General features: G+C 58.8%; 56 protein-coding genes, 2 pseudogenes and 1 riboswitch (2 of these 59 running past the window's edge). Of the genes and pseudogenes, 26 read left to right on the forward strand and 32 right to left on the reverse strand.

The annotated features are described in order from the left end of the window. Both N8A98_RS02170 and N8A98_RS02175 read right to left on the reverse strand, forming a co-directional pair. Positions 1 to 255 carry the start of a LacI family DNA-binding transcriptional regulator gene (locus N8A98_RS02170; RefSeq protein WP_262165412.1) on the reverse strand. 774 nt of this gene lie to the left of the window's left edge, so the window shows 255 of its 1029 coding nt (coding positions 1-255); the start codon lies at positions 253 to 255; the stop codon falls past the left edge of the window. Positions 256 to 543: 288 nt separating this feature from the next. Continuing rightward, a pseudogene (locus tag N8A98_RS02175) lies at positions 544 to 795 on the reverse strand (FitA-like ribbon-helix-helix domain-containing protein); the annotation flags it as partial. Between the two features lie 512 nt (positions 796 to 1307). Between N8A98_RS02175 and N8A98_RS02180 the strand changes: the two are divergent. After that, entirely contained in the window at positions 1308 to 1619 is a 312-nt protein-coding gene (locus N8A98_RS02180; protein WP_262165413.1) for a DUF736 domain-containing protein, read from the forward strand. Between the two features lie 107 nt (positions 1620 to 1726). On the opposite strand, the gene N8A98_RS02185 is transcribed toward N8A98_RS02180, so the two are convergent. Then, the gene (locus tag N8A98_RS02185; RefSeq protein ID WP_262165415.1) at positions 1727 to 1972 is read right to left on the reverse strand and encodes a hypothetical protein; all 246 of its coding nucleotides are present in this window, start codon (positions 1970 to 1972) and stop codon (positions 1727 to 1729) included. Between the two features lie 83 nt (positions 1973 to 2055). Here N8A98_RS02185 and N8A98_RS02190 point away from each other — a divergent pair, with 83 nt between their 5' ends. After that, positions 2056 to 2337, forward strand: coding sequence for a hypothetical protein (locus N8A98_RS02190; protein ID WP_262165416.1), 282 nt, complete (start codon positions 2056 to 2058; stop codon positions 2335 to 2337). A gap of 92 nt (positions 2338 to 2429) precedes the next feature. On the opposite strand, the gene N8A98_RS02195 is transcribed toward N8A98_RS02190, so the two are convergent. From N8A98_RS02195 to N8A98_RS02210, 4 genes are all read right to left on the reverse strand, one after another. Further along, entirely contained in the window at positions 2430 to 2675 is a 246-nt protein-coding gene (locus N8A98_RS02195) for a WGR domain-containing protein (protein ID WP_262165417.1), read from the reverse strand. Between the two features lie 228 nt (positions 2676 to 2903). Continuing rightward, positions 2904 to 4820 carry a Ti-type conjugative transfer system protein TraG gene (gene traG / locus N8A98_RS02200; RefSeq protein WP_262165419.1) on the reverse strand — a complete coding sequence of 639 codons (1917 nt, stop codon included), beginning with the start codon at positions 4818 to 4820 and terminating at the stop codon, positions 2904 to 2906. After that, positions 4807 to 5022: a conjugal transfer protein TraD gene (gene traD / locus N8A98_RS02205; protein WP_262165420.1), complete on the reverse strand. Its 216-nt coding sequence runs from the start codon at positions 5020 to 5022 to the stop codon at positions 4807 to 4809. Before traD ends, traG begins: the two co-directional genes overlap by 14 nt. Positions 5023 to 5026: 4 nt before the next feature. Continuing rightward, positions 5027 to 5278 (reverse strand): TraC family protein, encoded by a 252-nt coding sequence (locus N8A98_RS02210; protein WP_262165422.1) that lies wholly within the window; start codon positions 5276 to 5278, stop codon positions 5027 to 5029. A 240-nt stretch (positions 5279 to 5518) separates the two neighbouring features. Here N8A98_RS02210 and traA point away from each other — a divergent pair, with 240 nt between their 5' ends. From traA to N8A98_RS02225, 3 genes are read left to right on the forward strand one after another with little or no spacing between them, the layout of a single operon-like run. Further along, positions 5519 to 8827 (forward strand): Ti-type conjugative transfer relaxase TraA, encoded by a 3309-nt coding sequence (gene traA, locus N8A98_RS02215; protein WP_262165423.1) that lies wholly within the window; start codon positions 5519 to 5521, stop codon positions 8825 to 8827. Between the two features lie 53 nt (positions 8828 to 8880). Then, the gene (traF, locus tag N8A98_RS02220) at positions 8881 to 9357 is read left to right on the forward strand and encodes a conjugative transfer signal peptidase TraF (protein ID WP_262165424.1); all 477 of its coding nucleotides are present in this window, start codon (positions 8881 to 8883) and stop codon (positions 9355 to 9357) included. Continuing rightward, positions 9347 to 10513 carry a conjugal transfer protein TraB gene (locus N8A98_RS02225; RefSeq protein WP_262165426.1) on the forward strand — a complete coding sequence of 389 codons (1167 nt, stop codon included), beginning with the start codon at positions 9347 to 9349 and terminating at the stop codon, positions 10511 to 10513. The genes traF and N8A98_RS02225 overlap by 11 nt, the downstream gene beginning before the upstream one ends. Positions 10514 to 10617: 104 nt before the next feature. On the opposite strand, the gene N8A98_RS02230 is transcribed toward N8A98_RS02225, so the two are convergent. The 4 genes from N8A98_RS02230 to N8A98_RS02245 all read right to left on the reverse strand — a co-directional run bounded on the left by N8A98_RS02230 (position 10618) and on the right by N8A98_RS02245 (position 13598). After that, on the reverse strand, positions 10618 to 10929 hold the full coding sequence (locus N8A98_RS02230) for a HigA family addiction module antitoxin (RefSeq protein WP_262165428.1): 312 nt from the start codon (positions 10927 to 10929) through the stop codon (positions 10618 to 10620). A 39-nt stretch (positions 10930 to 10968) separates the two neighbouring features. Continuing rightward, positions 10969 to 11250 (reverse strand): type II toxin-antitoxin system RelE/ParE family toxin, encoded by a 282-nt coding sequence (locus tag N8A98_RS02235; RefSeq protein ID WP_262165429.1) that lies wholly within the window; start codon positions 11248 to 11250, stop codon positions 10969 to 10971. Between the two features lie 378 nt (positions 11251 to 11628). Beyond that, the gene (locus tag N8A98_RS02240) at positions 11629 to 12507 is read right to left on the reverse strand and encodes a LysR family transcriptional regulator (protein ID WP_262165431.1); all 879 of its coding nucleotides are present in this window, start codon (positions 12505 to 12507) and stop codon (positions 11629 to 11631) included. A gap of 335 nt (positions 12508 to 12842) precedes the next feature. After that, the gene (locus N8A98_RS02245) at positions 12843 to 13598 is read right to left on the reverse strand and encodes an SDR family NAD(P)-dependent oxidoreductase (RefSeq protein WP_262165432.1); all 756 of its coding nucleotides are present in this window, start codon (positions 13596 to 13598) and stop codon (positions 12843 to 12845) included. Between the two features lie 140 nt (positions 13599 to 13738). Here N8A98_RS02245 and N8A98_RS02250 point away from each other — a divergent pair, with 140 nt between their 5' ends. Further along, a complete protein-coding gene (locus N8A98_RS02250) occupies positions 13739 to 14632 on the forward strand; it encodes an AraC family transcriptional regulator (RefSeq protein WP_262165434.1) in 894 nt (297 codons plus the stop codon). 120 nt (positions 14633 to 14752) lie between these two features. Here the strand turns inward: N8A98_RS02250 and N8A98_RS02255 are convergent, their stop codons facing one another. Genes N8A98_RS02255 through N8A98_RS02265 form a run of 3 tightly spaced genes read right to left on the reverse strand, consistent with a single transcriptional unit; the run spans position 14753 to position 17645 of the window. After that, the gene (locus N8A98_RS02255; protein WP_262165435.1) at positions 14753 to 15814 is read right to left on the reverse strand and encodes a FecCD family ABC transporter permease; all 1062 of its coding nucleotides are present in this window, start codon (positions 15812 to 15814) and stop codon (positions 14753 to 14755) included. Positions 15815 to 15853: 39 nt separating this feature from the next. After that, entirely contained in the window at positions 15854 to 16777 is a 924-nt protein-coding gene (locus tag N8A98_RS02260) for an ABC transporter substrate-binding protein (RefSeq protein ID WP_262165931.1), read from the reverse strand. A gap of 34 nt (positions 16778 to 16811) precedes the next feature. Then, entirely contained in the window at positions 16812 to 17645 is an 834-nt protein-coding gene (locus N8A98_RS02265) for an ABC transporter ATP-binding protein (protein WP_262165437.1), read from the reverse strand. 106 nt (positions 17646 to 17751) lie between these two features. Continuing rightward, positions 17752 to 17965, reverse strand: a riboswitch (cobalamin riboswitch). A gap of 728 nt (positions 17966 to 18693) precedes the next feature. Here N8A98_RS02265 and N8A98_RS02270 point away from each other — a divergent pair. From N8A98_RS02270 to N8A98_RS02315, 10 genes are all read left to right on the forward strand, one after another. Continuing rightward, entirely contained in the window at positions 18694 to 19734 is a 1041-nt protein-coding gene (locus N8A98_RS02270; RefSeq protein WP_262165438.1) for an ABC transporter substrate-binding protein, read from the forward strand. Between the two features lie 5 nt (positions 19735 to 19739). Further along, positions 19740 to 20621 (forward strand): ABC transporter permease, encoded by an 882-nt coding sequence (locus N8A98_RS02275; RefSeq protein WP_262165440.1) that lies wholly within the window; start codon positions 19740 to 19742, stop codon positions 20619 to 20621. Between the two features lie 16 nt (positions 20622 to 20637). Continuing rightward, on the forward strand, positions 20638 to 21441 hold the full coding sequence (locus tag N8A98_RS02280; RefSeq protein WP_262165886.1) for an ABC transporter permease: 804 nt from the start codon (positions 20638 to 20640) through the stop codon (positions 21439 to 21441). After that, positions 21438 to 22523, forward strand: a complete 1086-nt coding sequence (locus tag N8A98_RS02285) for an ABC transporter ATP-binding protein (protein WP_262165442.1) — start codon at positions 21438 to 21440, stop codon at positions 22521 to 22523. Before N8A98_RS02280 ends, N8A98_RS02285 begins: the two co-directional genes overlap by 4 nt. Positions 22524 to 22632: 109 nt before the next feature. Beyond that, positions 22633 to 23499 (forward strand): TauD/TfdA dioxygenase family protein, encoded by an 867-nt coding sequence (locus N8A98_RS02290; RefSeq protein WP_262165444.1) that lies wholly within the window; start codon positions 22633 to 22635, stop codon positions 23497 to 23499. A 26-nt stretch (positions 23500 to 23525) separates the two neighbouring features. Beyond that, positions 23526 to 24179 carry an RraA family protein gene (locus N8A98_RS02295; protein ID WP_262165445.1) on the forward strand — a complete coding sequence of 218 codons (654 nt, stop codon included), beginning with the start codon at positions 23526 to 23528 and terminating at the stop codon, positions 24177 to 24179. Continuing rightward, positions 24176 to 25048: a carbon-nitrogen hydrolase family protein gene (locus N8A98_RS02300; RefSeq protein ID WP_262165447.1), complete on the forward strand. Its 873-nt coding sequence runs from the start codon at positions 24176 to 24178 to the stop codon at positions 25046 to 25048. Before N8A98_RS02295 ends, N8A98_RS02300 begins: the two co-directional genes overlap by 4 nt. 236 nt (positions 25049 to 25284) lie before the next feature. Further along, complete coding sequence (locus tag N8A98_RS02305) at positions 25285 to 26388, forward strand: ornithine cyclodeaminase (protein WP_262165449.1); 1104 nt, start codon at positions 25285 to 25287, stop codon at positions 26386 to 26388. Continuing rightward, a complete protein-coding gene (locus N8A98_RS02310) occupies positions 26381 to 27730 on the forward strand; it encodes an MmgE/PrpD family protein (protein WP_262165450.1) in 1350 nt (449 codons plus the stop codon). Before N8A98_RS02305 ends, N8A98_RS02310 begins: the two co-directional genes overlap by 8 nt. Positions 27731 to 28104: 374 nt before the next feature. Next, positions 28105 to 28365 (forward strand): DUF1266 domain-containing protein, encoded by a 261-nt coding sequence (locus N8A98_RS02315; RefSeq protein ID WP_262165887.1) that lies wholly within the window; start codon positions 28105 to 28107, stop codon positions 28363 to 28365. A gap of 120 nt (positions 28366 to 28485) precedes the next feature. On the opposite strand, the gene N8A98_RS02320 is transcribed toward N8A98_RS02315, so the two are convergent. From N8A98_RS02320 to trbB, 15 genes are all read right to left on the reverse strand, one after another. Next, the gene (locus N8A98_RS02320; RefSeq protein WP_315974434.1) at positions 28486 to 29853 is read right to left on the reverse strand and encodes an amidohydrolase family protein; all 1368 of its coding nucleotides are present in this window, start codon (positions 29851 to 29853) and stop codon (positions 28486 to 28488) included. 22 nt (positions 29854 to 29875) lie between these two features. Further along, on the reverse strand, positions 29876 to 30586 hold the full coding sequence (locus N8A98_RS02325) for a winged helix-turn-helix transcriptional regulator (protein WP_262165452.1): 711 nt from the start codon (positions 30584 to 30586) through the stop codon (positions 29876 to 29878). Between the two features lie 18 nt (positions 30587 to 30604). After that, positions 30605 to 31264 (reverse strand): acyl-homoserine-lactone synthase, encoded by a 660-nt coding sequence (locus tag N8A98_RS02330; RefSeq protein WP_262165454.1) that lies wholly within the window; start codon positions 31262 to 31264, stop codon positions 30605 to 30607. Positions 31265 to 31348: 84 nt separating this feature from the next. Continuing rightward, positions 31349 to 32083: a helix-turn-helix transcriptional regulator gene (locus N8A98_RS02335; RefSeq protein WP_390888759.1), complete on the reverse strand. Its 735-nt coding sequence runs from the start codon at positions 32081 to 32083 to the stop codon at positions 31349 to 31351. A gap of 170 nt (positions 32084 to 32253) precedes the next feature. Beyond that, a complete protein-coding gene (locus tag N8A98_RS02340; RefSeq protein ID WP_262165456.1) occupies positions 32254 to 32961 on the reverse strand; it encodes an autoinducer binding domain-containing protein in 708 nt (235 codons plus the stop codon). 170 nt (positions 32962 to 33131) lie between these two features. Then, positions 33132 to 34394, reverse strand: coding sequence for an IncP-type conjugal transfer protein TrbI (gene trbI / locus N8A98_RS02345; RefSeq protein WP_262165458.1), 1263 nt, complete (start codon positions 34392 to 34394; stop codon positions 33132 to 33134). 13 nt (positions 34395 to 34407) lie between these two features. Beyond that, positions 34408 to 34866 (reverse strand): conjugal transfer lipoprotein TrbH, encoded by a 459-nt coding sequence (locus N8A98_RS02350; RefSeq protein ID WP_262165460.1) that lies wholly within the window; start codon positions 34864 to 34866, stop codon positions 34408 to 34410. 2 nt (positions 34867 to 34868) lie between these two features. Beyond that, positions 34869 to 35702 carry a P-type conjugative transfer protein TrbG gene (gene trbG / locus N8A98_RS02355; RefSeq protein WP_262165462.1) on the reverse strand — a complete coding sequence of 278 codons (834 nt, stop codon included), beginning with the start codon at positions 35700 to 35702 and terminating at the stop codon, positions 34869 to 34871. A 14-nt stretch (positions 35703 to 35716) separates the two neighbouring features. Then, positions 35717 to 36385: a conjugal transfer protein TrbF gene (gene trbF, locus N8A98_RS02360; RefSeq protein WP_262165892.1), complete on the reverse strand. Its 669-nt coding sequence runs from the start codon at positions 36383 to 36385 to the stop codon at positions 35717 to 35719. 5 nt (positions 36386 to 36390) lie between these two features. Continuing rightward, positions 36391 to 37593: a P-type conjugative transfer protein TrbL gene (gene trbL / locus N8A98_RS02365; protein WP_262165464.1), complete on the reverse strand. Its 1203-nt coding sequence runs from the start codon at positions 37591 to 37593 to the stop codon at positions 36391 to 36393. 169 nt (positions 37594 to 37762) lie between these two features. Continuing rightward, positions 37763 to 38548, reverse strand: a complete 786-nt coding sequence (gene trbJ, locus N8A98_RS02370; RefSeq protein WP_262165465.1) for a P-type conjugative transfer protein TrbJ — start codon at positions 38546 to 38548, stop codon at positions 37763 to 37765. After that, complete coding sequence (locus N8A98_RS02375; RefSeq protein ID WP_262165467.1) at positions 38526 to 40961, reverse strand: conjugal transfer protein TrbE; 2436 nt, start codon at positions 40959 to 40961, stop codon at positions 38526 to 38528. Before N8A98_RS02375 ends, trbJ begins: the two co-directional genes overlap by 23 nt. A 12-nt stretch (positions 40962 to 40973) precedes the next feature. After that, positions 40974 to 41273, reverse strand: coding sequence for a conjugal transfer protein TrbD (locus N8A98_RS02380; protein WP_262165469.1), 300 nt, complete (start codon positions 41271 to 41273; stop codon positions 40974 to 40976). Next, entirely contained in the window at positions 41266 to 41592 is a 327-nt protein-coding gene (locus tag N8A98_RS02385; protein ID WP_262165894.1) for a TrbC/VirB2 family protein, read from the reverse strand. Before N8A98_RS02385 ends, N8A98_RS02380 begins: the two co-directional genes overlap by 8 nt. Positions 41593 to 41620: 28 nt before the next feature. Then, complete coding sequence (trbB, locus tag N8A98_RS02390; RefSeq protein ID WP_262165471.1) at positions 41621 to 42598, reverse strand: P-type conjugative transfer ATPase TrbB; 978 nt, start codon at positions 42596 to 42598, stop codon at positions 41621 to 41623. A 612-nt stretch (positions 42599 to 43210) separates the two neighbouring features. Between trbB and repA the strand changes: the two genes are divergently transcribed. From repA to N8A98_RS02420, 6 genes and pseudogenes are all read left to right on the forward strand, one after another. Beyond that, positions 43211 to 44395 carry a plasmid partitioning protein RepA gene (gene repA / locus N8A98_RS02395; protein ID WP_262165472.1) on the forward strand — a complete coding sequence of 395 codons (1185 nt, stop codon included), beginning with the start codon at positions 43211 to 43213 and terminating at the stop codon, positions 44393 to 44395. Between the two features lie 71 nt (positions 44396 to 44466). Continuing rightward, positions 44467 to 45474 (forward strand): plasmid partitioning protein RepB, encoded by a 1008-nt coding sequence (gene repB / locus N8A98_RS02400; protein WP_262165474.1) that lies wholly within the window; start codon positions 44467 to 44469, stop codon positions 45472 to 45474. Positions 45475 to 45633: 159 nt separating this feature from the next. Beyond that, complete coding sequence (gene repC / locus N8A98_RS02405) at positions 45634 to 46977, forward strand: plasmid replication protein RepC (protein WP_262165475.1); 1344 nt, start codon at positions 45634 to 45636, stop codon at positions 46975 to 46977. Between the two features lie 82 nt (positions 46978 to 47059). Continuing rightward, positions 47060 to 47449, forward strand: a complete 390-nt coding sequence (locus tag N8A98_RS02410; RefSeq protein ID WP_262165477.1) for an antitoxin Xre/MbcA/ParS toxin-binding domain-containing protein — start codon at positions 47060 to 47062, stop codon at positions 47447 to 47449. Further along, the gene (locus N8A98_RS02415) at positions 47446 to 47964 is read left to right on the forward strand and encodes an RES family NAD+ phosphorylase (RefSeq protein ID WP_262165479.1); all 519 of its coding nucleotides are present in this window, start codon (positions 47446 to 47448) and stop codon (positions 47962 to 47964) included. The genes N8A98_RS02410 and N8A98_RS02415 overlap by 4 nt, the downstream gene beginning before the upstream one ends. A 168-nt stretch (positions 47965 to 48132) precedes the next feature. After that, a pseudogene (locus N8A98_RS02420) lies at positions 48133 to 48288 on the forward strand (type II toxin-antitoxin system VapC family toxin); the annotation flags it as partial. Between the two features lie 11 nt (positions 48289 to 48299). On the opposite strand, the gene N8A98_RS02425 reads toward N8A98_RS02420, so the two are convergent. The 3 genes from N8A98_RS02425 to N8A98_RS02435 are packed head-to-tail and all read right to left on the reverse strand — an operon-like array spanning position 48300 to position 50023. Continuing rightward, complete coding sequence (locus N8A98_RS02425; protein ID WP_262165480.1) at positions 48300 to 49358, reverse strand: tyrosine-type recombinase/integrase; 1059 nt, start codon at positions 49356 to 49358, stop codon at positions 48300 to 48302. Between the two features lie 6 nt (positions 49359 to 49364). Then, positions 49365 to 49769, reverse strand: coding sequence for a type II toxin-antitoxin system VapC family toxin (locus N8A98_RS02430; protein ID WP_262165482.1), 405 nt, complete (start codon positions 49767 to 49769; stop codon positions 49365 to 49367). Further along, positions 49769 to 50023, reverse strand: coding sequence for a type II toxin-antitoxin system Phd/YefM family antitoxin (locus tag N8A98_RS02435; protein ID WP_262165484.1), 255 nt, complete (start codon positions 50021 to 50023; stop codon positions 49769 to 49771). The genes N8A98_RS02430 and N8A98_RS02435 overlap by 1 nt, the downstream gene beginning before the upstream one ends. A 269-nt stretch (positions 50024 to 50292) precedes the next feature. Here N8A98_RS02435 and N8A98_RS02440 point away from each other — a divergent pair, with 269 nt between their 5' ends. The 4 genes from N8A98_RS02440 to N8A98_RS02455 all read left to right on the forward strand — a co-directional run. Beyond that, entirely contained in the window at positions 50293 to 51249 is a 957-nt protein-coding gene (locus N8A98_RS02440; RefSeq protein ID WP_262165486.1) for a DUF1403 family protein, read from the forward strand. Between the two features lie 8 nt (positions 51250 to 51257). Continuing rightward, on the forward strand, positions 51258 to 51920 hold the full coding sequence (gene scpB, locus N8A98_RS02445; protein ID WP_262165487.1) for an SMC-Scp complex subunit ScpB: 663 nt from the start codon (positions 51258 to 51260) through the stop codon (positions 51918 to 51920). A gap of 818 nt (positions 51921 to 52738) precedes the next feature. Then, positions 52739 to 55099 (forward strand): sensor histidine kinase, encoded by a 2361-nt coding sequence (locus tag N8A98_RS02450; RefSeq protein WP_262165489.1) that lies wholly within the window; start codon positions 52739 to 52741, stop codon positions 55097 to 55099. 234 nt (positions 55100 to 55333) lie between these two features. Continuing rightward, positions 55334 to 57141 carry the 5' portion of a hypothetical protein gene (locus N8A98_RS02455; protein WP_262165491.1) on the forward strand. The gene runs 100 nt beyond the window's last position, so 1808 of the gene's 1908 nt are visible here — the first part of the coding sequence; its start codon is at positions 55334 to 55336; its stop codon lies off the right edge, out of view.

Consider the following 57141-nt stretch of genomic DNA (forward strand, 5'->3'; position numbering starts at 1 on the left):
GCGCGCCTGGTAGGGCGTGGGGATATCGGAAACGACAATACCCACGATATTGCTGCGCTCATGGGAGAGGCCGCGGGCCAGGTGATTGACGTGGTAACCGAGCATATCGGCCGCATGCAGCACCTTCTTTCGGGTCGCGTCAGAGACGCTGGCCCCTTCCGTAAAGGTACGCGACACGGCCGAGCGCGAGACGCCCGCCAGCCGCGCGACCTCTTCGGCGCTCACAAAGCTGCGGTCTCTGGTATCCGTGCTCAATCAAACAACCTCATGCTGCACGCCCGTGCATGGTCAACTTACTAACGTGCCGAACGCTCCTTGTCCAACGGCCACCGGATTGTATTTCAAACGTGTCGCAAGTTGGATGTTGACGCGTGATCGAAAGGACGTATCTCGTTTGCAATCGCGTGCAAGCAATCTGGATTTCTAACAGGTTTCAATGTCGTCAACAATTCATCTGATCGATCTGCTCGGAGCCAGCGCCCTGCGGATCTGGGGCTGCGCCTGATCAAGACCGGCATCACGAATGCCTTTGGCGGCTCGTTGCGCCAGTGGATCGGCAAAAGGTGTCTTGTCGCGAAGCTGGGCGAACTGGTCCACTTCCGTCTCAGTCAGGCCACCAGCCTCGCGGCCGATCGAGGCGAGGAGCGAGCCGAGCTTCACGCGAGTGATTGGGCGCACAGCGGCTTCGAGGATTTCGCGCATCTCGGCTTCTGTGCTGCGTCCATGGTGGGCGGCACGCACCTTTAAGGCCCGGTGTGTCTCAGCGGACAGATTACGAATTGTGACTGCAGCCATAGTGATGGCCTCCTCGACCATTTGATGACAATGATAGCAATAGATATTTGCGATCACTTTCAACCGTAACCGGCCTATGCCCCCAACCCCATAACGCCATATCGGCAATCGTGTAGTGGGGCGCCTGCCAGGTACCAAGCGTGCGCCAGCCGTTCGTCGAGCACCGCGGAGTGCCGCGCAACCTTGCAGTGCGCCGTAGCCTTACAAGCACCGACACTAGCCATGACATCTCCGGGGCGGGTCTTCACGCCCAGATCACGTCCTCAATTTGGCATGTCTGACCGGAGGACGACGTCGCCAAACGGCGCCCCCTCGCTCTTGTCCCCGCAACGGACGTCCGCAACTTTTTTTCCCCTGAGCGCCGCGCGCTCATTCCTCGCGCGGCAAGAAAGCCGCCTCCGTCCGCCCTCCACTTTGTTTCGGCCTCTTCGCGGTGCGGGTCGATCGCCCCCGGTCTGCCGACAGCCATCGAGGTCGCGATGGGCGTGACCGACAAACTTAGGAGACGACAAATGGCTAACATCGGTACCTTCACCCCCAATGCCAGCGGTTTTACCGGCACGATTAAGACTCTCAACCTCAACGTCAAGGCTCGCATCGAGCGGGTCCAGAACCCCTCCGACAAAGGCCCGCATTTCCGCATCTTCTGGGGCGCAGTCGAACTGGGCGCCGCCTGGCAGAAGACGGCCAAGGAAACCGAGCGCGACTACCTCTCGGTGAAGTTGGACGATCCGAGCTTCCCAAGCCCGATCTACGCCACCCTGATCGAGGTCGAAGGTCAGGAAGGTCTGCAGCTCATCTGGTCTCGGCCCCACGGCGACTGACCATAAACGGGGTCCCGTCCACCAGCGGGACCTCGATCCTCTCTGCTTATCGTGGGAGAGATCGGCATGCCTCTCGACGAGATCGAAGAACTGCGGGCCGAACTTCGTCACGACATTGCGGACCATAAACGGCGAATATGAAAATGTACATTTGAGCCAAGCCACACCGCGTCCTCACTTGGCGGCACCAGCAGCGCAAGTCCGTGCAGGCTAAGAGATATGGCAATCGCTACCGCCACCGATGGAAGAATGGCTGTCGCCGCTGCCATCGGACCGATGGCCCCCACCACGAGGATGGAAAGCGCCACCCCATTCAAAAATTGTGCGACTGTACGTCTCACTTCGCGGCTCATGGCGTGTCCTCTTACTGTCCAATAAGAATAACCTGATTGGCTGTACGGGGGATTTCGGGGATAAATCCGCCTGCGGGGGAACTATGAAAGCCACGGTTGATCGCCTAAGTGCCGAATTGACGAGCCGCTACGTCCTTTATCTCGAGACGTTTCTCGTCGATCTCTGGAGTGACGCAGGTCAGATCGAGTTCCGATGTGGCTTCACCTTACGCTCCGACCACCAACTCCGCCAATTTACGCTCAAGGTACCGGCCCTTGCCGGTGATACCGACGGCGAGCGGGACTTGATCATCGTGATTATCTTTGAGCAGATCGAGGACATGATTGATCAAGCCATTGCCGAACGGCGCGCGGCTACAAACTAGTCATCGGTGATACGTGGTGCTGGGTCAGAGGCGCCACGGGTCAATTCACGTCACAGCTGCCCCACGGCAAGTTCGAGTGTCCAAGCCCGAGTTCAGCATGCCGTCTGGTATCCTCGTCGCCGTTTGCTGCGTTCGAGGCGGGCCTTGGCCCGCTGCGCCGTTTCAACATCTTCGTACAGAACAATCTTATGCTGACCGCGCGTGCCAATGCGGCCCCATTCCCGAATGAGTGAGCTGCCGCCGAATAAATTTGGCTGAATGTACAAGGTATAGAACCGCGCCATGTTCTGGCTTGGGTCGATACGGTTTAGATAAGTCTCAGCGGGCTCGTGGCTCATGCCTCGAGTCTCTTTGAACGGAAGAATCCTGTCCAATCAGAGTTTTGAATCGCGGATGGGTCATCGATTCATTTAGGTGATGATCAGGGTCTTGCCCATTTCCAGCCAGCAGGGGTCGTAGCGCTTCCTCGGAGGCGCGGAGCATAGCGTAGGCCAGAACGCGCTCCCATACAGCGCGAAGAGACGGCCGAAGTCTTGTGGGAGACGGTAGCTAGGTACTGGCAAAACCTACCCGTTAGATTCGTAACTGTTTCGTCCCACGCTCTTCCTCATGTCGGCGCGGCGAAACCAAATGGCGCGTCCGCACCGCAGTGGAGGGTTGCCCGCGGTAAACACGATCTGTTCATCCGCGCGCATATGCAGCACCTCATGAGGCAGGATCAAAGGACGGCGAGTTAATTGCTTGGATCGAGTCCGCGATGAGCCGGACATTTGCGCACTCCGGCTCAACTGCTCGACCTCCACCGTGGAGTCACCACAGCGCCTCGAAATGTAATCAGCTGTTTCGGGATCGTTGATTGCGGCGAAGGAAATCCATGACGCGCTTTCGAACCACTTGCTGGTCGCGTCCCGGCCACCATAGGTCTCACGCATCTGTCCGATCGACTGGAACAGCAACAGGAGCGTGATGCCATATTTGCGACCGGTATCGCGCGCGGTTTCAAGAATGCGCAGATAGCCAAGCCGTGCGACTTCGTCGAGCAGGAATAGGGTCTTCCCCTGCGTCTTGCCCTTGCGGTTGTAGAGAGCATTCATCAGCGCGCCGATGATGACGCGGGCAAGACCGGGATGGGTCTCGAGCGTTTTGAGGTCGAGGTTGATGAAGATGTCGATACTTCCCTCGGCCAGCTCGTCCGTGGTGAAGCTGTTCCCAGACACCAGGGCAGCATAATTGGGATAGGACAGCCAATGGGTTTCCTTGACCGCATTGGCATAGACGCCGGAAAAGGTTTCGGGCGTCATGGCGATAAAGGGCGCCACGTTCTCCTTTACGAACTCGGATGCCGATTTGTCGTAGATGGCCTGAAGCCGCTCGCGCAATTTTGGTTCGGGCTCCGCGAGATTGGCGCGAACCTGGCGCAAATGCTGGTCTGGCTTTCTGGTATGACCGGACAGGCACACATCGGCGAGTAGCGCGGTCACCAATTGCAGCGCTGAGGCACGGAAAAAGTCGTCGCGGGCCGAACCCTGGCGCGGATTGTCGGTGAGGATCCAGGTGGCGACGGCGACGATGTCTTCTTCCCTGGTGCCGCCAAACTGGCCGATCCAATCGAGTACGTTGAACCCGATCTGGGGTGAGCCTGGATCGATCACGAAAAGGCTGCGGCCAGCAGCATGTCTATGACCAGACACCATTGGCCCAACTTCGTTAGACGGGTCGAGCACCACAAGGCTGCCAGCCCATTTTAGCGCCGTGGGCACCGTGACCGATGTGGTTTTGAAGCCGCCCGAGCCCGCAAAGACGATTCCGTGGGACGAACCGAAGGATCCATCAAAACAGAGCAGGGGGGACGTGCCGCCCTTACCCCAACTCTGCTCGTCATCGGCGCGGAACGCATGGTCGGCAGTGCTGTCTTTGTCGACGCGGTAGCGCTCGCCAACAACGATGCCACCAGCACTCGGAAAGAGCCGAGCCGCGGCGCCGATACTCATCCAGGCAGCCTCGCCATATATCGCGCGCTTGCCGCGAACCCGCTTCGGCGTGGCTGCTTCGAATGCTGCATTCCCGCGGAGCATGACCCGCATTGCAAATAGGCCGCACAACACTGTGGTCATTCCGCCGAGCAGGGTGGCAGGATCGGCAAAGCCCAGAATGCTCTGGGTTGGAGCAACCTGGTTGCCAAACGACAACAATCTAGAGGATTCCCGCAATATCGCGAGGGCCGTCACGGTCATTGCGCCGATGACGACGCCGAATGCCGCGCTGCGGATGCCTATTGCGCCTTTGGCGGCAAACAGAAAAACCACGCCAATGGCTCCCCCAGCGATATAGGGCATGGCAATGCCAATTCGGCCCAGCGCTATAACCGACGCCGGCGTAGTGCCGAAGGCCGACAGCGACCCTTCAATGCCGCTCAGACCCTTACAAGTGCCAACCATCAAGGCGATGGGCGCGACCATCAGCAATAGTCTATTCGGGGTCATTGCCGAAGGCTCGTATGCCGATGGCCATCAGACGTTCCCGCTCTGCTGGGTTGATTTGGATCCGATCACGCGCATCAATGAGCAGTCCGAGCAGCAGGGCCCGTTTCTCATAGCGCAGGCCCGCCTTGGCGATCAGTCCGCCAAGCTGGATTTTTTCGCGCGCGTCCTTCTTTCTGTCGGCGGTTTTAATGACTTGTTGCATGCGTTTAAGCCTGACTACTCGACCCAGAAGTCGCGCCACTCTGGATCGTCGCCAGCTTGCTGGTCTCGCCCTTGCGAAACGTGATGGCCAGCTCCTCGAGCGCCGCCAAAAGGTCAGCGTCGTCAATTTCGATGCTGCCGAACCCCGCTTTCAAGGCGAGCCGACCCATGCGTTCGGCCTCCTTGGTTTCGGCGGCCTTAAGTTGATCCTGGAGCCTGGCGATTTCTTCGCGGATCTTTGATGATGGCTTCTTCATTTGCAGTTGTCTCGTCGCATGGCTGTGTGCCATGGGACAAAAACAGCTGGTGGCGCGTAGCGCACCCTACCTAATCTGGTAGGTCGGCAGCGCCGACACTTCTTGAAATTATCCCGCCGTTCCGAAGGAATGGTTCCAAGGGCGCAGTAATACGTCGCCAAGGCGACGTCCCCTTGCGGCCCGCTAGCTTGGCCATCCGAACGAACACTGCCGCTTGTTCTTGTCGGGATCAGTTTCGCCGTGGCTATTACCCATTTCACGCCCCAGCTCATTGGGCGCGGTTCAGGCCGCAGCGCTGTGTTGGCTGCCGCATACCGCCATTGCACTCGAATGGAGTATGTGGCCGAGGCGCGGATCGTGGACTATTCCAACAAAGGCGGCATGATCCACGAGGAGTTTATGTTGCCACCCGACGCGCCGGCCTGGATTCGCGATCTGGTCGCAGATCGGTCTGTGGCAGGCGCGGCTGAGGTGTTCTGGAACAAGGTCGAAGCGTTCGAAAAACGCCAGGACGCCCAGTTCGCCAAAGAGTTCATAGTAGCGCTGCCGGTTGAGCTCACGGTTGCTCAGAATATTGCCCTCATGCGGCAGTTCGTGCTCGAGCACGTGTCGGCACGTGGACAGGTGGCCGACTGGGTCTATCATGATGAACCGGGCAATCCGCATGTCCATCTGATGACGAGTTTGCGGCCGCTCAGCGACAACGGATTTGGACCAAAGAAAGTCGCCCTTATCAGTGATGGTGGCGAGGTGGCGCGCAACAAAGCGGGCAAAATAATCTACCAATTGTGGTCGGGCGAGAAGACAGAGTTCCTGGCGCAGCGGCAGGGATGGCTGGACTTGCAGAACCAGCACCTGGCATTGGCGGGCCTCGATATTCGGGTCGACGGGCGTTCCTATGCCACGCGGGAGATTGAGCTGGTACCCACCAGCCGTATCGGCGTCGCGGCCAAAGCTATGCAACGAAAAGCCGACGAGGCGGGCCGCCCGCCGGCGTTGGAGCGGCTAGAGCTGTTCGAAGCCCGGCGAGAGGAGAACGCGCGACGGATACAGCGGCGGCCCGAGATCGTGCTTGAGCTGATTACGTCCGAGAAAAGCCTCTTTGACGAGCGCGACATCGCCAAGGTGCTGCATCGCTATGTCGATGATGCCGGTACCTTCCGGCACCTGATGGCGCGCATTCTGCAGAGCCCGGAGGCGGTCCGGCTGGAGCGGGAAGCCATCGATTTCGCAACTGGCGAAGCCATCCGCGCCAAATACACCACCCGCGAGCTGATCGGTATCGAAGCGGAGATGGCCAAAGGCGCGATGAAACTCGCCAGTACTGGCGGCTTTGGTGCCGGTGCGGATGTGTTGGCCGGCATATTCAAGCGCCATGCGCAGCTCTCGCTCGAACAACGCGTGGCCATTGAGCACGTGGTTTCCAGGGGGCGGATAGCGGCCGTGGTTGGCCGCGCCGGCGCCGGCAAGACGACCATGATGAAAGCGGCACGTGAGGCCTGGGAGAATGCCGGTTACCGCGTTGTCGGCGGCGCTCTGGCCGGCAAAGCAGCCGAAGGTCTTGAAAGGGAAGCAGGTATTACATCGAAGACCCTGTCTTCCTGGGAGATCCGCTGGAACCAGGGGCGGGATCTGCTCGACGACAAGACAGTGCTCGTGCTGGACGAGGCCGGCATGGTTGCCTCCCGTCAGATGGCGACATTCATCGAGGCCGTCTTGAGGGCTGGCGCCAAGCTTGTCCTTGTGGGCGATCCCGAGCAGCTGCAGCCAATCGAAGCCGGTGCCGCCTTTCGGGCCATTGCCGATCGTATCGGTTATGCTGAACTGGAAACCATCTATCGCCAAAAAGAGCATTGGATGCGCCTGGCGTCTCTCGATCTGGCACGGGGCCGGGTCGAGAAGGCACTGTCCGCCTATGCCGACAAGGACAAGCTGTTTGGGTCAGATCTCAAGGCCATGGCCATCGGCCATCTGATTGAGGACTGGAACCGCGACTATGATCCCCAAAAATCCACGCTGATCCTGGCGCATCTGCGACGCGACGTTCGAATGCTGAACGAACTGGCGCGCGCTAAGCTCGTCGAGCGTGGTCTGGTGGCGCCAGGCGAGTCATTCCGGACCGAACATGGCCAGCGTCGCTTTGCGGGTGGCGACCAGATCGTATTTCTCAAAAATGACAGTGGGTTGGGCGTCAAGAACGGCATGATCGGCAAAGTGATCGAGGCGCAGACCGGGCGCCTCGTGGTCGAGATCGGCGCCGGAACGGATATCAAGCGCGTGGCGGTCGAGCAGCGCTTCTACCGCAATCTTGATCATGGTTATGCCACAACGATCCATAAGTCGCAGGGTGCTACTGTCGAGCGGGTCAAGGTCCTGGCAACGCTTTCGCTGGATCGACACCTGACCTATGTGGCGATGACCCGGCACCGCGAAGATGTCGCACTTTATTACGGTCACCGGTCCTTCGGCATTGGCGGCGGCCTAATCCCGATCCTGTCAAAGGAGAATTCCAAACAGACCACGCTCGACTATGAGCACGGCACTCTTTATCGGCAGGCCCTGCGTTTCGCCGAAAGTCGCGGCCTGCATCTCGTTCGGGTCGCCCGCACGCTTGTGTATGATCGCCTCAACTGGGCACTGCGACAGAAAAACCGTCTTGCCGACCTGGGTCAGAAGTTGCGGGCTTTGGGCGTCCGGCTCGTCCATATCCAGGACCAGCAAATTGGCGATGACCGCGTCATCAAAAAGACCGCGCCTATGGTCGCGGGGGTCAGAGTGTTCGCTAACTCGCTCAGCAATGTTGTCGAAGAAAAGCTGCAGGCCGATCCTGCCATAACCAAGCTGTGGAAGGGCGTCTCCAACCGCTTTGGCCAGGTGTTCGCCGATCCCGAAAGCGCCTTCCGAGCCATGAATTTCGACAGCGTACTGAAGGACAAAGTCACGGCTGTCGAAACGCTCGAACGTCTTGGCCGCGAACCTCAATCCTTCGGGCCATTGCGGGGTCGGATTGGACTCTTGGCCGGCAGGGCCGACCGAGACGATCGGCGGGTGGCCGAGCGCAATGTCCCGGCACTAAAACTGGACGTTGCGCGCTATCTGCGGTTGCGGGAGTTGACGGTCCACAAGATCGAGGCCGAGGAGACTAAGCGTCGGCAGCGCGTGGCGATCGACATCCCCGCGCTTTCGCCCGCAGCTCATATGGTATTGACGAAAGTTCGCGACGCCATCGATCGCAATGATTTGCCAGCGGCACTCGGCTTTGCACTGGCCGACCGCATGACCAAAGCCGAGATCGATGGCTTCAACAAGGCTATTGCAGAACGCTTCGGGGATCGCGCCTTGTTGGCAAATTCGGCTCACGAACCGAACGGTTCGGCATTCGAGAAGGCGGCCCTGGGGCTCAAGCCCGCGGAACGCGAGAAGTTGGCCAGGGCATGGTCCACGATGCGAACGGCCCAGTACCTTGCGGCTCATCAGCGCTCGGTAGAGGCGCTCAAGCAAAGCCAAGCTACCCATTTGTCGCAGCGCCAGCACCCGGTTCTCAAATGAGACCGCGTCGGCGGGCAGGGGGGCTTATTGTTGCCAGTTTCGGGATCCTCGCGATGCTGTTCAGTGCTGGCTATTGGGGCGGCCTGCGGATCAATCTGACACCCAGCTATCCGATTGGCTTGTGGCGTATTGAACCACTCGAGCGGACCGCGGCTGTGGGCGACCTCGTGTTCATTTGCCCGCCCGACGGCGCGCCCTTTGTGCTGGCACTGGAGCGGGGCCATATCCGACCCGGGCTTTGCCCCGGCGGGATGGGACCCCTGATCAAGACCATCATGGCTGTCGGCGAGCAACAGGTCGACATTGCTGGATCGGTGACGATCGATGGCACGCCCCTGGCCCGTTCTGCCGTCCGGGGAGCCGACGCTGAGGGCAGGGCGCTACCCGACTTTGCCGGCGGCACCGTGCCGCCCGGATGGCTCTATCTGCATTCGGATTTTGCCGGCTCATTCGACTCCCGGTATTTTGGGTTCGTGCCGGCGGCTGGCCTGCTCGGGCTGGCACGACCAATGTTCACCTATGGCCCGTGATCTCATGCGCGGGCCCGCTGTCATTGCCGCAGCGGCAATTGTTGGAGTGGTTGCATGGAGCGGTAATGTGCTGGCCTTGCCGCTTGCCATGGTTTTTCCGGCGCTGTGGTCGTTTGCGCCATCAAGGGCAGCCGCCGGCATGGTCGCCGCGGCATATTTTCTTGCGGCTTCGCGTGGTCTGCCGCAGGGCGTGATGAATTTTTATGGTTCCGATGCTCTGCCGGCCATTGGACTGTGGGCCGGTGCATCGCTCGGTTTCGTGCTGGTCCACGCATTGCTCTGGACCTCGCGTCCGGGCTGGGGCAGGACGCTTCGCTACGGTGTGGCAGCTATGGCCATGAGCGGGCCACCTTTTGGAATTGTCGGCTGGGCCCACCCGATCACGGCGGCCGGTATAGTGTTCCCGACGTGGAATTGGCTGGGACTCGGCGCTGCTGCGATCGGCCTACTCGTCATGACAACGAGGTTGTGGCCGATCGCGATCCTGAGTCTTGGAGGCCTCTGGATCTGGTCCGCCGCAACGTGGACACAGCCACTAACGCCTGACGGGTGGGTTGGAGTCGACACCCAGTTTCGCGGTGCAGATGGCCAATATGCCGGTTACCTACAACAGCGTGACACCATTGGCCTCGTGAAGACCGCAGTGAGCAAAGGAGGGGAGGTCGTCATCTTACCCGAAAGCGCGATCGGTATTTGGACACCTACGGTCGAGCGGCTCTGGCGCGAAGCCTTGCAGGACACGGACACAATCGTGAATGCAGGCGCGGTTGTCATTGATGCCGCTGGCTACGATAACGTGATGCTCAGTTTGACGGGGGAGGGGGCGGACATTGTCTATCGGGAAAGAATGCCCGTACCCGTGTCCATGTGGCAGCCTTGGGCGGTCTGGACCGGCGAGACGGGGAGTGCACGGGCGCATTTTTTCGCCAATCCGGTCGTTGAATTCGGCGGTCGCCAAATTGCGCCGCTGATTTGCTACGAGCAGCTCATCATATGGCCAATACTGCAGTCGATGCTGTTTGCGCCCGAGATCATCATTGCCACGGGCAATGGCTGGTGGACCGAGAACACCACCATCGTGTCGATCCAGCAGGCCAGCACGGTCGCCTGGGCCAAGTTGTTCAATGTGCCGGTCGTTTTCGCCTTCAACACCTGAAGATTGGGTAGACCTGCCGTACGCTGGGACCAGCAGGACACGACGGCAATATGCGATGCTGGAGTAGTGATATAGCGCGATGGCTCTCAAGGTTCACCGGTGATTCAGCTGGCCCTCGCGAGGCTGTCTAGTGGTGCGATCAAATTGAGATCTTCCGAATGGGCCTGTTCGGCTCGCACCAGATCGTATGCGGACTGCATGTTCATCCAGAATTGAGCGGTCGTCCCTAGCACGCGCGACAGACGTAGAGCCGTGTCGGGCGTGATCGGCGTTTCCTCCTTCACGATGCGCTCAATCCGCGTACGGGGAACGCTGACACGCTTGGCAAGAGCACCGGCCGATAGATTAAGCGGCACAAGAAACTCTTCACGTAGAATCTCGCCAGGATGGATTGGCGGGTCAAAGGTCAAGGACATAATAGCCCTCCATGGGCTGCGACACGGATGGCCGCTATTCTAGTGGTAGTCGGTGATTTCGATGTCTTCAGCTGCGCCATTTGACCAACGGAAGCAAACGCGCCACTGGTCGTTGATGCGGATGGAATGTTGGCCGGAACGATTTCCTTTCAAGGCCTCCAGTTTATTGCCGGGCGGCATCAGCAAGTCCTGAAGAGCGGCAGCATTGGTGATCATGAAAAGCTTTCGGCGAGCCGCCTGCAGAACGTCAGTAGGGAAGCCCTTCGGCGCCTTGCCGGACGCTACGATCTGCAGCTGGATTCCCTTGAATGACTTTGCCAAGGTCGTGCCCTTCTATTATTTGTATCATGGCACGCTACTGACCAAGGGTCAAGTTTATTGTATCGTGCGACGATACACAGCCAGCGGTCACCGCCGTGGGCCATCTGCGATGGAAATGCTTGTCGCTGCAAGTGCGAACAATTCTCATTCACTGTTCGCATAATGTATCTTATGGAACTAAGATAACCAATTGATATTGCTATGATATTTTAAAGAGTGGCGTTCAAGCGCAGCTTGAGCGACACGCGGTAAGTGTCGCAACGCTACCGTCCTGGCATGCTCCGCATGCGTCGCGCCAAGCATCGGCCAATGCGAAATTTTGTGGCGCCCACGATCCCTCTGCAGCCGGCCCAACGGCCGCTTTCGGTGGGCCTCATTCTACCTCAGGGACCGTGCCATCTCTATGATCTCGTCTCGATTTGCCGTTGGATCTTCCTTGTTCCAGGCGATGGACAGGCCGACACTAAAGTCGACCCGCTCCACATTTCGGAAAACGACGTCTCGGTTGGGCAACTCTTGCATCCACTCGGGTACAAAACCGACCCCTAGGCCTGACGCAATCAGCGAGAAAAGCGACAGGGTGTCGTCACAAGTGTAAGCGATGCTATCGAGCAAATCCTGCTCCCGGAACATCTGGTAGAAATAATCCTCAGTGTAAGAGAGGTTCGATCTCGCAAACGCGATAATCTTTTGTGGTCGTAGATCGTCGATCGTGAGTTTCGGCAGTCGCGCGAGCGCAGAGTCCGACGCCATCGCGAGTACATACCGCTCATGGCCGATGCCTAAACATCGCAGTGAACCCAGATTCTCCAATGGCCGGATGAAGCCAACATTTACATTGCCCGCTTCGATCTCACGGATGATCGTTTCACTGGTGCCAGTCCGGACATGTATTTTTACATCAGGAAAGCGACGGCCGATCTTGGACAAGAAAGCTGGCAGCACTCCGAAGGTGGCAGGATAAATGGTGCCAATCGTGAGCTTCTTTAGGTCTTTCCCTGCAATGGCCTGGGCGACTAAGCGCGAGTTTTCGAGATCGCCCAAGATTCTCCGGCTTCGCTCATAAAAAACGGCGCCCGCCTTGGTCAACTGAACGCGCCGCGTCGAGCGGATCAGCAACTGAACACCAAGGTCGCGCTCAAGGTTCTGGATATGAATGGTCAATGCCGGCTGAGCTATATTAAAACGCGCGGCGGTCCGGCCAAAATGGAGCTCTTCGGCAAGAGCAACAAACAGAGAAAGCTGACGAAATTCCATTGCGGTCTGTAGCTCAAGTTAGCGCACTGCGTCCTTCCGCGATTATGGAAGCGACCTATTCATAAATCAATCGCCAACAATGTTGTGACGGGACTCCGGTTGGGCATAGTTCACAGGCCGAACTGTTCGCGAACACGGACATCCGCAGAGAGGGCGTTGTTCTCTGTGAGATGGATGATCGGGAGCTGGCGGAACCCGGAGTGCTCACCCCACAGCAGGAAGGCGACGTCGCAAAGGCACATTTCGATGATGCAACAAAGCAGCGACTTTGGCTCTCCATGCTGAGACTAGAAGGGCCAAGTCACCGATGCGGAGCCCTGGCCCTTGCTGCCTAGCTAAATGTTCTGGCCGCCGGAAACCTCGATGCGCTGGGCGGTGACCCAGCGGTTGTCTGGACCAAGCAAGCTAGCAACGGCCGGGCCGATATCGTCCGGAAGTCCGACACGGCCTAGTGCGATCATGCTGGCGAAGGCTTCGTTGTAGGCTGGTGTGTCGCGAACAGCACCGCCCAGGAAGTCGGTTTCGATCGCACCGGGCGCAATCGTATTGGCGGTGATGCCGCGGGCACCGAATTCCTTGGCCATGTAGAGGGTCAGGATTTCCACGGCACCTTTGGCGGCGGAATAGGCACCGAACCCAGGATAGGACACTCGGGTCAAGCCAGACGAGAAATTCACGATGCGGCCCCCATCGGCAAGTAGGGGCAGTAGCGCCTGGGTGAGGAAGAAAACGCCCTTCACATGGACATTAAACATGGTGTCGAACTGCGTTTCCGTGGTCTCCGCAAGCGCGACCATTTCACCATGGCCGGCATTGTTGACCAGGTGATCGAAGTTGTTTCGATTCCAGATATTGTTCAGTGCCGCGCGGACCTGTTCAACAAAGGCCGGGAAGCCGGCGATATCGCCGGTCTCAAGCTGGACGGCGACCGCCCTACGGCCAAGCGCCTCGATTTCGGCAACGACAGCCTTGGCCGCATCGGCGCCGTTGCGGTAGGTCAAGATGACGTCGCCGCCGTGACGGGCGATGCTGATGGCGGTATTGCGACCTAGGCCACGGCTGCTGCCGGTGACGATGGAAATGGTGCTCATATGCTAGCTCCTTGCCTTGCGTTTTCACTGGCAGGACCATCGCTCGATCGGTGGTAGCGAAGTTGCCCGAAGCTCGACAATTCTTGCCTGATCGTCCACTGAGCTTGCTTGTAGACCGACGCCTGCGTTAGTATTTATCTGTGAACCAGCCCCTGCTCACCAATGCTGCACGCTTTGCTGAGGCCCACGCCAATGAGCATGGTGTCGCTGCCACCCCCATTCCCGGCCTGGCCGTCGTGCGGGAGACAACGCCGTCTGCTCTCCAGCATGCGATTAACCGACCATTAGTGGCGCTGGTGCTGCAGGGTAGCAAACGTGTGACCATGGGGCCGCACACCTTCGAATTCGGCGCGGGAGAGTCATTACTGATTACGGCCGACGTGCCCACGATCAGCCAGATCATGCGGGCAAACCTTGCGACTCCTTACCTGTCAGTGGTTTTCGAGATGGACACGGCCATCATTGCAGATTTAGTCGCCGAAATGGGCGCAGTGCCTTTTGCTGCAGGGGAGCCGGTGCGGGTCGATCGAACCGAGGCGGAGGTCGCTGACGCAGCCCTGCGCCTCATTCGACTCCTGGACCGACCCGCTGCGATTCCGGTTCTGCAGGCGCAATTGCTGCGAGAGCTGCACTTCTGGCTGTTATCTGGCCAGCATGGCGGCGCTATTCGCGCCCTTGGTGTGCCGGGTGGACATGCACAGCGCATTGCGCGGGCAGTGAACCTGATCCGAACGGAGTTCACGACCACCCTGCCGGTCGAGCGCCTCGCCGAGAGCGCCGGCATGGGGTTGTCGTCCTTCCATGAGCACTTCCGGACGCAGACCTCACTGACGCCGCTGCAATTTCAGAAGCAGTTGCGCCTGATTGAAGCCCGCCGACTGATGCTGTCGCTTGGAGAAGCAATCAGCACTGCGGCCTACGCCGTAGGGTATGAGAGCGTACCGCAGTTCACCCGGGAATATGGCCGACTGTTCGGGCAGTCGCCTGCACGCGACATCCGAACTGCAAGGCAGCGCCTTTCATCAGCGGCCTAACCCGCGGCGTCGTATGCAGGTGACATCTTTGGGGTGGAGAGCAGTTGGCCTGCTTTTGGCCAGGTGCGGCAGAAACCGGACATGAAATTCGCTCTCGTCGGTCCCATGGCGAGCTAAACTTCACCCAATCCTCTTGTTCCGCCGCATCAGGACGATGAAGAATACGCCGCCGACCAGGCCGGTGATGACGCCGAGCGGGATGTCTTGTGGGGGGATGATGATGCGGGCAGCCATGTCGGCCACTACCAGGAAGATGGCGCCTACAAGCGCCGAGAGTGGCAGCACGCGACGATAGTCGCCACCGACCACCATGCGCACCAGGTGGGGGATCATCAGCCCGACGAAGGATACGATGCCCGAAAAGGCAACGGCGGCGCCAGTCAACAATGCGCAGACGATGAAGACGATGATGCGGAACCGGGCGGCGGGAATACCCAACGTTGTCGCCGACTCGTCGCCCAGCGTCATGGCGTTGAGGTTGCGGGCATTGGCCGTGAGATAAGCGCCGCAACCCGCTAGAGCCACCAGCGGATAGGGGAGTTGGGCCCATTGCGACAGGCCCAGGCCACCGAGCATCCAGAAGATCACGGTATGCGCGGCACGCGGGTCACCCAGGAAAATGCCGAGGCTGCCCAGCGAGGTGACGACGAATGACACGGCGACACCGGTCAGCACCAGCCGGCTGGCATTGGTGGCGTTGGAGAGATTGGCCACGCCGACCACGATCGCCGTGGTGAGCAGTGCCCCGCCAAAGGCAAAGAGCGGCACGGTGATGAGGCCGAGGAACATGCCGGTATGCAGCAGCACGATGATGGCACCGAGCGCCGCGCCGGAAGAAATGCCGAGCAGATGCGGGTCGGCAAGCTGGTTGCGTGTCACCGATTGGAGCGCGGCGCCGACCAGGGCGAGGCTGGCGCCGATGATCGCCCCCAGGATCACGCGCGGTACGCGAACTTCCCAAACAATATTGTCTCGGCCAGCCGACCAGGTGACCTCGACACTGCCCGGGGCGAGGTGATTGACCACGACGCCCCAGACCACGTCGAGCGGGACGGCGATGGCACCGACACTGACGCCGACCATCATCACGACGAAAAGCAGCATGACGAGGCCAGCCGTGAGCAGCGGCAGGTTGTGTAGGATGGTATGCCGGGGACCGGCGACGAGGTGCTTGTGGGACATGGTCGAAACGGGCCGACCGGATTGGCCAGCCCTATCAGATCATTTGGGGTGGAACGCGGCAGCGAGGCGCTTGATCGCCGCGATGTTGCGCGGGCCGGGCGTCGCCTCCACATATTCGAGCACGACGAAACGATCGTTCACCACGGCCGGAATATCCTTGAACGCAGCATTGTCCTTCATGAAGGCGATCTTCTGTTCGGCGGTGACGTCGCCATAATTGACGATGACGACCACGTCCGGATTGCGCTCAATCACGGGCTCCCAGCCGACTTCGACCCAGCTCGATGCCACATCGTCCATGATATTGCTGGCACCGGCCGCCTCGATCAGGGCGGTGGGGATGGCATAGCGTCCGGCGGTGAACGGCTTGTCCTCGCCCGAGTCATAGACGAACACCTTGGGTGGGGTTTCGCTGGCCGGCAGCGTCGCGCTGAAATCGGCCAATTCCTGCTTGTAGCCGGCGACCAGCGCTTCGGCCTTGTCCTCAACGCCGAAGATAATGCCCAGGTTGAGCAGGTCGACATACATGTCGTCCATCGAGGACTTTGGCTTGTCCATGATGTGGATGCAGCTCTCAGTGAGCTCGTAGACGGCGATGTCGAACGCCGCCAGCGTTTCCGGCGTTACCTCGCCACCCACCCTCATGCCGTAGTTCCAGCCGGCGAAGTAGAAGTCCGCATCGGCGCCGAGCAACACTTCCTTGGTCGGATAGTCGGGTGAGAGTTCGGGCAATTGCTCGACATTGGCACGCAAGGTCTCGTCCAGCGTCTTCCATTCGGAGACGCCGGTATAGCCGGCCATGCGGTCGGTGAGGCCCAGGGCCAGCATCATCTCAGTGAGGTTGACGTCGTTGGACACTGCGCGCATGGGCGCCGCGTCAAAGGTCACGTCGCGATTGCAGCTCTTAACGGTGACGGGATAGGCGAGCGCTGTGGCCGTGGTTGCGGCCAGCAAGGCCGGCACGAGAAAGGTGGAGGCAAGACGCACGGAAGGCTCCTCAAGGTTTGTCGTTGAGATGGAAGGAAAAGCGGGGACGACCCGTTGCAGGGTGGGTGTCGATGGCCACGCCGACCGCGAAGGTCCGGCGGATGGATTGGGGGGTCAGCACGTCGAGCGGAGCGCCCAGTTGCACTTGGCGGCCATTGTCGAGCACCAGCACGCGATCGGCATGGGCCGAGGCCAGTGCCAGATCGTGCAGCGAGACGACGACGGTGGCGTCGAGGCGCGATAGCAGGTCGAGCACTTCGAGTTGGTGGCGGATGTCAAGATGGTTGGTGGGCTCGTCCAGGATCAGCAGATCGGGCTTCTGCAGCAGCGCCCGGGCGATCATCACCCGTTGTTTTTCGCCGCCGGAGAGCGTGACGAAATCGCGAGCGGCAAAGCTGGTGAGACCCATCAATGCCAGCGCGCTTTCTACCTCGGCCAGATCGGCCTGACCGAACCGTCCCAGATGCGGTGTCAGGCCCAGTTCGACAATCTCGGCGACGGTCAGGCCGAAATCGGTCGCTGGCTCCTGCAGCACCGTAGCAATCCGGCGGGCGCAATCGCGCGGAGCCATGGCCCAGATGTCAGCACCATCGAGGGCGACTGTCCCGCTAGTCGGCTGATGATAGCGATAGAGGCACCGCAGCAGCGAGGACTTGCCAGCGCCGTTCGGCCCTACGACAGCGAGCATCTCGCCCGGCGCAACGCTGAACGCGATGTCGTGCAGCAGCCGTGCCGCTCTAGAAGGTCCCCAGCTCAGCCCGTCGACCTGTAGGGCAGCCGGGCGCCGGGTGCGGCCGGACGGGTCGAAGGGAAGCAGATGATCAGCGAGGTGGACGTGGTTCACCGAGGCGCTCCGCAGATGCGGGGCGCATTGCGGGCGAAATCAGGCTGAGCTTTTTGGTCGTGTCGTCAAGCGCCATCATCGTTCCCCGCGGCACACCCCGGCCGGGTTGAAAGGTGTGTCGATGGCAGGTCTCCTGACTTGCGGGTCACGGCGCCTTCGAACCTTCCCAGCCTTACGGCCAGTGGCATCTCGAAAGAGCTATCCGCTCACAGTTGCGGGGGCAGTCACGGTTTTGCGCCCTGATGGGTACGTCGCACCGTGTTCCCTTTTAATCCCCGTTGGCTTGTGGCCGCCGAAGAACCTACGACGAGTGCATAGGGCATTTCGGACGCAACCTTGTCAATGTCCGCTCTCGGTAAATTACAACTGTGGCCTCTGTGGCCGACATGGGGTCGGTTTCCAACGGGCTGCTTTCACATGGTGCGGATACTGTTTCCAACCACGAGGACTTTGAATGGTGCGTAATCGAGCGACGTCGAAATCCCGCGGGGAAAGCGCTAACATATTCGTGCTCGCAGAAATTTATAGTTGTGTCTCGACCTGTTGTTGCTAGGATTCAGCTACATCGACTGTTGACTGATTGATGGTGCTTCCGGACGATGCAGGCCAGTTGCCTGCCGTAGAAACGTCCGGCCACCAACGTGCTGGGCTCTTCTCTATGGAGCACCGCCATGTCAGAAACAAAGTCACTATCCACCCCCTCCCCCGGGGCTTGATCGCTGACGTCAAAAACCTCGCGGCCTGTCCGGCTGCGGCCGCGAGCACGATTACCAGCATCTTCGGAACGAGAGCCACATCCATCGCTGCCTGGTGCGCAATCCATGCTCGTCAAGACGGCGACGAGCCTGGCTACCAATTGTGGCTATCGACATTCAAACATCTCAAGGCATCCGACCTCAGCGTCCGACCCTGATATCATCGGGAACGGATTATAGGGCGCAGAGCAACGCTATTGATAACGTTGTGATATTAATGAGCGAAGCTTAATATTGGAAGTCTGATCCGTTCCTCGCCACCTTGCCCAGCGCAAGTTCAAGAGGGGAACATCATGAAGTCAGCATATCTAGTAGCGTCTGCTGCTCTGCTGTCAGGCGCCACAACAATCGCTCACGGTCAGGAATTGATCGTCAATAGCTATGGCGGCCCATACGAGCAGATCATTCAGGACGCCATCATCAAGCCGTTTGAAGAGCAGTACGGCGTTTCGGTGATCTATGATGCGGTGGGGTCCTCGCAGCAGGATTACGCCAAAATCAAAGCTACCAACGGGCGCCCCGGCTTCGATGTCGTGGTTATGACCGCGTCCCAGTCGCTCGAAGGATGTCGCGAAGGTCTGTTGGAGCCACTGAGCGTCGAAACCATCCCCAACCTCGCTCACCTCAATGCCGCCGTTAGCGCCGTTGCTGGCGAATGCGGAGCGGTCCACGAGCTGCAATATCTTGCCTTGCTCTATCGCACCGACATGCTTGAAGAAGCGCCTGTATCCTGGACCGATCTTTTCGACGAGCGCCTCGACAACCGGATTGTTCTGCCCACGTTTGCCAACATCATGGCGGCCTTCCTCACCCAGCTGATGTCATCGGTGCATGGTGGGGATATCGACAACAATATCGATCCTGGCTTTGAGGCCATGGCCCGCCTCGCCGCTCAGTCAATCGGTTTCGAGCAGGCGTCCGCTATTCTCGAAAGCTACATTCAGGACGGCCGGGTCTGGGCAATGCCGTTCTGGGACGGTCGGGCCCAACTGCTCGTTGATAGTGGCGCGCCCGTCGACTACATCCTCCCCGAGGAAGGCTCGATACCCCTTATTGCCACCCTCAACGTGCCTGTCGGCGCCGACAACAAGGAACTAGCACTTAAGTTCGTCGACTTCTTTCTCGAAAAGACCAGCCAGGAACGCTGGGTCGAGGGCTACAAAGTTGGCTCCGCCCGCGCCGATATCGAGGTTAGCGAAGAGGCCAGAGCCCGCAAGATCACAACGCAAGCTGATCTTGACGCACTCCTCCTTCCCGATTTGACTTCGCTTGCCGCCAACCTCTCGACATGGGGCCAGCGTTGGGAACGCGAAGTCGTTCCGGCCGCGCGGTAGTGGCCATGTCCAGTATCGCGCTCACCGCCGAAGGGGGACGTCCTGTTTGGACGTCCCGGGCTCGCCAATACCTGCCCCTCCTGCCCCCGACCTTATTGCTTCTGGTGTTCTTCGCCATTCCCATGGGCATGATGGTGGGCCTCAGTTTCCATCCACAGGGAGGATCGACCGCGTCTCTTGCCAGCTATGAGCGTTTCTTTACCGACGACTTCTCCTTGGCGGGTCTGGGCCGAACAGTTCTTATGTCAGGGCTCGTGGCGATCTGCGTCACGCTCATGGCCTATCCCGTGGCCTATTTCCTGGCGCGGTCTCGCTCCCGTTGGCGGGCGGTGGTCTTTGCCCTGGCAATCGCCCCAGAGCTCGCCGGCGTGGTGTTGCGCACCTATGGCTGGCTGATCATTTTAGAAGACCACGGTTTCATAAACAGTGGATTGATGTGGCTCGGTCTTATCTCGGAGCCCCTGCCCCTGGCCAAAAACATGTTCGGTGTTGTCGTTGGACTGACCCATGTGATCTTGCCGTTCGGCATCCTGTCGTTGCTAACGAGCCTGCAGGGCGTCGATCAAAACCTCGAAAAATCAGCGCAGATTTTGGGCGCATCGCGCGTCTCCGTGCTTCGCCATATCGTTCTGCCACTGACCGTTCCCGGCATTGTCAGCTCGATGTTGCTCGCCTTCACCATGTCCGCCAGCGCCTATGCCACCCCAGCCATCCTAGGCGGCGCCGGCTTCAAGGTTCTCGCCACCATGGTCTACGAGCAGGTCCTTTTTTACATCGACTGGTCCTTTGCCGCGGTCATGGCGAACGTGCTGCTGGTGATGATGCTGATCATCGCCTTTGTCGGCTCACGTCTCGAAATGCGCCTGCACAAAAAGCTTCATTTCTAGAACCCCGGTGATCGATATGAACCGAATTGTCTCCGGCCTGTTCTGGGTCTCAATCGCTCTCGTCATGGCGTTCATCACCCTGCCCCTCATCGTGGTGATGGCGGCTTCACTCAGTCCCAGCTCCAAGGTGACCCTCGTTCCATGGGAGTGGACTGTGCGGTGGTATGGCGACCTGATGGCGCGTCGATGGATTGATCCCTTCATCCTCAGCGCCCAAATCGCCATACTCGTGTCCTTGGTCAGTGGGGTACTTGGCCTGCTTGCAGCCTACGTCGTGGCCTTTGAAAAGTGCCCCGGTCACGCCACGATCATGTCTTTTCTGCTCTCGCCATTAGCTGTCCCCCAGATCGTCAAAGGCGTGGCGATCGTGTTGTTCCTGTCTTCGGCCGGGCTCTATCGATGGGTCGGCACGCCAGGTCTGGTCGCGGCGCATATCATCCTGACCCTGCCATTTGCTGTGCGGATGATCGCCACCGCTATGTTCAATTTCGACAAGAACCTTGACCGGGCCGGCCAGAGCCTGGGTGCAACCAAAGCCCAGCGCATCCGGCACCTGCTGCTCCCCATCATCAAGCCGGGCGTTTTCTCCGGCATGACCTTTGCCTTCATCATCTCCTTCAACAACATCCCGCTGTCGGTCTTTTTGGTCCGGCCCGGGGAAACCACCCTGCCCATCACCGTCATTAACTATCTCGAATACAGCCTCGATCCGGTGCTGGCTGCGGTCAATGTCGCCTCGCTGCTTTTCGTGCTGGCGGTGATCTTTGTCTTTGAAAAAATCGGCGGGTTCTCAGCCCAGATCCATGGAGGAAGCAAATGAGCACCAGCGATATCGAACTGATCAATCTGAGCAAAAACTTTGGCACCAGCCAGATCGTGCGTGAAATCGACCTGATCGTGCCCCATGGCGAGTTCGTCAGCATCCTGGGACCCTCGGGATGCGGCAAAACCACTACCCTGAACATGATCGCTGGCTTTATTTCGCCCTCAAGTGGACAGATCAGGATACGAGGTGTCGAACAGTCCGGCGTACCTCCCGAAAAGCGTCAGGTCGGTCTGGTGTTTCAGAACTATGCCCTGTTTCCTCATATGACCGTCGCCGAAAATGTGGGTTTCGGCCTCAAGATGCAGGGCAAGAGGCGGGATGAGGTCGATGCTCAAGTCAAAAAGGCGCTTCAAAGTGTCCGTCTTGAAGGCTTCGAAGACCGCTATCCCAAAGCGCTCTCAGGCGGCCAGCAGCAACGCACCGCCCTGGCCCGGGCTATCGCCCCTCGCCCATCGCTTCTGCTGTTGGACGAGCCTCTCTCGAACCTAGACCTCAAGCTGCGCGAAACCATGCGTATCGAGCTTAAGGATGTCCAACGCGAGCTGGGCATTACCTTCGTTTATGTGACCCATGATCAGGAGGAAGCCATGGCCATGTCCGACCGGATCGTGGTCATGCATGAGGGCGTCATTGCTCAGGTTGGATCGCCCTCAGAGCTTTACCGCGCGCCACAATCGACCTTCGTCGCCGATTTCATCGGCAAGTCCAACATCTTTGCTGTTACCCCGATCGCCAATGCTGGCGGCATTCAACGGGTCCGGGTCGCCGAAACCGGACTTGAGCTGCTGGCCGCCTCCCCTGCCCCGGCGTCGTCAGAAATCGCGTTCTGCAGCATTCGGCCTGAAGCCCTGCGCTGGATCGAAGGGCCGACCCCAACTGAGCGTCCGGCCAACGTGCTGCCGGTCCAGATCATCAAGATCGTCAATCTGGGTGCCTATCTCGAAGTGTGGTGCCGGCATCAGAGCAATACGATCTTCAAGGCGCTCATCAGTGCTGCTCGCGGCGCCCAACTGGCTACGGACGTCGCGATCGAACTGACCGTCGAGCCGGCGGCCATAAAGCTCCTCACCCGCTAGCTGATTAATAGCAGAACAATATCAATAATGATCCATTGATATTGGACGCAGCGGGTTCACTACATCTATTTTGTGATTGTCGAGATCATCATCCAGTGGAGGAAAAACGATGCTGACAAAGAACAGAATTACGGCCGTTCAGCACGACAGCAATGTCTGTGCAGACATCCAAGGCTTCGATTTCAATGACTATACTGCAGACGATATCGCCACCGTCCGCGACTTTTGGCTGCAATATGGAGTCATCAGGTTTCGCGACGCGAATATCAGCGATCAGCAGCAGGTCGAGTTTTCGGCCCACTTTGGTGAGTTCGTCATTCACCCCAAGCAACTTCAGGAAGGTGGCCATCCCACGCATCCCGAAATCCTCGTCATCAGCAATGCGATGAAGGACGGTCGGCCCAGTGGTGCGATGGGTAATAGCGAAGCCACTTGGCACACCGATACGTGGTTCTACGAGAAGCCACCGGCCGGTGCCATTCTGCGGGCGGTGCAGGTGCCGGAAACCGGCGGAGACACCTACTTCCTCTCCACCTACCAAGCCTATGAAACGCTGCCCAACCATCTGCGCGACGCAGTGGCCAAACGGCAGATTTTCTTCCAGAGCGCTTACGACAAGACAGGTAAGTTGCGCCTGGGCAAGACCAAGCCGACCTCCGAAGATTTCCGGGAATGGGTCGGCATGGTGCATCCGCTGGTCCGCAAGCACGGCGAAACGGGACGCGATGCCCTCTATCTCGGTGGCACTGCAGAAGGTGCCTGGATCGTCGGAATGCCCCTCGACGAGAGCACCGATCTCATCGCCCAGCTTTGGGAGCATACGACCACAACCGACGACGTGTTTGTGCAGCAGTGGAATGCCGGCGATATCATGATGTGGGACAATCGCTGCACGATGCACCGGCGTGACTCCTTCGATCCGAACTCGATCCGGATCATGCACCGCACCACAACCGCCGGCGAACGGCCAGTCTAAGGCCCTAACCAGGCGGAACATGCAAAATGCCAACATTGTACCGGACGGCGCTCCCTCCTGGACCGCTGGACCAAGACCTCCTTGCGCTGCTTGCGGATGTCGAAACGGCCACCATTGGTCACTTCGAGTCCTCTGGCTTCATTGCGGCGGACGTCCGCCCGGTATTTCCCGCACGGGCCATGGGCAGAGCCATCACCGTGGCCGCCCCGGGTCGGGACGGGCGTGTCATCTATATGGCGATCGACACGCTCGAACCCGGAGATGTGTTGGTCATTTCCAGACTTGAAGGTGACGGCCTCGCCTGCGTCGGCGGTGGCGTTACAGCGGCGGCCAAAGCAAAGGGTGCTGCAGCCATCATCGTCGATGGTCCCTGCACGGATCCGACGGAGATCGCCAGCAACGGTCTGCCCGTTTGGTGTCGTGGCGTCTCTGCCAAAACGACTTCACGACACACCCAGCTTGGAGGCGAGATCAATTTCCCGGTCTCCTGCGGAGGAACTGTAGTCCTGCCAGGATACTGCGTACTCGCCGATGACAGTGGCATCTACATCGCCGATCCCGCTCGCATGCGCGAAGTTGCCGTCCAGGCGAAATCGCGCCAGCAGCGATCACTGGCCGTAAGGCAGCATCTGCTGTCCGGCCATTCCATTTTCGACTTCGATCGCGAGAACAGTCAATGAAACTGGCAATGATCCAGATGAATTCCCAACCTGATCGCAGCCACAACCTTCGACAGGCTACTGAGCTGATGCATCGAGCAGTGGCTGCGGAGCGGCCGGATCTGATTGTCCTGCCGGAGCATTTTGATTGGTCCGGCGGCACAATCGAGCAAAAACTTCTAGCCGCTGACAATCTGCCAAACGGGGAGGCGTATCGCACGATCGCCGAATTTGCGGCCGAGCACCGTACTTGGGTCCATGCCGGAAGCATGCTGGAGCGCATTCCTGGTGAGGATAAAATCTACAATACGACGGTCGTATTCGATGCATCCGGGTTGGAAGTTGGGCGCTATCGAAAAATCCACCTCTTCGACATCACCACACCTTCGGGCCGCGTTTATGGAGAATCCGACACGGTCAGGCCGGGTTCAGGTCTTCTCGTTTATGAGCATTGCGGTCTGCGGATCGGATGCGCGATTTGTTACGATCTGCGATTCTCGAACCTGTTCTGGGAACTTGCGCGCCGCCGCGTCGACGTGGTGATCTTGCCGGCCGCCTTTACTGTGGAAACCGGCCGGGACCACTGGGACGTACTCTGCCGCTCACGTGCAATCGAATTTCAGACCTATTTCGTCGCGTGCGGCCAATGGGGTGCCTATCCATCCGCGGACGGGACGCCGCGGAGCTGCTTCGGCAATTCCCTTGTTTGCGACCCCTGGGGACAGGTGATCACAAGAGCTTCGGATGGTCCCGGGTGCATCTTCACCGATCTAGAGATCGCTGAGATCGAGAGAGTTCGAAATCTTATTCCGATGGCGTCTCATCGCCAGGTGCTTTCCAGCTGTGGCGGCTGTCATCGCGCCGAAACATCTCTGCTTTCGCCATCGTGAGCCCCCACGCGCAGAAAATTCCCTCCGTTTCGCAAAACCTCGATTTCATTGCAGACGACACTTGGTTGGGAATATTTGCCAATCTCTGATGAGCGAGCGACGATGTCCGAACAAAAAACGAACAGCGGGTGAAAAAGTAGCCATCACCGTCTCCCTCGATTTGCCCAAAGCTTGGCTTTTTCTAACCGGCTGATCAATGCATCCTCGACAGGTGAGAACCTGCGAGGGGCCAAGCCTTGGACCGCGATCGATCCGCCTTTCCGCCGCTACTGATATCCTCAGCTGATCTCGTACAAGCTGGAATCGCGCTTGATCCAAGGGTACTTCATGATCGGGCCGCCCAGATGTGGAGGGACTTTGGCGCCGGCTTGAGTATAGGCAAAAAGTCGGTTCTTCTTCCACCTGAAGCCGAGCTATGGGCGTCAGCCAGCTATGCCACGCTCCGCGATCAATTCGGGGAGGAGCGCCTTGGCTGGAAGCTCTCCGCTCTTTCAGCAATCGGTCCCAGGCTGGCGAGCGTCAAAATCGTTGGCGCCAATGCCGCAAACCGGCATTTCGGCCTCGCGCGTTCCTTCTCGACGATCCTGCTTTTGGACAAATTCACCATGCGTCCAATTTGCCTTCTCGAAGGCACCGACATTTCGGCGGCGCGCACGGCAACCTATGCAACCCTGGCTGCCGAGTCCGTGCTCGCCGAACGCAAAACGATCAATGTCTTTCTCTTTGGCGGCGGCCCGATTGCGCGCAGCATCGGTTTGGCACTTGGAGCCGTACTGGGCGTTTGCCTCGAAAAACTATGGGTTCGAACGCGATCTCGTCAAACAGCCGAGGCGTTTGCGCGTTCGCTGCAGCCGAGCGTGGCTCAGGTCGTTCCCGTGACCGATAACACTAAGCTAACTCAGGCTGACCTCATCATAACTGCTTCGAACGCAAAATCCCCGGTTTTCGCGGCGCACGAAGTGGCTTCAGATTCTGTTGTCCTCCATCTCGCCGGTGACGAAACACCCGCCGAGCACCTGACCCATGTCATGCAGAATGGCACTCTTGTCTGCGACGACCTTGCCATGGTTAGCGCCCGCAATTCGCAGTCGCTTGCACTCTATTTCTCCCGGCGCGGTTCGACGTTGGAAGCTGAAGGACAGGCGCTCGGTGTGCGTGATTTTGCCGGCCATGTGGTCGGGCGTGCACCTGGGCGAGGCCCAACCCACATCACCTGCGTTGGATTACCTAGTCTCGACCTCTACGTAGCGGAATACATCTACGAGACCTATGTCGCAGCATCTTCGTTGCGAACTTCTATGCACGATTTCCCTGGCAATAGCGCAGCCACCCATGAGTGAATCTCAATGTGTTACAGAGCGCTTGGCAGCCCAAATCCTCCAATACCCTACCGAGGCTTTATCCGCTGCCGTCGCGCATAAAGCGATCGACTGTGTGCTCGATAATGTAGCGTCTTGTCTTGCCGGCGTTTCCGCACGGCCCGCCATATCGGCACGACAGGTGGCATATTCGGTCTTTGCAAATGGTGACGCGCCGATCTGGTTTACTCAACGCCGATTGAGCGTCGCCGGCGCTAGCTGGTGCAATGCCATGGCTGCCTCTTCACTCGATTTTGACGACGGACACCGCCTAGCGCGCGGGCATCCTGGTTCTGCGATCGTTCCAGCAGTGCTGGCGCAAGCTTCGCGAGCCCGGTCTTCAACCCCTCAAATCCTGGCGGCCATTGCCATGGGATACGAAGTCGCGATCCGGTCCGCCGCCGCCCAGCAATTTGAGAAAACTCAAACCTACCAGTCCGGGCGATGGGCGGGTCTTGGCGTGGTTGCGGCGTGTGGCCGTTTGGTTGGGCTCGATAGCGACCAACTTTCGAACGCTCTCGCTATTTCAGGTGTTTGGGCACCTAACCAGCAGGCCAACGGCAGCTCAGGCTATGCGCGGCAAACCGGCAATTGGGCAAAAGAGGGGATTCCGATCAGCACGGTGCAGGCCCTGATGGCGATCGACTTATCGCGTGACAGATTCACCGGGCCAAAAGATATGTTGGACCACACATCTCACTACGACTATCGCCCGCCGATCGGCGATGCGCTGGAGCCCACCCTGATCCTAGAAACCTACTTCAAGCGATATGCATGTTGTCGCTATGTCCACCCTGCACTCGACGCCTATTGCTCTCTGATCGAAGACGTCGCTGTGGAGGCCGATAGCATTGCTAGGATCGAAGTTGCCACCTTTGCCTGGGCGCTGCGCCTTGCCAATAAGCTCACGCCCGACAATCTCGTGGAGGTGCAATACAGCCTGCCATTCTGCTTGGCGGCGTTAGTGCTCCGTGGCCCCGCGGCCCTGTCCCCGATTACCGAGGATCTCTTGCACGACGACCGTGTCCCAGCATTAGCCGCCCGGATTAAATTGAATGTGTGCCCAACGATTGATCAGCGCTTTCCGCGTGAGACGCTTGCTAAGGTGCGCGTCACCTTCAACACGGGAGATGTCCTGGAAAATCCGAGTCCCATAGGGCCGACCGATCTCTCGCGGCAAGACGTCCGGCGCAAGTTTCTTGACTTGGCCTCCGGCCGAATTTCCGAGATTCAGTGCCAACGATTGCTGGATGCCGTTGACCCCGAGCATTGCGAGCTGGGTAAGCTACAACGCGTCCTCGCCCAAACGAGCTTAATCGACTGAGCATCAGGCCGGAGAGGCTAACCATAGATGAATTCGGCGAGATAGCGAAGCTCGGAAGAGTAGGAGAGCAGCCGAGGTACGGCGGCGACGGCCACTCTCCTGTGGGCATCGCGGCCCTGCTAGAGGATGACCTAAGTATATGTAGTTTACATACAATCGATATTTTATTCGATCGGTTCCAAGTCCGCCTTTATCAACTTTGGGCTCCCGATCGCCATGGGCAGATGGAACCGTTATCCGAGATCATACGGTTCATAATCTAGGTTCGGACTGAACCACTGGGGGAACTATCTCCTTGCGGAAATCACCGGCGCTTGATTCAACATCGTGAAGCTTCGCGGCTTCATGTTCAACCGGCGCAAATACCGAATCTAGTGGCGTGGACGCCGTGCGCCTGGCCAGCCTGTCGCGCTGGGCGGGGTTTCATCGACCGCACGGAATTCCCAAACTTTGCCGGGTTCTTGATGCCGCAAGTTCGCAAGGCCTACACTACGTGGCCTCAGGTAAGCGCGGCTTATACCGCCGGGGGTCTGATCTGGAACGCCTCGGAGGCGCGCGAAGAAAATCTGCTGCGCACCAACGCATTGTTGTTGAGCGATGTGAACAGCCCGTACCGTTCGGTGGCCTTCGGCTGAAGGAGCCGGTGATAACAACTGGATCGATTGATGTGCCCACCGAGCACTACTTAAAGCGTCTGAGCTGTCGCCGGTTGCAATCGAGCTCGGCTTGGAATCGCCGTCGCAACTTCGAAGAATCTAGTCGTTGTCTTGCCCAGCCTCATTGATAGCGCCGTCCCCAACCACACGTTTGCCACCTATGATCACATGACGCACCCGGCTTAGATTCAGACTATCGGCGATCGTGATATCGGCTCGCTTTCCAACTTCTAGGCGTCCCGCATCATGGAACGCCCCGAACGCGGAAGCCACATTGCCCGTCGCCAATGCGATGGCCATTGGTGCCGACATTTGCCCCGAAACGATCATGCGGTGCACTGCCTCCAAAATTCCATCCCAGTGGCCGCCAGCAAAATCGGTTGAAAGCGTATCGACCAGACCTTCGCCGATCAATGCATCCAAGTTTTCAGCGGTATTGCGCCAATGAGTGGAAATGCAATCGAGGGTGCTGACATCGATCAAAACCCCGGTGTCGCGCAACAACCTTGCCGTCGCAACTGCCTCCTCCGGCGTAAACGAGGGGTGATTGCAATGTGCAGCGATCAGACGCGCAGATGGCATAGCTCGCGCTAAATCCAGGATGTGCTCTGCGGAGGGCGCGGCGCTGTGAAGGATTGCCGGCAGGCCAGTACGCGCGGACGCCTCTGCCAACTCTGCAAGACCAAGGAGCGCGTTTTTTACGGGTTTCATGACCGACCCAGCAATAGTCTTTGCCACGGTTTCGGACGTCGACCGACTGAGGAGATCCAGCTCATCGCACAACGCAATGAACTGCGCGTTGAGCGGGAAGGTCGGGTCTTTAAGGGTGCGGCCAAGCAGAAGCTCCTTCAGGCGTCTTGCATCGCGAGCTTCGACCAAAATGCCGGTTGTCTCTAGAATGGCTTGAGGCAAGAACCCATAGTCCTGTGCGCCTCCTCCCAGGGTCTGGCCCCCTCCCCCTTCCCCAAGCGCGACGGCACCGCTCGCAATAGCCTCCTCTACAGTTGCCCTTAGGTGGTGGCTTCGCAGTCCGCTGCCATCCACCTCGAGGGCCGCACTGACGGAGCTAGCTGTATGTGCAGTTGTGACGAATGTTCGAAGAGGATGCGGCCCTTGAAGGCTGCTATCGACCTCATGCGGCAACGATAGACCGCAAACGTTCAAAAGGGTCGTGGTTCCACCAAGCAGATGTCGATTGCGAAAGTATCTGACGTCGGAAGGATCCAGTGGCTTGGAGCCACTGGGCATCGCCGGTCCGTGTACACACCCGTGAGCGTGGCCGTTAATGAGACCCGGAAAGCTGGTTGCGCCTCTTGCGTCAAGCCGGGGTATGCCGAACATCGACAATTGCTCTTGCCCGACAGATATCGCTGCGATTTTGCCATCGGCAATACCGATTTGGCCGTTCGGATGGATTGTGGTTCCATCGCCTGTGATGATCGTGGTGTTGGTGACAATCAAATCCAATTCAATGCCCTTCCAGCTGGTGCTAGTCGCGCGACGGCTGGGCAGGTGCATCGAGAATGTAGCCGGCGGAGCGCACCGTGCGAATGATGTTACCGCCACTTTCGCCCAGCGCCTGTCGAAGCCGGCCGACATGCACATTGACCGTCCTTCGATCGACATATTGCCCGTGTCGCCAGGCCGCTTCTACCAGCGCATCGCGTGAGCAAACTTGTCCCGTGTGCTCGATCAGGTGTCGAAGCATCCGAAATTCGATTGGGCCAAGATGAATTGGCCGACCGTTACGTGAGACACGATGTGCATCGAGATCGATATCAATGTCTGCGTAGATGAGCGTCGCCCTGCCGTCTGGATATGTGCGACCAGTGATTGGCAGTCCAGCGAGCCTCTCGAGAAAGCCTATGAGCTTGCGTGGAGTAATTGGACGCACAAAGCTCTCATCCACGCCCGCCGTCATCAAGCTTAGATATTGCTGCTCGGCCCCGGGGCCGATCAAAGCAACCGTCGGAATTCCGAATGTCGTGGCATCACGCTTGAGATCAAGACAAGCTTCGATAGCCAGACGGTCGCCCGAACGACAGTCGAGAAGAATTGCGAAGGGGTTCGCCTCATTGCTGAGATGGACAGTCTCCTCCACGCTTGACGCCAGCCGCACCGCAAACCCTGCCTCCGATAGGATGTGCGAGAGCAGTAGGTAGTAATCTACGTCGGTGGAAGCGATGACGATCGATGCCATATCCCAGCACCAGCCCGCTTAAGCGGCGCAGAACGTCGACACAGCGACGGAAGCTTTTCTTGGCCTTCGATAGATTGCTTCCGAAAGACCCAGTTTTGCGCGCATTGTCCTCAGCACATCCAGTGAAACTTCAAAGGCGCCGCAACACACCGCAGATCGCCCAAAGCCTTCTGCGCGCCCCAGCTCATGAACACGGGCGCCCGCTCTGTGATAGAGGCGTTTGACGTGCGGTTCGTAGTTTGAAACCAGCGTATGAATACCGTGATCCAGTGCAAACTCGCATAGTGCCACCAGCAAAAGACTGAACGCCCGACCCGGAGGGATTTGGGGGTAGTCCGCCGCCAGTGCTTGCTCATCGAGGCACATGCGTGTGCCTTCCCAGATGCCGGGGGCGACCAGGTTGGCGGTGTCAGGGAAGGTGCATCTGAAGACATCGTAAAGAAGTGTTGGCCCTGTCGTCGGCATCAGTCTCATGCTGCCGTAGTGACGGGAGCGGCGTTGATCGCACCAAACGAGGTACACGGGGTCCATGTCGTCATACTGATCCCGTTCACATTCCTCCTGAACAGAGACGTCCCAATGCAGCGTGTCGAAAAACACCCTCTTTCGTGCTTGGAACATTTGCAACATCACATCTGAGTACTTCTGATGCTCGAATGTTTGTATCGAAACGATCATCGCTGTTCTCTCCGCTTAAAACTATTGCGGAAAAGATGCGCGCTATGGATTTAATCAGAAATCCCCGCAAATTGACCCCTCGATTCATGGGGGTCCGGAAGGCCATGGGCTTATGATGCGCAAGTGATTTGCTCGTGTAACTGCCGCAGATAGTGTGGCGCATCCCAGTTTTAATCGAGCCGACTTCGTATAATCCCGCGCTGTGTGCTCTGATATGCTCAGAATGACCGCAATATCCCTGTGGTCCTTTCCAAGAGCGGTCCAATGCAAGCATTCGATCTCTCGGCGCGTGAGTGCTGGCACAGGATCACGCTCCCCGTAGAGCTCGGCGATCGCAATTCGATGGATGAGTTGCCCCAACTCGACCCACTCATTGAGAAAGCGCGCCATGAGGTTCCGCCAACCGACTTCTGGAAGCATCGAATTCACCGAAACAAGCGCCCTTCGCCCGGCCTTGTCAGTGATTGGAATAGAGCAGCCCCGGCTGCCCACACCATGTTTGGCAGCATCTATCAAAAAGGGTTCGTCCGAAGAGGTGGTCTCAACCTCATCCCAGTCGAAAGGCAACGACCGAGCAAAACCTTCCCGAGTGATCGGATCGACGTGAATATAGCCTTTTAGTAGATATCGCGCCACCCAGGAGTCCGGGTAAGTCGTTCGTACGAAAGGTGAATCTACCTTTCCAACGACTGTTTGCGCCAGATGGTAAGTGACGTGCGACAGGCCATAATGATCGCGCATCGTCCGCAGCGCCTCTGCGACTGTACTAGACCGCACTATGCGTTCGAGCACGACATCAGATTGCTGCCGCTTTTCCAGTTCCGACCAGTTCACGATGCTTTGGGGGAACGAAGGTGGACAGATGTGATCCTGATGATGTGCTCCCACATATCCGGTTTACCTCCGAATTATCTGCGGCGCCTCTGCGAATGGGCCCGTGCAAAGGACAATATATGTTGTCGCCCCCGCAATTCAGTAGCTTGAAACTGCTATATGAGCCCATGTGAGGTCGCGATACCAACTGCGTGCTGGATGTTCATGGCTCCCAATTTGCGGCGAATACTGCGCAGGTGGAATTGAACAGAGTCGTATTTGACGTCCAAAATCGATGCAATCTCATTGGCCGGAAAGCCGTGGCGCACCCAGATCAGGACCCGACACTCGCCGGGGGTGAGACGATAGTCCGGGCCATCAAGCAGATGCCGTAGCCGCCCCCGGATGTGACCATGCAGAGAATTCGCGGCATCGCGCAAGAAGGAGAGCTCTGGATCACTAAGCTTGTCCGCCGCGCCAAACGGCGACGCCAGGGTTAGCATGACATTATGCCGATAACCGGCTGGAATGGGTATGGTTACGCCGGCAGCAATACCACTTTCGGCCGCTTCTTCCATGAATGCCACCTGTCTTTGGGACATAGGTAGCGGCACAGTGTTTTCGTTCCAGTTGAACGGCCTGCGAATAGCCTGAGCTGATTTCGCCACCGGGTCCAGCACCACGAGCTCGCGGGCAAGATAGACGTTCTGCCAGTCTTTGGGATAATTCGACAGACCGCGAATGTCGCTGCCGTAGGAGTCGATGTAACTAAAATGGTCGAACCCGAGATTACCGGCGAGCGCCTTAAGTGAAGCAGATAGATCGGCCTGCTTCTGTACGATTTCTAAACGCTCAAGGAACTCAATCAACCAGTCAGGTTCCATTCTCATTGTCGGGACCCCTCCCTAAGTCGTTATCAATGATAAAAAAATGTCCTTTTAAACTTTTTGGCGATCAAGACGGGCTTGTAAAGAAACACCCTCCTAAAAACTCTACGCCGCCGGTCAAAACTTGGTTATTGGGCGACGGATAAGTAGTCAGCCGTCCGCGTGGGCTAGAATGAGTTGGGGAACACCATGTCCTGGTCGACGAGAATATTGAAAATGTATCCTGGCCGGATCTCGACCGTGGGCTGAACGTCCATGTTCTTGTCGATCGTGCGGTCCGCAACACGGCCGAATGTTTCAGCGAAGGAGCGCCGCGCCGCATCGGTTCCGTCATTGTTGGACGAGTTGCGATCCTGAGGCAGCGCCATATCGATCCCGGCACCAATCGCGGCGATGAGGATGGCCGAGCCGAAGACCTCGAAATAGTGGTTATCTATCTGATCGGCAAAACCGCCATAACCCTGGGCGTCCGTGCCCGCCATCCCGGCAATTTGCAGGGTAGCGCCATTGGGAAAGACGATATCGGTCCAGATGACAAGGGCACGTCGTTGGCCAAACGTGACCTTGGAGTCATAACGCCCCAACAGGCGTGAACCCTGCGGTATCAACAAGTGATGTCCGCTTACACTGTCAAAGACGTTCTGGCTAACCTGGGCGATGATGCGACCAGGCAAATCGGAGTTGATCCCGGTGATCAACGTCGCGGGAATAACGGAGCCGCGCTTCAGCTCATAGGGCGACATCGCTGGAACTACGCCGTTGGCTAGGTAGCCCAAGTCCTGCAGGCTCTGATTGAAAAAATTCTCCTTAGCTCCTTGGTTGTTGGGCTCAGTGATTTGTCCGGCACCCAAAGTGGCATAGAGATTTGAGAGATCCGGTCGCATGCTGCCCGCAGATGCTTGGGCGGGGCCCTGAACGGCCTGTTGGAGGCTCAACCGATGGACCTCCACCGCTATCGGTGAATCGAGCGCTGCCTGATCGGCTTGCAGGCTCAACATTCGCTGACGATGCAATTCGCGTAGATACTGTTCTTCTTGCTCGCGCTGCAGCCGGGCCCGCCAGTCCTCCGACGCGCTGGCGATTGGCGTTTCGGATGGTGGGGTTGTCGGCGCCGGCTGGAACGGATTGGCCGCAGGCGAAGGCGGCAGTGGTTGTGGCTGTATGACCGCCGGGACAATGGGCGGCTCGATTATCCCATCGGGAACTCCATCTTTAAGCCGATCCCCAAAGCTGCGTGCGGGCGCTCCTGTAGATCGGTCTGGTCCCCGCTCCTCCGGTCCGTAGTACCCGCGTGTCGATAGTCCATAGACAACAACCATCACAACGACGACAGCCAAGGTGATCGCAAAGATGACCGGCAGGCGATTGAGCCGCCGGACCCTGGGGGTATCGCTCTTGGGTAGCTCTGGCGTGATATCGACTGTAGCCATTGTTCCCGTGCCCCTATGAGCGCAACATGACCGACAGTGGGCTTGATGGCTCCGCTCCGGCTGCGGTTAGCGCATAGGCACGTCCTAGATCGACCACGGGCGTGGACAGCCGCGCCAATACCGAGTCATCAAGGGTATCAAGAATGTAGGTAAGCGGGATTGGGTTCGCGATCTCTGCCTTGTCACCGGCGGCGACAGCATAGCCCCATTTTCGGAGCGAGGTGTCTAGTGCGATGGCGAATGCGGAAGTGTCCGGTCGCAACGTGATGGTGCCGGTGCCCGGACCCACAGCCTCAGCCAAACGGCCGACGAGATCTTCAGCAATAATTTCGGCCGCTGGGGCTGAAACCTGCGCCGCATCGGTACTCACCAAGGCCGCAGTGTGAGCCGCCCCAAATGTGGCACATCCTGCCGGCATAATGGCCAGAAAGAGCGCGCTACTGGCGCGCAGCGGGATAAACCGGTCGAGCATGGTCAGCCCCTTCGCTTGATAGTGATCTTTTGCTGCTGCCCGCCGACGCCAGACACGAGCACCGCATGGTCGATGAGGTAGTCGACCACCATCATGGTGTCGTTCAGTCGATAATTGACGATGCGGTTCTGCCCGCCCGAAATGACGAACAATACAGGTGCGTCGCCGCCTGAAAGCGCATTCGGAAACTGAATGTAGGTCTTGACGCCGTCGGTATAGATCCGGGTCGGTTTCCAACGCGCTGAACCCTCCAGGCGAAAGTCAAAATCCAGGTTCTCCGCCGGCACTCCTGCCCCGGCAATAGTGTTGGCCTGCACGCGCGCGTTAATTTCATCCAGCCGCATTGCCACGTGTTCCTGATACTCAAAGCCAACCCTGGCCATGTAGCTGGAGGCATGGGATCTGAGCTTGATGTGGTACGTGCGCCGAGACGTGGTCACCACCATGGAGGTTTCGAGTCCGCTTTCGGACGGCTTGACGATGAGGTGGACAGACTGGCCCCCGGCTGGGCCTGACGTGGCCGGTTCTACCTTCCAACGCACAGTATCGCCGACCAGCACGTCACGTACCACTTCGCCAGCCTGCAACTCTATGTCGCAAACCTGCAATGGCGAACAGATCACCGCGGGCTGCACTTCGCCATAGAGGAATATGATTTTGCCATCGGGTCCTCGGGAAACCACACCTTGTCCTTGTTGCCATTGGTCGGAGAGGTGGGTCGCCCGGTTCTCCTTCTCGGATAGATCCTGGGCGATGGCCCAGCCCGTCGAGAAGATCGTCACGCCAATGGCGGCTAACCAAACAAAGGCGCTCGTGTGAGCGGACTGCTTCTGCATGGGAATTGTGAACCTCACAACTGGGCCGTCCAATCGAAGTCGCGGATATAGAGGCCAATGGGATTGAGACGGATGATGGCTTCATCCTGCGGTGGGGTCAGTGTGACAGTGGCGATACCGCGGAACCTGCGTGTGGCGAGCTGCTTGCCTTGGCGGTCGCGTTCATACTCCGTCCAGTCGATCTGATAGGACTGGCTGGACAGGGCAACCACATTGTTGACCTCGATCGACACGGTGGCCGTGCGGGCGCGTTCAAATGGGTTAGCACCGCGAAACCAGGCGTTGATCTTCTCAGTTGCTGGGTCGGTGGTGCGCAGCATCGCATAAGTGCGATCGATGTATTGTTTCTGCACGACAGCGTCGGGCGTGATGGACTTGAGGTCGGCGACAAAGCCACCCAGCATAGCCCGTACCACGCGCGGATCGGCGTACTCGATTTGCTCGGGGAAGCCGACCAGCGCAGGCGCGCCGAGTTTGTCGACCTCAACGATATAAGGAACCAGCTTGACCTGTGTACTTTGGTAAAGCGCATAACTGACGCCGATCACCGCAAGCGTCAGCGAAATCATCGCGACCGCCCGCCAGGCGTTCGCGGCGCGGATGTACCCGCCATAGCGTTCGTTCCATTCGAAGCGCGCGGCGAGATAGGGATTGTCGGGGGAGTCGAAGTGGACATAGACTATGCTCCTTACGGCTTGTCGATCTTGCCGGAAGGGACGGAAGGTTTGGTGGAGCTAGCCGGACGACCGCCCTGCCCCAGGCTGGCGGCCAGCTTGGAGTTAGCCAGACCCATAGTGCTCGTCCCGAAACTGCCGGGAGCGCCGATAGCCTGGTCCTTAACCGCTGATCCCGTCGCTGCAAGGCCGCGTATGGCTGTTGACGCCATTGCAGCCGAACCAGCTGCTGTTGCACCCGTGAAGCCGCCTCGTTCAAAGGCGCCGGCGGCAGCCCGCCCCCCTGCCCCGGCGGTGGTCGCGGCCATAGCAGCAACGCCGGCGCCGAATTGGGCGTTAGCTAATGTTGGCCGTAGGGTCTCACCACCATTGGTCACCGAAACGCCTTGGATCACGCCCTGGATAATGGCCGGCACATAGATCGCGATCATGAAGACGACGACGGCAATGCCGGCAATGGCGAGTGAGGTCAGAAACTTGTCGCCGCTCGCGCTGGCATCGGCCATATCAATGAGGACTTCCGAGCCTATGCGCGCGATCATGACAAGGGCCATGAGCTTCATACCGACACTAAACGCGTAGATCAGATAGCGGACGGCGAAATCCTTGGTGAAGCTGGAGCCACCTAGACCGAGCATGATCATGCCGGCAAGAAGGCCGACATACATTTCGACCATCACCGCAACGAAGATCGCTGCGACCAGGGCGAAACAGATCACGACGACGATCATGGCGAAGACCGCCGCTATGGCGAGAGCATTGTCCTCAAAGAGACCAAATCGGACGTCCTGTGACATGTCTGACGCTACGGCTATGCCGGCGTTGAAGACATCGACGGGCGATGCCGAGCCACCACTGGATCCGATTTGGAACAGGCTATCTACAACGGCGCGACCGAACCCCGGTCCCTGCTCCAGCACGAAGACAAAAAAGCCGATAAAGAGGATTCGACGAACCAACTCGGCAAACCAATTGTCGAGCGAGGCCCCTTGAATCGCCAACCATACGGCAGCAATCCCAACTTCGATGCCTGCAAGAATCCAGAACAGCGACCGCGCGGCTTGCATAATAGTGGCTTCCCACCCTGCTGCCGCATTGGCAATGCCGTTCTCCAAATTGGCGAGCACGCCACCGTCTTGCCCATGGGCAGCACCGATGCCAACAACCCAAATTGCGACGATGAGGACGTAGGCGGGATGCAAAGGAGTGGAGCCCATCAATCGTTCCACCGAGGTCGCATTACTTGTGCTCCGCGAGCCGCTGGGCGCTCGGAATCAGAACGCATCCGCGCTCTGACCGCCTCGGTGACGGAGCTGGCCCGGATGACGGATAGCGCAGCGACGGGGCTGAGACTAAAAACAGCGATTGCAGTCGGAAGGATCGATTTCACCAACGAGGCTCCATTTGTTGGCCGCCTGATGTTGGTGGGCGGGTGGCGTTGAAAAATTCTTCGCGACGCGACTGTGCCAGATCCCTCGCCGCCTGCTCGGATTGGTACCAGGTGCCCATCATGGTCATCTGCTGCGAGACAAGACCCCGAAGCTTTTGGGTCTGCGCCACCTGCTGGGTCGCAATCTGGTGGCCCACCTGCAGAGCCTGCATTTGGCCAACCGAGGTTTGCGACATGTTCCGCAATTGGGCCATGGTCGCCTCCTCCGAGCTGAACTGCTCGGCAGTCAGGTTTGCCGTCTTAAGCGTCCCGGCAATGGTGTCGCGGTTGGTATCGGACCAGCTCTGATACGCCGCCGAGAAGTCCTCGCCGCGCAGAGGATCGGCCAAGAACTCGGAATAGCTTTGGAACCGCTGCTTGAGCATGTCATCGATATTGCCCATGGAGAAAGCCATCCCTTGCCCCTCCCCAACAATGGTTCGTAGTCGGTCAAGATCGCTCTCGACTTGGCCCCACACCTGATCGGGTAATGTCAGGGTGTTCTGCATCATGTTTTCGTAGATTCTGAGTTGGTTTTGGATCTGCTCGAGTTGATGGCCGATCTGAGTGATTTGGTTGTCGATCTGCACCCCAGACTGCCCCACCAAGCCCACAAGCTCGGCATTGTTGAGTATCTGGGTGAACTCCGTCGCGCCAACCAGTTGCCCAGCCGCTGAAGTCGGAATGGGAGACGCTGCAATCAGAAGGGCCGCTGCGGCCTCAAACAGACGATGCTGACCCATGGAACACACCTCTTTCGGCAAGCCACTGCGCTGGCCAGCCTGTCCCGAATTGCTGATAAAGCGCGGTGACGCGAGCAAGATCGTCGCGACTACTGGCACCGACAAAGCTCAATGTTGCCGGGCCCAGCGCCATGTTGAAGAGCCGTCGACCATCGGGCGAGACGACGTAGTATTCTCGCTTTGGCATAGCCGTGGCTATGATCTCGATTTGCCGGTCATTAAAACCGATCCGCTCGTAGAACTCGCGCGTTCCCGTCTCCCTCGCGGACCCGTTTGGCAGACAGATTTTGGTCGGGCAGGATTCCTTGAGGACATCGATGATGCCGGAATTCTCCGCGTCCGAAATCGATTGGGTTGCTAGAACGACAGCGCAATTGGCCTTGCGCAACACCTTGAGCCACTCGCGGATCTTGTCGCGAAAAGCCGGATGGCCTAGCATCAGCCAGGCTTCATCCAAAATGATCAGGCTGGGCGCGCCAGTTAGTCGCTTCTCAATGCGCCGAAACAGATAGAGCAGCACCGGTACCAGATTGCGCTCACCCATATTCATCAGCTCTTCGATCTCGAAGGTCTGGAAGCTGGACAATGTCAGTTCATCACCTTCGGCATCGAGCAGATGACCCATCGGACCATCGACGCTGTAATGATGCAGCGCCTCCTTGATTTCGCGCAGTTGCACGCCCGAAATGAAGTCGGAAAGCGAGCGGCGCTCCGAGGTTGTCATCAACCCCAATTGCCGGGAAATGGCATTGCGATGGTCAGGTGTTACCCGGACGCCCTGCAGGACGAGTAGTGTCTCGAGCCATTGGGCGGCCCAAGCTCGATCGCTGTCAGACGTCAGCTCGCTTAATGGGCAAAACGCCAGGGCCTCACCTGCCCCGACATCATAGTGATCGCCGCCAACGCCCAGCGTGAGCGGCAGCATCGACTTGCCTTTATCGAAGGCAAACAGCTGAGCGTTTTCGTAGCGACGAAACTGTGCAGCGATCAACGCTAGCAATGTCGACTTACCTGAGCCGGTGGGGCCAAAGATCAATGTGTGCCCCACGTCACCAGAATGCAGGTTAAGCCGGAATGGGGTTGAACCACTGACCACCTGCATCAGGGGCGACGCATTTTGTGGATAGAATGGGCAAGGACAGACGCGGCTTCCGGACCATACCGCGTTAAGCGGGATAAGATCGGCTAGGTTGCGGGTATTGAGGAGCGGCTCGCGGATGTTTGCGTACCAATTGCCTGGCAGACTCCCCAGATAGGCCTCGGTCGCATTCAGCGTTTCAATGCGGGCACCAAAGCCTTCGGCCTGGACGATCCGGCGAACGCTCTCGGCCTGTTCGCGCAGCTTTTGGTCATTGTCTCCAAAGAGAACAATGACTGGGGTATAGTAGCCATAGGCGACCAGTTGCGAATTAGCCTCGGCAATGGCGTCTTCGGCCTCGCTCGCCATCAGAGCGGCGTCCTGGTCGACGGCGCCCGACCTGGTCTGGAATAGCTGATCCATGAAAGGCCGAACTTTCTGCAGCCACTTTTTTCGTGTGCGCTCGAGCTTTTGCCGTGCCTCGATCGGATCGAGGAACATGAACCGGCTCGACCAACGGTAGCTTAGCGGCATCAAGTCCAGAGTGTTGAGGATCCCGGGCCAGCTTTCGCCCGGAAACCCGTCTATGGCGACCACAGACAAATACCGATTGTCGATCAGCGGGGAGAGGCCGTGATGAAACTCGGCCGTTACCAGGAAATCTAAATACATTGGAATATCGGGTAGGCGGACTGGGTGGTTCTCCCCAACAACGCAGAAGCGCACGAACTGCAGTAACTCGTCATAATGGGCGCTTCGGGCGCCACCATGATCGGGTGTTTCGTGGGTGACCATGCGCCGGATGGTCACTACATTGGCCATATACTGTTCAAATTCACGGATCGCTGTTTTGAAGGCGGCAAGCGCGGTGTCACCAAACCGCTCCGCCCGCGAGGCCCTATCCGCATAGACATAGCGCGTAAGCCTCGATTGCCCCGGCTGGGGCGAACGATAAGTGAGGATGATGGCGTGCTGGCTCTCGAAATGCCCGTTTGCCGCCTCAAAGTGCTGGCGTCGCTCGTCATCGATCAACACACTAACCTGGTCAGGGAAATAAGATTGCTCGCGGGTCGGGTAGCTGGTGGTGGGCAGCCGCAAGGCTTCGACCTGGATCATCCAGCCGCTCCCCAATCGGGCAAGGATGGCGTTGATCTGACGGGACACTTCATTGCGCTCGACATCGGTGGCGCTTTCGCTGTCAGGGCCTGCAAAGTACCAGCCGGCCACTAGCGAGCCGTCCTTGAGCAAGAGCACCCCGTTGTCCACAAGCCCGGCATAGGGCAGCAAGTCCGAAAAGCCTGGCGCGGTGCGGCGAAACTGCTTAAGTGCAACCATGTTCGATTCCCTTTAGTATTTGCGCCACGGCGAAGCGGTTGGCCGGTAGAATGGCCGGTAGCGGATGTGCCGCAGATAGACCCGGCGCATCAGGGGGTCGGCATTGCCCATCATGCGCAGCAGGCCCACGATTACGATCCAGATGGTGATGCCCACCACGGCGGACGTTGGCGTGAGCACCACGAAGATCAAAATGATGGAAGCGAGGCCGGTGGCCAGAACCAGTTCGCGGTCGGCGCCCAACAAAAGGTTAGGCCGCGAGAGCGCGCGATGGATCCGGACGCGCTGCAAGCGGCTGCCAATCTCAGTCATGGAACGCTCCGATTGCTCCGACTGAAGAGAACTGTGCCGCCTCGCCAATGGAGGCGCCCGTCGAACCGAACAGCGCAACGATCTGCGTGGCGCCGAGCAGGACCCCAGCGACGAGCACGATGTACATCAATCGCCGCGCGAAATCGTTGAGTTCGCCACCGAAGATCAGCATGCCGCCGGCGACCGCGACGGCGGCCAAGGCAATCGCGCCGGCCACCGGCCCGGTAATGGATTGCTGAATTTGCTGGAGCGGACCCTCCCAGGGTAACCCCCCTCCCCCGCTGGCCAAGGACGGTCGAACCATCACGCTCGCATTCATCGCTAGACTTGTGCCCACAGCGAGGGCTTTACGCCACATTCGCATTCTCCTTGTCTGGCGAACAAATCTCGAACTGGTAGCTGCCACTGCGATAGTTCTCGACATGCAGGATTTCTGTGACGCGGCGTCCTGTTGGTGTTCGGGCAATCGCCACGATGAGGTCGACAGCTTCCCCGATCACCTCGCGCATCGGCATGGCACTAACCTCGGCAACGAGTTGCTCGAGGCGTGTGAGGGCGGAGATGGCGCTATTGGCGTGGATGGTGGTGACACCACCTGGGTGCCCTGTGTTCCAGGCTTTGAGCAAGGTCAGCGCGGCGCCGTCGCGGACTTCCCCCACGATGATGCGGTCCGGCCGCAAGCGCATGGTGGATTTGAGCAGGCGTGCCATGTCAGCGGAATCTGAGGTGTGAAGCGTGACCACATTGTGTGCTGCGCACTGGATTTCGGACGTGTCTTCAAGAATGACTAGACGCTGATCCGGTGCCGTGGTGGCAATTTCTGCAATGATGGCATTGGCCAACGTCGTCTTGCCGCTGCCGGTCCCACCAGCGATGACGATATTCAGACGTGAGACGACAGCATTGCGAATAATCTCGGCGTCCTCGGCCGTGATGCTGTGGTTGCCCATATATTCCGCGAGCGACATCACCATCGAGGCCGGCTTGCGGATCGTAAACGTTGGCGCCCCGACCAGCGGCGGCAACAAGCCCTCGAAACGGTAGCCTGCAATCGGAAGTTCGCCTGAAACAATGGGATGATCGTGATTGGCCTCGGAGTTGAGTGCATGCGCCACGATGCCAATGACGGTTTCGGCTGCCTCCGCACCTAGCTCACCGCAGGAGGACACGCCCTGCCCTATCCGCTCAACGAAAATTCGACTGTTCGGGTTGAGCATGACCTCGACGACGCTCGGATCGTTAAGCGCGGACTGGATGTTGGGGCCAAGCGCGTCGCTGAGCTTGCGTATTAGACGCTGCCGAGACTGAGAAACGGTGCTGGCCATGACGTTACACTGCTAACGCCAGGCCGGGCCGTGGCGTTTCTTGTTTGGGACAGCGCAGGCTTGTTGTTCCGAAGACGGTCATGCTGTGGCTCGGCTAATCTGTTTGCGCGGTCAACAGAGCACAGGCGATTATTCGAGTCAGACCACCAGATTTGGTAGGTTGAGTTGGGCGGATCGACACGAAACGGTTGAAGTTGGAGGGGCAGCTGCATGTCCGGGCCGCCACCCTCAGGCAGTTCTTTGCGTTCCGCGGCCGACCGGTGAGCCTATGAGGACCATTACAGCCATAATGGCGGGCTTACTTGGCCTGAGTCGCCAGCCAACGCGGCTTCTGAGCGCAATTTGAAGGTCCGTGCCATGGTCACGCACGCTAGTCCCCCGCTTTCTACCGAGGAGCAGAGTGCCTTCCCTACTATGCGATCTATTTAGCTAAGCTATTGAAAGGATGAAAAAAATCCGGACCACAAGTCCCCAATTTTTCAGTGGGGTGACCCTTGGTTTTACCCGCCCTTAACCTAAATTCCCTTGCGACTCCGGAGGAATCGAACATACTGGCGCTAAATCAAACCAATATCGCAAGTTAGCGCTATTTTCTCTTGAGACGGATACGAGATGATCTCGCTGGCACCCTTTGAGTTCGACGATAAGATTTTGGCTCAGGGTGCCGAAATCTCCCGCAAGCTTGACCAGCTTCGCATGGAGAAATTTCCGCCAAATGCGCAGAAGACCCTTCGGCTGTTCGGCATGGCCGAAGTTGCCCATTACCTCGGTGTTAGCCCCAATAATTTGAAACGGCTCCACCTCGAAGGTAAGGGACCGGTCCCACAAATTGCTAGTGGTGGCCGCCGCTTCTACACAGCCGAGCAGATGATCGAGCTCAGGCACTATCTCGACAAAAATGGACGATCTGACGCCAAGAACTATGTCCCGGGCCGCAAGCCCGGTGAAAAGCTTCAGGTCATCGCGGTAGTTAACTTTAAGGGTGGCTCGGGCAAAACGACGACTGCGACCCACCTCGCCCAGCACCTAGCCCTGACGGGTCATCGAGTCCTTGCGGTTGATCTTGACCCGCAGGCCTCGTTGTCGGCGTTGCATGGTTTCCAACCCGAACTCGATAAGAACTCCTCGCTTTACGATTCCATCCGCTATGACAATCCACGTCCGCTGGCTGAGGTTATTCGACCGACCAATTTCCCCCTACTCGACATTATTCCTGCAAATCTTGAGCTGCAAGAATACGAGTACGAGACACCTCTGGCCATGCAGACTTCACAGGACGGGAAGCGCTTCTTCACTCGTCTGGGGAAGTCTCTTGAAACGGTAGACGACCGTTTTGACGTCGTGGTCATCGATTGCCCGCCGCAGCTCGGCTACCTGACTCTGACCGCACTTAGCGCAGCGACATCGGTTCTGATCACGGTCCATCCGCAAATGCTCGATCTTATGTCGATGAGTCAGTTTCTGCTAATGCTCGGGAACATTGCTAAGACGATCAAGAAGGCGGGTGCAGACTTTCACCTCGACTGGCTGCGCTACCTCATCACGCGCTACGAGCCGATGGACGTTCCACAGGCCCAGATGCTTGGGTTCATGCAGTCCATGCTTGCCGAGGACATCTTACAACACCAGATGCTCAAGTCGACGGCTATCTCTGACGCGGGTCTCACCAAGCAGTCTCTTTATGAAGTTGAGCGTGCCAACTTCAATCGAGATACCTATGACCGCGCCATCGAGAGCCTCGATGCGGTGAATTTTGAGATTCAAGGGCTTGTCCACCACGCTTGGGGAAGGTCATGAAGTTGACGGCCGTAAAAACCGGCAAAAAGAGACGTGAAATCAATCGTCTAACTAGCCGAGGCAGGTGTTAGATGGCGCGAAGAAACCCTTTTGCCAATTTGCTAAGCCATGAAGAGTCGGCGACGGATAACCGTGCGCTCGATTATGCTACGAAGGGCGCTACGCGTTCCCTGCTGAGCTCGATCGACGAAATGGCCTCGCAGGCGGACAAGCTGCTCGAAGGCGAGACGATCGTCGAGCTTGATCCTGCCACCATCGACGATTCTTTCGCCAGAGATCGCTTCGACCTCGATGACGATGACTATAGGGAAGAATTCCAGCGAGTGTTGGAAGCGGTGCGCGAGCGAGGACAAGATTCCCCGGTTCTCGTTCGTCCGCATCCGAGCCAGACTGGCCGCTATATGCTCGTCTTTGGCCACCTGAGGCGGCGAGCTGCAGTTGAACTCGGCCGCAAGGTTCGCGCCGTGATCAAGCCGATGACTGATCGGGATCACGTTATAGCGCAGGGGCAGGAAAACAACGGTCGAGCCAATACGTCCTTTATTGAGAAAGCTGTCTTTGCCGCTGAGATCAGCAACCGGAATTTTGACGACGACAACTCCACTGTGATGGCGGCCCTCGGCGCCGATAAGTCGACGCTGTCAAAAATGCTCGCTGTCGCTGGGCTTCCGACGCCGCTACTGAAGGCGATCGGTCGCGCCAAGCGTATTGGTCGAGATCGCTGGTATGATCTTAAATTGCTCCTGGATAAGCCCAGCAATCTCGAGGAAGCGCTTAGCTTTATGGAGTCGCCAGCAATCGCCACCTTGCCAAGTGACGCTAGGTTCGATGCGCTGGTCTCCCATCTCAAAACCAAAAAAGTGAATGCGCGTCCAAAAGCAAGTCCCGCCCGAGCGAGCTGGGCGCCGGCCGATGGTCGTCTGGCAGCGGAAGCGGTCACTGATGGAAAGAAATTCACCCTTGCCCTCAAGGCGAGGGGACCGGATGCACGAGCGTTCGGAGACTACCTGACGGAGCATCTCGACCGTTTTTACGAGGAATTCCGGCAGCAAACCGACCAACAAAACAACGGAGAGTAGTCCGCAAAAGAAAAAGGCCCCCGAAAACAACGTTCCGGAAGCCTCTCTCGTAGTGTGGTAACGCGAGAATCGCACTTCCCGGAATCGCAGTCAAGGCCCTCGTCGGCCTACACCGCTTTGGCGGCCGTATTTCTTTTGCCTTACGCAAGGTGAAAGACAATGCAGACGTATACCTCAACGACGCCCTTTGGGCGGCGAGCGCTATCACTTGGCATGATTTCAAGTCAGGTGGCCTCTAAGGCAATGCCTAAGGACGCGACCGTTCACAAATGGCACGTCTTTCAGAATATTAAGGAAGCCAGGATTGCCCTGGGTGCGACCGATCGCGCCTTGGCCATTCTTGACGCCTTGCTGTCCTTCCATCCCGAAACCGCGCTCTATGGCGATAGCGAACTCATTGTCTGGCCGTCCAACGAGCAGTTGATCGGCCGGGCCAATGGCATGTCGCCGGCGACACTTCGGCGCCATCTGGCAAACTTGGTCGATTGCGGCCTAGTCATCCGCCGGGACAGCCCCAATGGCAAACGCTTCGCCCGTAAAGGCTATGATGGCGAGATCGAGCAGGCCTATGGCTTCGACATTTCTCCAATCGTTGCCCGCGCGGCCGAGTTCAAGGAGCTGGCGGAAGCCGTTCGCGCCGAGAAGAAGGCGCACCGCCTTGTTAAGGAACGGCTAACCATATGCCGCCGTGACATCGTCAAGATGATCGAAGCTGGTATTGAAGAGGGCGTGCCAGCCAACTGGGGTAGGGTGCAGCAAGCCTATCAGACCATCGTCGGCCAGATTCCGCGGACGGCACCACGGCAAGTCCTCGAGGCGATCGCTACGGACCTTGAGGACCTTTGGTCTGAAGTGCGTGACGTATTGGAATCCTTTGTGAAAACAAAGAATCTGAACGCCAATGAGTCTCAAACTGAGCGCCACATACAGAATTCAAAACCAGACTCTAAAAATGAATCTGAACATCGCTTAGGAAAAATAGAAGAAGCGAGCGGCAGCGCCTCGGACCCAGATAACGTACGGAGCCTGCCGAAGCGTGAATTGCCATTGGGAATTGTTCTGGATGCCTGCCCGAACCTGCTTTGGTTGGTGAAGGGCGGCAGCGGCATTCGCAACTGGCGGGAGTTCCTTGCGGCCGCCGAGGTAGCCCGGCCGAGTTTGGGGATTAGCCCCAGCGCCTGGGAGGATGCACGCACTGCGATGGGCGAACAGCAGGCAGCGATCACCATTGCGGCGATCTACCAGCGGCAGGATCAGATCAAAAGCGCCGGGGGTTATTTGCGGAATTTGACCGATCGGGCAAAGGACGGCAAATTCTCGGTCTGGCCGATGGTCATGGCTTTGGTTCGGGCCAAGCTTGATGCGGCGAAGGTGGCCAATAGTGGGGTGGCGGAAGCCGCGGACGAGTTGGAGACAGCTGGCAAAGTGGTTCGTACCGAGAAACGCCTCGAGATCAGTGACGCGCTGCGTCAAAACCTCGATAGGCGCGGGCCAAAATCGTGATGATGTTGATTGATTTCCAGGTCGGATGCCATATATTGCGTACAGTAGATGTGGCATCTACGCTTTCATGGGTGATCGAGATATGGCCCAAATGCATAAAATGGCCGCGCAGGCGCTGCCGCTGGTTTTGTCCTATATGGATCCTGCGGGACGGATCGCTGCAGAGCGAGTAGCAGACGGCTTCGGTATGTCTAAGTCGCAGCTGGCGGAGACGACTGGATTAGCGAGAGAGACCCTCTATCGCTCGGAGCGGATAGGGGCGCCAAAAGCTCAGGGCCGGTTGCGGGAAATGCTGGAGATCATTAGCCGGGTGACCGACTGGGCTGGCGGCAAGGATCAGGCAATGGCTTGGTATCGCGCCCAGCCCCTACCGGCCTTCGGAGGTCGGACTGCCGAAGCCCTGGTTAAAGACGGTAAGGCCTCGGCTGTCCGGGAGTACCTTGATCATATGGCACTTGGCGGATTTGCGTGAGATTCGTCGGTACTTGCTTTCGCGCTCACGATCCTCGTTGGGCATTCAAGCCGATTTCTGACGAGGGAGCAGCGATACGAGGGGCGCGTTTTAATCCCCAGGGCGTGCCTGCGCTCTATCTTGGGCTCAGCATCATGACCGCGATCAAGGAGATCAGTCAGGGATTCGCGCACCGGCTCGATCCGACAGTGCTGTGTTCCTACGATGTCGATTGCGAGGATGTTGTCGATCTGACGACAGAGCAGGGCAGGGGAGATGTATCGGTGTCGATGGACGAGATGAGGTGTGCTTGGGCGTCAGCTCTCGCTGGTGGCAAGAGGCCTATCTCCTGGTCGATTTATGACCGACTCGTTACACAGGGCGTCGCTGGCATTCTCGTGCCCAGCTATGCTTCTGGCGCCGATGAAGAAGATCGCAATCTGGTTCTGTGGAATTGGGGACCGACGCTGCCACACCAGGTCGAGGTTTTTGATCCTAGCGGCCGGCTGCCGCGCGATCAGCTATCGTGGAGTTAGCTGGCTCGACTAAACACGAGCACACGGTTTTATGGGAACCAATAAACACATAAACCTAGTGCTAACGACCGTAAATGCGCCCTATCGGGAGCAACTAGATGGCACGACATTGGCTGCTTGCCTTTCCGACGTCGAGCTCGACAAGTAGCACCCCCCGGGCACGACGTTCGGCTAGCGGTGCAAGCCTTTTCGGATTACGGGAAGGGCAGGGGACATCCTGCTCAGCTTAACCTGGCCGATTGCCTGTCCTACGCCTGTGCCAAAAACCGCAAGATGCCACTGCTCTACAAGGGCAATGACTTCGCGCACACCGATCTGGCCTGATTTCGCTGGGGCTAAAGGCCCGCAGCCTTGGTGAGGTTGACCCGGAACCGATCGCGGCGGCGTTGGTAGCGGCGGGTCATTTCCGCCGAGGCATGCCCGAGCTGCTTCTGCACATAGCGCTCATCGACCTCAGCCGACGAGGCGAGGCCGGCGCGCAGCGAATGTCCGGCAAATTTTCCCTCTCGTTCGTCCTCAGAAAGATCCCCACGCACCCCTGCAGCAATGGCAGTGCGCTTGACCAGGCGGGCAACCTCCTGATCGCGTAGTCGCTCGGGGCCAGTGGTCTTGCCTTGCCCCGTGACCCGCCGAAACAGCGGTCCATGGGCGATGCGGCCCAGTTTAAGCCAGGTTTCCAGCGCCGCCACGGGGCAGGTGCTGTCGGAAGAGCCGCGGCCGATCTCCACCTCCCGCCAGCCGTTCTTGCCACGCAGCGTCAGGATCATGCCGCGGTCGAGGATTTCAACCCAGCCCGAGGAGTCCTCAGTTTGCTTGGGGCCAACGTCGAGACCGACAACTTCCGAGCGCCGTAGGCCGCCAGCGAACCCTATTAGCAGCATGGCCCGATCGCGTAGGCCGCGTAGCGTGCCGCGGTCGAGGGTCTCCAGCATGGCGATTAGATCCTCGGGCAGCACGGCCTCCTTCTGTACGGGCGGCCGGCCGTGGGTGTTGCGGATGCCGTCAAGCACCGTGGCAATGTGGCGATCGCCGCGATCGAGCCGCTCACCAAGCTGGAGATAGTGCCAGGAAAGGGCGGACAGCCGGCGCTCGATGCTGGAGACGGCGGCGGGCTGGCGATTGGCGGTCGCGGCGCCGGACGCGCAGGCGGTGATGTAAAGGCCGACAATCTGCGGGTCGGGTGGGAGATGCTCGAGGCCCTGCCGCCGGCACCAGGAACAGAAGTGTTTCCAGTCGCTATCATAGGCCCGGCGGGTATTGGGCGAGGTGGCTGCCTCGATATATTCCCTGGCGCGATCGGCGAGTGCTTCCAGATGTGCCGGCAGGGCAGGGGAGGTGGCACCAGCAGGAATAGCTGGGACCGAATGTTCGAGATTGTCCCGATCGATCGCCATCGGTTTCTAGCCAAGATCCCAAGGATTGACGATGTCGGCGCCGCTGTCGCCAAAGTCCGCAACATTGCGCGTGACCACAACCAGATCATGCACGATGGCCGTGGCCGCGATCAGGCCGTCGACGTCACCGCGCGGTCGGATGGCGGCAATCCTACCCCATTCTACCGAAATCTGATCGGTTATGGGCAGGATGCGGTCAGCATGCTGGTGGCGGAGCTTGCGGAGCCATTCGGCGAGGTGGCCAGCGGTCGCGGGGTCGGACTTCTGCTTGAGCGCGATCCCCCGCATGATCTCCCCCAGGGTCAGGGTACTCAGGTGGATCGCCTGGGGATCGGTGGATCGCATCCAGGCCACCGCTTCGGCGGTGCCCCGTCGGGCCTCCGAAATCACGTTGGTGTCAACGAGGTACATCAGAGCACCGGTTCCCGGCTCGGCCGCTTCTCGCGGCGATCGACTGTGTCCGCGAATGCATCGTCCCAGGCTGGGCCGGCCAAAAGGTCTTCAACGATGTTCGGCCGATTGCCAGCAAGCGCGTCATAGTCCTCGGCCGACAGGATAACGGCCGCGCGCGTACCGCGCAGCGTCACCGTTTGTGGCCCCTCCGTTCGCGCTTTTTGCACGACCTTTGAAAACTGGTTCTTAGCGTCCTGCAGGTGCCAATCCATATCAGTTCTCCAATCTAGCTAGTCTGGCTAGCTATATAGACCTTCGACGCATCCGTTTCAACCGACACCTGCCGCCGGGCTCTAGGGGCGAGCAGAGCCGTGCTGAGGGTGGTTTTCCGCGTTCGCGTCGAGTTTTTGGGTCATTCCCTCTATAATGAGCAAAACGAATGATAATGCAAGATTATCAGTCATTCTTTTGGCCCGACAGGTGGGGCGGATATTTGGCATTATGGTGGCCATAAGCGCCGTTATGTGCTAGCCTACCAGCCATGAATTCGCGCGCTGATTTGCTTATGACAGCCTCTTCTCCAGTGCCAAAAATACCGGTGTGGGCGCGACCCCGTGGTCTGGTTCTGCGTGATGCCGAGGCCGCGTATCTGGCCGGTGCCGCTTTGAATTCCTTGGATAATCTGGTGCGTCAGGATGTTTCCTGGGCCGGTGCCTGGCGGCAGCGGCTGGCGCTGCAGAGCGCGGCTGCGGCGGTCAATTTGACCGGCCGCCACGAGGACGAGTCCGCCCTGCGCGACGCCCATTTTCTGCGCGGCATGGGCGATGATCCGGGGCCCGCAGGTCACCTGCTGATGGCCTGGCGCCGCTTGGCCAGCCGCACGACGCACTGTGACGCGGAATCCGTGCGCCCGGTTGTCGAGCAGCATTTTGGCCTGCAGTGGGATGAGGGTCTGGTTGAGGTCGTGGCCAATGCCGAAGACATGGTTCTGTCGTCGCGGCCGGCGCCGGTGCTGGCAGCCGAAATCGCTGCCGCCGTCTATCGGGCCCGGCCCGATGCCGAACTTTTGGGGTTCTGGCTTGCCGACATGCTGCTCGCCCAAAAATTCAGATGGCCCGTTCCGGTGCCGCTGCTGATGGGCCAGGTTTTTTCGCCGGTCTTCAAGTCCGGCGAACACCGCAAGCGTATCCGGCCGGGAGCGGAGGGGTGGGGCAGGGCGGTATTTTTGGCCTACGCCACGGCGGCGGCAGAAGCCTGCGATCTTGGGGTAGAGCTGGCGCAGCAGGCAGCCAAACTGATCACGGTGGCGCCGAAGTTGCGCGCCAAGGGTTCTGGCGACGTCATCAAGCTGCTGCTCTCGGACGATGCGGTGCCGGGATCGTGGTCCAGTCCAAAGCTGTCGGCGCGGGGTGCTCGGCGTCTGTTTGATCGGCTGGGTGAGTTGGGCGCCGTGCGCGAGCTCAGCGGCCGGCCGACGTTCCGACTCTACGGGTTGTGAGGGCGAGTATGGCCAGGAAAAAGAGGACAGATGCCGAACCGCCGATTTTTGATGCCGAGTTGGCCGACATGCCGGCCGACCTGCGCTGGCGTGAGTGGATGAACCGGATCGAGGCCGTGCTGTTCGCGGCACCAAAGCCGGTGGACCGCGAAGCCTTGGCGCGGGTGGTTGGACGCGACGCCAGCATCGACCTGCTCATTGATGACATCCGCGAAGCGCTGCGCGGCAAGCCCTATGACGTGGTCGCTATCGCCGGGGGCTGGGCGTTCCGCACCCGAACTGCCTACGCCGAGGCGATTGCTACGTCTGCGGCGGTGCCGGACCGTGCGGTCGATCTAACCCAGAACGAGGCCATGGTGCTGGTGTCGATCGCCTATCATCAGCCGGTGACGCGGGCCGGGGTATCGGAAATCCTGGGGCGTGAGGTGTCGCGCGACATCATCGGGGCGCTGCGGGACAAGAATATGATCACCGCAGGGCCGCGCAGCCCGACGCCGGGGGCGCCATTCACTTATGTGACAACCAGAGGTTTTCTGGAGCACTTTGGGCTCGACACGTTGAGAGACTTGCCTGATCTGGAGGGGCTGCAGGACGCGGGATTGCTGCGGCAGCCTAGCTACTCCCCAACGGATGAAATTGGCATAGAAACGATCAGGGTCGACGAAGTTTGAAGCGATGCGCCCCTTTGGCGGCTGCAGAGAATCGACCATCATCGCGGCGTCCATGTAGTCACTGGTCTGAGGGTGCCGTAGCCCCAGACCCGGTACAGGCTACTCGTTGCCGGACGCACCGTTATATGCCGTCGATCCGTCCGCCGAGCGCTAACGACGCGCTCGCGACCCGTAACTTCCAAACGCAGAGGCCGCCCATGTTAAGTACTGCTTCCTCCGATACCGTAGCGTTCAGGCGGTGTACAGACCGCGAAACGCCGACGCTCACCCATCTCGAGATCCTTAAACGATGACTGCTTATAACGTCTGCGTAACCTCGGCTTGACCCTGATGCCGGGTCGGCGGGAAGAGTTCCGGTCGCAATTCCTCCGGCCGGCAATAGGTATGCCGGTCGTGCCTTCAGCAACCTGTTGTCTGGTGGGTGATCATGTAGTTATCCCGTCTTGCAAATCGCACCTGCCTGGGGCTTTTACGACGCAAACGTTTGGATCGGCAGCGAAGGAAAAGCGGATGGAGTCACCATCTCATACGCAGATCTCGGTGCAACTCTACCGCAAACTACAATCTTGGGACATGAAGCGGGCCGCGTTCCTTTGAATGGGCTCCCTGGCGGTAGGATGGTCCCGGAACTTCCGGACCATTTCGCAGAATCATCACCGCCTTCATTATCTCGGCGTTGAATAATCACGACTAAGAGAATACGTGGTCGCTAAACTCCCGGCCAGCTTATAGTGCTCATGTCTCGGTATTGTTAAACTCGATTTACTATCGGACGGGCGCGATCAGGAGCGCTCCGATGAAGAAGCGCGGAAGTGACCATGAATTTTCGCATCGCGGCGCGCACGATCCTGCATCTAGGCGCTGAACTCATCAGTTCAGACGGTGTAGCGCTCTACGAACTCATAAAGAACTCTTACGACGCCAAGTCGCCCAACGCCCAGATCGCCGTCGTCATGAGCCTGTCCCGCGGTGTCCAGAGGGACGTTTTGGCTGGCATCGACGCGTTCCGGGAAGCAGAACGCGTGCCTGCCGGGGCGGGGCCCCAGCAAACGGAGCGACATCTGATCGATCGGTTGAAGGTGCTCTGCCTGAAGGGAATCATCGACTCCGCCCCGAACGCTGCGCAAACCCGTGATGCCATCGCCGGTGCCATTTCGCTCGATACCTTGAAGCATGTGGTCCAGGAGGCAAACTGGATCTCGATCGCTGACCAGGGGACCGGCATGTCCTTGGTGACATTGGACGAAGCGTTCCTCACGATAGGAACCCGCTCCAAGCAGCGGCAGAAGGACGACGACACGGTAGCCATGGGTACGACCCTGCTTGGCGAGAAGGGGATCGGACGCCTGTCCGCGATGCGCCTGGGCGACCATCTGAGAGTCTTGACCGCCACAACCGAGGACGAGCACTGGAACGAGCTCAAGATCGATTGGAGTGACTTCGACCATTCCAGTGACGATGTCTTGGAGGATATCCCGATCGCGCCGAAGGTCGACGGCGCGAAGCTTCCACCCGGCTCGTCGGGCACGCAGATCACGATCACGGCCCTAAACCGCGAATGGAGCAAGGCCCACATCGAAGAGATCGCGCGGCAAGACTTCGCACGTATGAACGACCCGTTCCTCAAGACGACGCGGTTCCCCATCATTCTCCGGCACAATGACGAGCCCATAACCATCCCTCGGCTCGAGCCATGGATCCTGAACCACGCACACGGTCATTGCGTCGCTGATTTCCGCGTTCCAGATGACGGACCGGTCTCGATGTCAGGTAGGATGGAGGCACAGGGCAAGATCGATACGTTCAACGATTCCGAACTCGCCCTGATCTCCTATACGGAAGTCGCGTCACCGGAGATCCTCCGTGCACTCGGAGGCTTCTCGGTCGAGTTCTATTGGTTCAATCGACGACTTCTGACGGCACTCGACGGTATCGGCGACCTCGCTACCGTCCGTGCCAGGCTGGCGCAGTGGACCGGTGGTCTCATGATGTTCCGCGACGGGTTCCGGGTTCCGCCCTACGGTGGCCAGGACGACGATTGGCTGGACCTCGACCGCATCGCCTTCTCGCGTGGCGGGTACAAGCTTAATCGCGCGCAGATCGTCGGGCGCGTCGCCATCACCCAAAAGGGCAATCCTAAACTCAAGGACCAGGCAAATCGGGAAGGTCTGATCGACAACGAGGAGAAGCGCGCGTTCCGGAGCTTACTCGCCCACCTTGTCCAACAGACTTTCTGGTCCTTCATGGTTCGGGCTGAAAAGGCTGCCCAAAGTGCGCGGGAACCTAGTAGCCAGGCAATCGTGGAGCAACGGCTGGCGTCCGAAGAGGAGCGCCTGCAGCACAACCTCGACCTCCTGATCGAACGGGTTCCTGCCGTGAAACAGGAAAGCCGAACCCTCGCCGATATCCGCGCCGGGATCGCCAACCTCGCCTCCATCATGGAGCAGGTCAGGCAGTTGTCGCGCGATTACGAGGAGGGACGCACCCAGCTCCTTAATCTCGCGGGCGTGGGCCTGACCGTCGAGATACTTGCGCACGAACTGAACAGGGCAGCGGAAACAGCCCTGGACACGTTGGCACACCTCCCCACCCACGAGCTTTCGTCCGGGACTGACAGGTCCCTTAAGTCGCTTAACGCGCAACTCAAGACCCTGCAGAAGCGGCTCCGCGTGCTGGACCCGTTGAGCACCAGCGGACGGAACCGCAAGGAGAGGCTCGATATCGTTCAACTCGTGTCGGACGTGCTTGAATCCCACGCCGAGCACTTCGAGAGGGAGGGCGTGACGCTTCGGTTCGCTGTCCTGCCGAGCAGCGGCTCGCGCCTCGTGGTCACGGTCGTCCGCGGCATGATCGTGCAGGTGTTGGAAAACCTGATCTCAAATTCCCTATACTGGCTGCGTCAACAGCGTCGGGTTTCCCCGCAGACCCGTTCCGAGATTACTGTCGCGGTCGATGTGGACAGCCGGGAGATCCGGGTAGCCGACAATGGCCCCGGCATCGCCGAGAGCGAACGCGAGAAGGTGTTCGAGGCGTTCTACACCAAAAAGCCCACCGGGGGCGGGAAGGGTCTAGGGCTCTTCATTTCCCGCGAGATAGCTAAGTACCACGGCGCAACGCTCGACCTGGAACCAGGCGACGACGACGTGTATCGCGTTTTTGTTCTGAATTTGGGGGGGTGAAGTGACGAAGGGGGAGCTGCTGGTGCTGCGGAACAACCTACTATCGCCAACTATCTCGCGGCGAAGGAGCTGTCGAAGGTTCTGTTTATCGACGACGGTTTCGATCCGCTTCAGAAGGTCGAACCCACGGGCGAGGAGCAGAATGATCTATGGACCGCGTTTGAAAACCACGGGCCGGCCCTGGAACTTGCCGCCGGCCTTGGACTTTCAGGACCCGACGACCTGAGCGGGAAGGTGATCTCGGACCTCGTCGAGCGCGATGCGGAAGACCCCCTCCGACAACTCGCGGAAGGCTCTGAATATGTCGTGTCGCACGTGTCGAAGACAGTCCAGATCCGAGGGGCTATTCCAGAGCTAGAGAAACTAGGTGTTGCGGTTGTCACCTCGGGTCGTGAAGGGTGGCAAGACAAGCTCGAAGGGGTCAACGTGGTTTTCCTCGACTGGCGCCTGGGCCAGGAAGGCGACCGGGATGCCGCGATCGAGGCCGCGGTCCAGACGGCGAAGGCCATCCGGTCCAACAGCGGCGGCACGATGATCGTCCTGATGTCGTCCGACCCGACGGTGAAGTCACATGCCCGCGATTTCAGCGAACGCTCCGGCCTGATCGCGGGCCTCTTTGATGCGATGCCGAAAGCATGGCTCAAGGATTCGGCCGGACTTAAGCTGCAGATGGTGGTGCTGGGCGAACATCTAAAGAAAGGACGCGTGGTACAGGAATTCGTCGATGCGGTCAGCGGTCGTGCTGTCGATGCGATCGGAAGCTTCCTGTCCTCGCTCCGAAACCTGACGCTGAGCGACTACGCGAACCTGCAGCACTTCGCTCTCAAGCACGACGGCCATCCGCTAGGGGACTACCTTAATGAACTGCTTGCAGGCGTGTGGGTGGACGCGTTGTTCCAGGGTCCCCTGCGGGAAAACCTTCGCGCGCTCGACCGGGAGGATTTCGAAAGCCTTCCGTCATTGATGGAGCCCTCAGGGGCGCTCACTTCCCTTTACAACGCGGCAGTTTTTGATCTTCACGTCGGCGGGTTCGCGGAGCATCCACATGCGGCCATGGCAAAAGCGAAGGCAGACGTTGTCAATGAAGCTACGGGTCCGGTTGCCGCCGCACCTGTGGGCGAGCCTACGCCTGCTGCCACTCCGCCCGTAGGGGGCCCCAACCTGCAGCCTCCGCTCTTGGCCGATGAACCTGCTGGCAGCGGTAGAAGCGAGGAGCGGCAAGTTGTCGAGAGCATCGAATTCAAGGCGACGGGCCATCAAGGCGTTGCCGACGACCTACCCGGCACGGCCCTGGAAGGGAACGCCGAAGGGAAACCACGACTTTCCCTCTCCCTGGGTGATGTCATCCTGGAGACAGACGGCGTTAAGTCGCGCGCGTACATAGTGATAAACCCGCAATGCGATCTGGCGGAAAGTCCTCTCTACAAGCGACAGATCGACGACGAACATTCCATCTTCCTCGTTCCGGGCGCTATCGTACCGCTCGACACCGCGGAGCGCGCCGCGCGGAAGGAGACCGCGGACACGCCCTTTTTCCATGTCGGTGACGTTAAAGGTCGGGTCCATTGGGACGGAAAGAAGCAACTGTCCGTACCATATGGCGAGTTTTCCGCCTGGATGGACCAGAAGGCGCGCAGGCGGGCTGCCCGGATGCGCGCACCTTACGCCCTGGCGCTGCAGACTGCCGTGCATTCCGATCTCACCCGCGTCGGCTTGCCAGCCCCGCCGCCCCTCTTCGAGCCGATGACTATCGAGGTGTACAAGGCCAGGATGGGTCAATGGATAGGAGACACGCAAACGCGCGAACAGGGGCGCCTCTTGATGGCACGCGCAAGCGACTCGGACCATATGACTCTAACCCAGGCATTCCTCTCGGAAACAATCGACTGGATTATGGAAGGTCTGGCGGCCCTCGAGGGTTCTGACAATGGAAAGGATGTGGCCAACGCCGCCAAGATCAGGGCGGTCTTGGACAACCCGCACGAACTCCAAAAAATCTCCAAGCCCTTCAAGGTCGAAGACTCGGAAGTAGTGTTGCTAGG

It is taken from the genome of Devosia neptuniae (assembly GCF_025452235.1).
GTDB lineage: Bacteria > Pseudomonadota > Alphaproteobacteria > Rhizobiales > Devosiaceae > Devosia.

Coding starts and splice junctions, on each gene's coding strand:
- repA (WP_262165472.1), top strand. CDS start 43,211: ATGATCTCGCTGGCACCCTTTGAGTTCGACGATAAGATTTTGGCTCAG.
- N8A98_RS02425 (WP_262165480.1), bottom strand. CDS start 49,358: ATGGCGATCGATCGGGACAATCTCGAACATTCGGTCCCAGCTATTCCT.
- trbJ (WP_262165465.1), bottom strand. CDS start 38,548: ATGGGTCAGCATCGTCTGTTTGAGGCCGCAGCGGCCCTTCTGATTGCA.
- N8A98_RS02275 (WP_262165440.1), top strand. CDS start 19,740: ATGTCCAGTATCGCGCTCACCGCCGAAGGGGGACGTCCTGTTTGGACG.
- N8A98_RS02285 (WP_262165442.1), top strand. CDS start 21,438: ATGAGCACCAGCGATATCGAACTGATCAATCTGAGCAAAAACTTTGGC.
- N8A98_RS02300 (WP_262165447.1), top strand. CDS start 24,176: ATGAAACTGGCAATGATCCAGATGAATTCCCAACCTGATCGCAGCCAC.
- traF (WP_262165424.1), top strand. CDS start 8,881: ATGCTGTTCAGTGCTGGCTATTGGGGCGGCCTGCGGATCAATCTGACA.
- N8A98_RS02190 (WP_262165416.1), top strand. CDS start 2,056: ATGAAAGCCACGGTTGATCGCCTAAGTGCCGAATTGACGAGCCGCTAC.
- N8A98_RS02180 (WP_262165413.1), top strand. CDS start 1,308: ATGGCTAACATCGGTACCTTCACCCCCAATGCCAGCGGTTTTACCGGC.
- N8A98_RS02195 (WP_262165417.1), bottom strand. CDS start 2,675: ATGAGCCACGAGCCCGCTGAGACTTATCTAAACCGTATCGACCCAAGC.
- N8A98_RS02385 (WP_262165894.1), bottom strand. CDS start 41,592: ATGAATGCGAGCGTGATGGTTCGACCGTCCTTGGCCAGCGGGGGAGGG.
- N8A98_RS02270 (WP_262165438.1), top strand. CDS start 18,694: ATGAAGTCAGCATATCTAGTAGCGTCTGCTGCTCTGCTGTCAGGCGCC.
- N8A98_RS02375 (WP_262165467.1), bottom strand. CDS start 40,961: ATGGTTGCACTTAAGCAGTTTCGCCGCACCGCGCCAGGCTTTTCGGAC.
- trbB (WP_262165471.1), bottom strand. CDS start 42,598: ATGGCCAGCACCGTTTCTCAGTCTCGGCAGCGTCTAATACGCAAGCTC.
- N8A98_RS02310 (WP_262165450.1), top strand. CDS start 26,381: ATGAGTGAATCTCAATGTGTTACAGAGCGCTTGGCAGCCCAAATCCTC.
- N8A98_RS02440 (WP_262165486.1), top strand. CDS start 50,293: ATGAATTCGCGCGCTGATTTGCTTATGACAGCCTCTTCTCCAGTGCCA.
- N8A98_RS02340 (WP_262165456.1), bottom strand. CDS start 32,961: ATGGAACCTGACTGGTTGATTGAGTTCCTTGAGCGTTTAGAAATCGTA.
- N8A98_RS02185 (WP_262165415.1), bottom strand. CDS start 1,972: ATGAGCCGCGAAGTGAGACGTACAGTCGCACAATTTTTGAATGGGGTG.
- N8A98_RS02410 (WP_262165477.1), top strand. CDS start 47,060: ATGGCCCAAATGCATAAAATGGCCGCGCAGGCGCTGCCGCTGGTTTTG.
- N8A98_RS02240 (WP_262165431.1), bottom strand. CDS start 12,507: ATGGAATTTCGTCAGCTTTCTCTGTTTGTTGCTCTTGCCGAAGAGCTC.
- N8A98_RS02280 (WP_262165886.1), top strand. CDS start 20,638: ATGAACCGAATTGTCTCCGGCCTGTTCTGGGTCTCAATCGCTCTCGTC.
- N8A98_RS02330 (WP_262165454.1), bottom strand. CDS start 31,264: ATGATCGTTTCGATACAAACATTCGAGCATCAGAAGTACTCAGATGTG.
- repB (WP_262165474.1), top strand. CDS start 44,467: ATGGCGCGAAGAAACCCTTTTGCCAATTTGCTAAGCCATGAAGAGTCG.
- N8A98_RS02255 (WP_262165435.1), bottom strand. CDS start 15,814: ATGTCCCACAAGCACCTCGTCGCCGGTCCCCGGCATACCATCCTACAC.
- N8A98_RS02450 (WP_262165489.1), top strand. CDS start 52,739: ATGAATTTTCGCATCGCGGCGCGCACGATCCTGCATCTAGGCGCTGAA.
- trbI (WP_262165458.1), bottom strand. CDS start 34,394: ATGGCTACAGTCGATATCACGCCAGAGCTACCCAAGAGCGATACCCCC.
- N8A98_RS02245 (WP_262165432.1), bottom strand. CDS start 13,598: ATGAGCACCATTTCCATCGTCACCGGCAGCAGCCGTGGCCTAGGTCGC.
- trbG (WP_262165462.1), bottom strand. CDS start 35,702: ATGCAGAAGCAGTCCGCTCACACGAGCGCCTTTGTTTGGTTAGCCGCC.
- N8A98_RS02290 (WP_262165444.1), top strand. CDS start 22,633: ATGCTGACAAAGAACAGAATTACGGCCGTTCAGCACGACAGCAATGTC.
- traD (WP_262165420.1), bottom strand. CDS start 5,022: ATGCAACAAGTCATTAAAACCGCCGACAGAAAGAAGGACGCGCGCGAA.
- N8A98_RS02225 (WP_262165426.1), top strand. CDS start 9,347: ATGGCCCGTGATCTCATGCGCGGGCCCGCTGTCATTGCCGCAGCGGCA.
- N8A98_RS02380 (WP_262165469.1), bottom strand. CDS start 41,273: ATGACTGAGATTGGCAGCCGCTTGCAGCGCGTCCGGATCCATCGCGCG.
- N8A98_RS02350 (WP_262165460.1), bottom strand. CDS start 34,866: ATGCTCGACCGGTTTATCCCGCTGCGCGCCAGTAGCGCGCTCTTTCTG.
- N8A98_RS02325 (WP_262165452.1), bottom strand. CDS start 30,586: ATGGCATCGATCGTCATCGCTTCCACCGACGTAGATTACTACCTACTG.
- N8A98_RS02210 (WP_262165422.1), bottom strand. CDS start 5,278: ATGAAGAAGCCATCATCAAAGATCCGCGAAGAAATCGCCAGGCTCCAG.
- traG (WP_262165419.1), bottom strand. CDS start 4,820: ATGACCCCGAATAGACTATTGCTGATGGTCGCGCCCATCGCCTTGATG.
- N8A98_RS02430 (WP_262165482.1), bottom strand. CDS start 49,769: ATGTACCTCGTTGACACCAACGTGATTTCGGAGGCCCGACGGGGCACC.
- N8A98_RS02295 (WP_262165445.1), top strand. CDS start 23,526: ATGCCAACATTGTACCGGACGGCGCTCCCTCCTGGACCGCTGGACCAA.
- N8A98_RS02230 (WP_262165428.1), bottom strand. CDS start 10,929: ATGTCCTTGACCTTTGACCCGCCAATCCATCCTGGCGAGATTCTACGT.
- N8A98_RS02435 (WP_262165484.1), bottom strand. CDS start 50,023: ATGGATTGGCACCTGCAGGACGCTAAGAACCAGTTTTCAAAGGTCGTG.
- scpB (WP_262165487.1), top strand. CDS start 51,258: ATGGCCAGGAAAAAGAGGACAGATGCCGAACCGCCGATTTTTGATGCC.
- repC (WP_262165475.1), top strand. CDS start 45,634: ATGCAGACGTATACCTCAACGACGCCCTTTGGGCGGCGAGCGCTATCA.
- trbL (WP_262165464.1), bottom strand. CDS start 37,593: ATGGGCTCCACTCCTTTGCATCCCGCCTACGTCCTCATCGTCGCAATT.